The following is a 53634-nucleotide window of genomic DNA, read 5'->3' on the forward strand; positions in this document are numbered from 1 at the left end:
ACGCTCGCTCAGCAGGAACAAATCACCCATGCCAGCCTCCTCAAGGGAGACTGTGAATCACAACTCAAGGCAGATTAATAGGTCCTGAGCCTAGCGCCCCTGAGGGGCGTGCCGCGTTGTCGAGCAGCGCCTTGTTCCAGGCACCCGCGGCATTGTGCAGGTCCAGCGCCATCTGTGCCGCCTCCAGCGGCGGGGCGCCGTAATGGTCATCAAGCGGGTTGAACAGCGCCACGTGAAGGATCGGCGCGATCCCGCCAGCCCCCGCGCCGTCCTGCACGAAGCGCACCGAGCGCCCGCCGACGCTGTATTCATAGGCCTCCGCCCAGCCATCCGCGCCGGGCACCACGCGCATGCGGTCGGGGCGCAGCACGTGCAGTTCGCGCAGTTCTCCCCCGAGCGCCACCGCCTCGACATAGGCATTGCCGGCGATCATCAGATGCGCCGCCAGCGCCTCCAGCAGTCCGGCGCCGCCGAGGCGCGCATTGGGCCGGGCGAGAAGATCGATCAGCGGATGGGCGGCGATCTCGCGCCCGCCCTCCAGCAGGGTGAAGCTCACCTGCCCCACCGCCTCGGCGACCAGCCGCACGCAGCGATGCGCCACGGCATTGCGCTGGTAGCCTTCGCGCGCCAGCGCCGCATAGTCGCGCGGCGTCCATTGCGGCCGATGCCCGCCGATCAGCGCGATGAGCGACTGCGTGCGCGAGGCTTTGGCCTCCGGCGGCACTGCCGGGCGGCGGAAGGGAAAGAGCTTCATGAAGGGCTCCGTGTGAAGAGGATCGCCCCCATCCTGGGGACCGATTGATCGCCCTCATCCTGAGGTGCAAGCGCAGCGAGCCTCAAAGGATGGGTTTCAAGTGCGCCCGACGAGCACCCTTCGAGGCCGCCTGCGGCGGCACCTCAGGATGAGGGCGTATTCGGGGGTTCTTGCCGGGTGATGCCCTCACTCGGCAAAGCGGCCCTATGGCAGGTCTTGTGCCTTCGGCAGATTCTTGCGCTGGGTCCCGGATCGGCACCGCACTGCGTGCAGTTGGTCCGGGAAACGGAATTCTCTGTGTCCCGGACAAGTGACGCCGCAGGCGAAACGGCGATCCGGGACCCAGCGCAGGACTCTTCGGCCGAATCCCCGCCCGGCCATGACGGCCATCTGTTTCACGTCACACCCGCCGCACCCGCGGCGCCGCCTCACGCGGGCCGAGCGCCAGCGCGGTGATCGCCCAGACCAGCGCGTCGAGCCGGTCGGGCGAGCGGCCGTTCGACAGGCCGTCCGGGCCGAAATCGCATAATTCGTCCTCCAGCGCCGGGAAGGCGCCGGCATGGCGCACGCGGCCCTGCTCATAGAGCGCGGCCACGGGCTCGGCGCGGAGCCATTTTCCGCGCGTGGCGCGCACTTCCGTAACCGGCACGGCGGGGTCGATGCCGGCGAGGATGGTCCGCACCATGTCCCCGCCCTGGTTGACCTCGACCACCACCCGGTCCGCCTCCAGCCGGTGGAACAGGCCGAGCGCCCGACCGCCCCAGCCATTCGGGGTGAGGCCCTGCGCACTCTCGTCGGCCAGCACATGCACGAGGCCGTCGCGGTCGATCCCGGCCGCGACAATGCCGCAGGCATCGGCATGGCGCTGCGAGGAGGCCGGCGGATCGACAGCCACCACCAGCCGCACCAGCGGCGGTGCCACGGTGACCCGCGCCGCCTCGATCGCGGCGCGGTTCCACAAGGCATCGTCGCGGTCCTCAATCAGTTCGCCGTCGAGCTCCTGCCGTCCCAGCCGGGTGCCGGCATAGCGGCCGACTACGGTTTCGAGAAAGGTCGGCGCGAGATGGGCGGCATTCTGCGCCGTGCCCATCCGCGTCACCGCCGTGCGCGGATCCGCCAGCAGGGCGCGGATCAGGCTGGTCGGCCGCGGCGTGGTCGTCACCATCTGGCGCGGGCGACGGCCGAGGCGCAGCCCGAATTGCAGCATGTCGAAGCTCGCCTGCGCATAGCGCCATTTGGCCAGTTCGTCGCACCAGGCGGCATCGAACTGCGGTCCGCGCAGGCTCTCGGGATCATCGGCGGAAAAGCCCTGCGCCACCGCGCCGTTCGGCCATTCCAGACGCCGGCGCGTCGGCTCCCAATTGGGCCGTTCGCGGCGCGGATGCACGGCGAGGATGCCCGACACACCCTCCACCATCACTTCGCGCAGATCGGCGAGGCTCTCCGCCACCAGGGCGATGCGCCCGGCCGGCGGGCCCATGAGCGGGCCGCCCAGTCCCAGCGCGAGCGCCCGCACCCATTCGGAGCCGGCGCGGGTCTTGCCGGCGCCGCGCCCGCCCAGCACCAGCCAGGTGAGCCAGTCGCCGCCGCCCTGCGCCGCGAGAGGGGGATGCTGCGCCGGCCGGCCGATCAGCGGCCAGTGGTGCAGCAGCCATTCCGCCGTGTCGGCCTCCAGCGCGGCGAGCAGATCAGGCAGGCTTCCCTGCTGCCAGCACGCGCTCAAGTGTTTCGCCAAGCTCGCGTCGGAAGGCGTCGGCATCGCGCAGCTCGGCGTCATCCTCGTCTCCCTGAGGCTCGGCGCGTTCCAGCGCCGCGAGTTCGCGCAACGAGCGCACGAGAATGGCAAGGGTGCGCGCCGCCCGCTCGGTCTCGGCGACGCCGTCCGACGGGCGCTCGCGTCCCACCCGGGCGATCAGCCGCTCCACGGCGGCGATCTCCTTCTCGATCCGCTTGACCAGCCGGGCGATCAGCTGGCCGCGCGGCACGGCCCGGTGGCGCCGGGTGCGGGCCGTGCGGGCCGCCGGGGCGGCGGGCGTGCGCGAGGCAGGACGGGCGGGCGGAACGGCCGTCGCCCGCGCGGGCCGCCGGCGCTTCCAGCCGCGGCGGCTGGCCTGGCGATAGACGCCCGGCCCGGTGACGCCGAGCAGCTTGGCAATCTCCGCCACCGGCGCGTCGGTCTCTTCATAAAGACGCCGCGCCTCGCTGAGCGCGGCCGGCGAGATGGCCGGTTCATCCTGAGCCATGCCACCCCCGCCGCACGCTGCAAGCCAATAAAAAAGCCGGCCCAAAGGCCGGCTGTCGAAAGAAGATCGGGGCGCCCTGTTCCGGCCGCCCATCGCCCACGCAACCTGACGGGTCAGCAACCCGCCCCATCGACGCAACTGTGGAGCATGACCTGAAGCTACCCGGCCAGCGTTGCGCTGTCAAGGACTATTTTCCTAGATTAGGAATAATCATCAGGCGGCGCGGCATGGTGCGTTGGTTGGGCGCCGAGTGCGATCGCGCGAACCGTCGCCTTGCGATCCCCGTGAAAACATGGCCCAGCCTCCCTCCATGAGGCACCGCCCCTTCCCGCAGACCGCGACGACGCCCGGGGCCGCAACGCATTCCCGGCACCGTTCTCGCGGTCATCAAGGGCGCCCCCCTGTGCGCCTCGACGTCGTGGGCGGGCAGATGCTCACCTCCTGCATCGCCAACGAGACGGCGGAGCCCTGGCCGAAGGAGGGCAGCAAAGCCTCTGCCGTGGTGACGGCCTCCCGCATCATCATCGCGCTGGATGGAGGAGGCGCGCCATCGCGTGCCCACCGCGCTCGAACCGGACAGCGTCCCGCGGGTGCGCGGCCTCGATGGCCTCGACGGCACGCCGCTGATCGACCTCAAGCCCGACCACGGCCCGTTCACCCCCATCGCCCCCGCGCAGCCGGGCGGCTCCGCCGGAATGGCGATGGAACGGGGCTCACTCGCGCGCCAGCGTGCCCAGCCCGAACCCGTCGAGATCCTCGATCGTCACCGCGCTCGCCCGCCCATCCGGGCCGAGCGCGAAGCTCACCGACTCCGGCAGGTCGGGCAGTTCCGGCGCCGGCCGATAGGTGAAGATGTCGCGGTTGAGCGGGGTGAGCGGGAAACGTGCCCGCCCCTCCGGGCCCAGCCGCAGTTCCAGACGGTCGCCCTGCGCCACCACCTCGGCCGTACCGACATAGGCATTGCGATAGCGCCCCGCATAGGCCGCGAGCGGCGCCGGCGGCAGCACCCCGCCCGATGGCGTGACGGACGCGGCGAGCGGCGGCGCGAACATGCCGGCATAGGCGGCGTTCCACGGCGTGACCCAGTCCTTGCCCGGCCTGCCGTCGAAGGCGAGGTCGAAGAAATCATCGGCCAGCCCCTCGGGCACGCCGGTCGGAAAGGCATTGGTCAGCACCACGATGGCGATGCCGCTTTCGGGATAGATCGTCACCAGCGTGCGTGCGCCCACGCTGAAGGCGCCGGCATGACCCCAGCTCAGCCCATGGCGACCGAATTCGACATTCCAGCCCAGCCCATAGAAGGAGGCCGCGCCGCTCACCGGGTTGTTGCCGCGTGCCATAAGCGGCTGATGCGTAGCGGCCAGCGCCTCGGCGGCGATCAGCCGCTCGCCCTTGTACATGCCGCCGCCGAGTTCCAGCCGCAGCCATTGCGCGAGGTCCCGCGCCGTCGAGGACACGCCGCCGGCGGGTGCCTGCGCATCGGGGTCGCGCGTGATCTTCGCCGCCCAGCTGCCCGGCCCGCCCAGATGCAGCTCGGCGCGGTTCTCATGGCGGATGAAATCGGCGTGGCGCGAGGAGGTCGAGGCCATGCCGAGCGGCGCATAGAGTTCCTCCTGCGCCACCTGCTCCCACGGCTTGCCGGTCGGCTTCACCGCCGCCACCGCGCCCGCGGTGAGGCCGAAATTGGAATAGGAATAGCCGGCGCGGAAGCTGGAGGATGGCGGCACGAGACGCAGCCTCGCCAGGATCGTCGCGCGGTCATAGCCGAGCGATTCGAGCTCGTTGCCCGCATCCCCCGGCAGGCAGGAGCGGTGCGAGAACAGGTCGCGCACCGTCAATTGCTGCGTCGGATAGGCGTCGTGCAGCTGGAAGGACGGATCGAGCGAGGCGATCGTGCTGTCCCAGCCGAGCACGCCCTTGCCGACCAGCCGCGCCACCACCGTGGCCGACAGGGGCTTGGAGAACGACGCTAGCTGGAACACCGTGTCGGCATCGACCGCCCCGGGCTTGCCCGCCTCGCGCAGGCCATAGCCCTTGAGGAAGACCACCTCGTTATCCTGCACGACCGCGATGGCAAGGCCGGGCACCTGCCCGTCCGCCACCGCCTTCGCGGCCAGCCGGTCGAGCCCGGCCAGCGCCGGGTCGACGCGCGCGCGCGGGATCGGCTCGGCGATGGCCGCCGCACCGCCCGCCAGAAGCGCCGCACCGAGCAGGGTCAGCCGGTGGAAAAGAGGCAGATAGCGCGGCATGGTTGCCTCCCGGCATGACGGACGGGCCCATACTGGCCGATCCGCCATGCTTCTCAAGAGGCCGGCGCGGAAAGAGCCGGCCGCATGTCGGCCTCAGCCCGCCTTGTGCAGTGCGAGGAGGCGGATTTCCGTCAGCAGCGCGTCGACGCCGCCGAGCAGGAAGCCGGCGGTCTTCTCGTCGACGAACACCCCATCCTTGATCTTGTCGGCGACACCGGGAATGGCGAGGTGGGGATAATCCACCACGCGCCCGCCGGCGGCGGCGAGCGATTCACGCACCTGCGCCTGCGCGCGGATACCGCCGGTGGAACCGGGCGAGGAGGTGACGACCAGCACCGGCCGGCCGCGCAGAGCGCCCTTGCCAAAGGGGCGCGAGCCCCAGTCGATGGCGTTCTTCAGCGCGCCGGATGTGCCGTAATTATATTCCGGCGAGGTGAAGATGACGCCATCCGCCGCCGCGATGGCCGCGCGCAACGCCGCAGCGCCCGCCGGCGGGGTCTGCGTGTCCTCGTCCTGATTGTAGAGCGGCACGTCGTTGAGCGTGAAGACGTCAAGATCGGCCTTGGGCGCGAGCGCGGCCTTCAGGGCCAACAGCACGGCCGTGCTGTGGGCGCCGGCGCGCAGGCTGCCGGAAATGCCGAGAAGCTTGGGGCGGGTCGTCATGTCGCGAAACTCCAGATCATCAGGCGCGCGCCGGGGGGCGCCGCGCGTCACGCTAAATCTCCGCTGTTCAGGCCCGCCGCTCAAGCGCCGGGACGTGCATTCCTGCAATCTTCCCCATGCATGACTGAAACCAAACAGTCCATCATGCAATCCTGCACTACAGGCGGCCCCGCCCGCATCCGCCGTTTCGCATTGCGGCAAAGCGTGTTACCGATTGAAGGCGTTGCGTAGCAGGAGGGCCGTCGCCCTTGATCTTGACCGACCGCGACATTCTCGACGCGCTCAAGGACGGGGCGCTGAGCATCGATCCGGTTCCGCCGGCGGATTTCTACGCGCCGAACGGCGTGGATCTGCGGCTCGATAGCCGCCTCACGCTCTACCGCGCCGTGGCCGCGGGCGAGGACCCGGTGATCGACCCGGCGCGACCGGGCTACAGCTTCCGCGAGGCCATCACCCGGATGGCCGACGATATCGAGATCGGCGGGGAAGGCTTCGTGCTCGATCCCGGCCGGCTGGTGCTGGCCTGGACGCTGGAGCGGGTGGACCTGCATCCCGGCGCACGGCTCGCCGCGCGCGTCGAGGGCAAGAGTTCGCTGGCCCGAATCGGGCTCATCGTCCATCTGACCGCGCCCACCATCCATGCCGGATCCACCGGTCGCATCCAGCTTGAGATCATCAATCTGGGTCCCCGTCCCATCCGCCTGCGGACCGGGATGAAGGTGTGCCAGTTGATTCTCGAGCAGACGCTGGGCGTGCCGCAGCGTGGCTATGGCGGGCAATTCGCCGGCCAACGCGCGGCGGAGTGAGAGCGGGCGTGCGCTCTCAGCGCCCGCCGGCCCGCATCTTGCGCGCGGCGTAACGCTCGTCGCGCTTGGCCTTCTGCGCGGCGGCCTCGGCGGTGGCGCGCTCGGCCTCGGCAGCGGCGTGAGCAATGGCGGCCTCGCGGGCGGCGATCTCGGCAGCCGCGTCCGCGGCGGCCTTGGCGGCGGCGGCCTCGCGGGCGGCGATCTCGGCGGCGGCGGCGGCTTCCGCGCGCGCGATGCGGCGCGCCTCGCGGGCCTCTTCCACGGCCTTGCGCTCGGCCATGCGGGCGAGGACGGCCGGATCGTCCTTGCTCGGCCGGGCCTTCAGGCGGTCAAGCAGACGTGCCTTGGCAGCGGCGGAGTTCTGGCGGCGGTCTTCGAAGCTATCAATCGTTTTCATGGCCGTTCTTTAACCCGAGAGCGCGCCGACGGCAATAACCAGCCTGCAAAACCGTGCATTGACAGGCGCGGGCAGCGACGTCGTTTCGCGCCGCGATCCGGCCGTTCGGGGCTGCGCTTTCGCGTTCCCGCTGGTGTCGCGTCAAGAGCCGCGGAGACCTCAATCCCGGACACCTCAATCCCGGACACCTCAATCCCGGAGACCTCGCAAGCTATGTATTCCTGTCCGTCGCCTGGGGGGCCTCCTTTCTCGCGGCCAGCCGGGTGGTGCCCGCCTTCGGCTGGGCCGGCGCGGTCTCCTTCCGCGCGCTCATCGCCTCCGCCACGTTGTTCCTCGTGGCAAGGGCGATCGGGCGCCGGCTGGACTTCAGCTTCGGCATCGTGCCGCTCATCATGGCCGGCGTCACGGCCGTGGCGGGGCAACTTGCGCTTCTGTCCTACAGCCTGCCGCTGATCGGCACCGCCATGTCGGCCAGACTGGTCGCCATGATCCCGCTGTTTTCCATGCTCATCGCCCGCCTCCGGGGGTGGAGCGCCCCGGTCCGGCCGATCACGCCGGACGTCATCACCACGATCGGCCCGACACGGCGATCAGCGTCGAATTCGCGGTGACGGGCGTCGCGGTGCTCATCGGCACGCTGCTGCTGGGCGAGCATCTGACGCCCGTGCAGATGGCCGGCGGGGCGGCCATCGCCTTCGGCTGCGCGCGGGTGCTCGGGTTGGTGCTCGGGCTGGTGCCCGGCCGGCGCGGACGCGTACCGGCTCGGGCGTTTTCGGGCGAGGCGGATTCCGCGTCAGCGGAGGTGCGCTAGCTCCCGAGCAGGGTCGAGCGGTTGAGCCGGCGCAGCGCGAGGTCCGCCCGCTCGGCGTCGCGGCGCGTCTTCTCCACGCTGTCGCCGGTGAACTTGAGGTGGCGGTGCGCCGCCTCCTCGGCGGCCGCCGCCTCGGCGTTGATCACCGCGAGGCCCAGCGCCTTGTGCTGGGCCAGGAGGTCATCGCGGAAGGCGGGATGCGCGAACAGGCTGGTGCGGTTGAAGAAGATGTCCCGCCGCAGCATCTCCGAGAAGGCCCGCATCACATGCAGGATGACAAGGTTGTGCGAGGCGGCGTAGATCAGCCGGTGCAGCACGAGATCGGCCTCGGCCTCGCGGGTGGGGTCCTCGGCGCGGTGGGCTGTCTCCATCTCGGCGAGGCAGTCGCGGATGGCCTCGCGCTCCGGCTCGGTGGCGCGGATCGCGGCGAGCCCGCTGGCCGTCGTCTCCACCGCCGCGCGGTACTCGAAATAGTCCGCCGTCACCGCCTCATTGGATTGCAGCAGCCCGGCCAGCGGATCGGTGAGGCCGGCGAGAAACTGCGTGACCCGCGTGCCCTCGCGGCCGGTCGACAGCAGCCCGCGCGTCTCCAGTATCGCGAGCGCGTCGCGCAGCGAGGGGCGGGAGACATCGAGCCGCTCGGCGAGGTCGCGCTCGCTGGCGAGTTTCTCGCCCGGCCGCAGCACGCCCTCCAGAATGAGCCGCTCGAGGTGCCCGGCAATGGCCTCCGCCAGCTTCGGAGTCTTGAGCCGCTCAACCATGGTGTCCTCCCCTGCCCCTCCCTGCCCCTTGTTCCTACGCCATTTTTCCGCGCCGCGCACATCGCGCATTGTTGGCACCGTGCGACCAAAGCCCAAGGCACAGACCGATTGACTTGACTGGTAAAACGAATTTACCAGACTGGATGTTCACAACCGCAAGCTCCCACCCTCGCCGGGGCCACCTGCCGGGAGCGCGAACGGAGAGGCACGCTGCCCCACCCGTCCCGCAGGCGCCGCCCCTCGCCGGGAGCGGCGCCCCGTGATCGGCGAGGGGCACCCCGCGCAAGGGCCGTGGGGCATCCATCATTGACGTCCGATGGGGGAGGCGTATGAGCCTGCCCCAAAAGCCTGCGCAGGGGAAAGCGACCCATGGCCACCGTCACCAATATCCAGGACCTCCGGCAGATCGCGATGCGCAAGGTGCCGCGCGCCATCTTCCATTATGCCGACCGCGGCTCCTATGACGAGGTGACGCTGAAGGCCAACAAGGCCGACCTCGCCGCCATCCCGCTGCGCCAGCGGGTGATGATCGACGTGTCCGACCGTTCCACCGCCACCACGATGATCGGCGAGAGCGTGGCGTTGCCGCTTGCCATCGCGCCCACCGGGCTCACCGGCCTGTTCCACGGCGACGGCGAGATTCACGGCTGCCGTGCCGCCCATGCCGCCGGCATCCCCTTCACCCTCTCCACCATGTCGATCTGCTCGATCGAGGACGTGGCGGCGGCGGTGTCGAAGCCGTTCTGGTTCCAGCTCTATGTGATGCGGGACCGCAAGTTCTCCGAATCGCTGATCGAGCGCGCCAAGGCGGCGAAGTGCTCGGCGCTGGTGCTGACGCTCGACCTGCAGATCCAGGGCCAGCGGCACATGGACATAAAGAACGGGCTCGCCGTTCCGCCCAAGCTGACGCTGGCCAACGCCATCGACATCGCCACCAAGCCGGCCTGGGCGCTCAGCGTGCTGATGGGCAAGCGCCATTCCTTCGGCAATCTCGCGGTGCGCAAGGAGAGCGACAGCCTCACCACGCTGTCGCAGTGGATCGCCGGCCAGTTCGACCCCTCGCTGTCCTGGAAGGACGTGGAATGGGTGCGCTCGCTGTGGCCGGGCAAGCTCATTCTCAAGGGCGTGCTGGACGTCGAGGACGCGAAGATCGCGGCGCAGGCCGGCGCCGATGCCATCGTGGTGTCGAACCATGGCGGGCGCCAGCTCGACGGGGCGGTCTCGTCCATCTCGGCGCTGCCGAAGATCGTCGACGCCATCGGCGGCGGCAAGAGCGAGATCTGGTTCGACGGCGGCGTCACCTCGGGTCAGGACATCCTCAAGGCCCGCGCGCTGGGCGCGCAGGGCTGCATGATGGGCAAGGCCTTCCTGTGGTCGCTGGCGGCGGGCGGCGAGGCGGGCGTCGCCAAGGCGATCGAAATCATGCGCCGGGAACTCGACGTCTCCATGGCGCTCACCGGCACCCGGGACATCAACCAGGTCGACAAAAGCGTGCTCGCGCTCTGAGGCCGGTACGGACGGCCCCATGGCGAGACTGGCCCTGTATCCGCCCGGCCGTTGTCAGCGCTTGCGCGGTGATGCGGCCGACGGCGCCGCCTCTGCCTTGACGGGCGGGGCCTTCGGCGTCCGCCGTGTCGCCCCGCGCGGCAGGCGCAGCGGCCAGCGCACCATGTGATCGACGAAATCCTGCAGCGGCAGGTCGTCTTCCAGCACGGCGACCTTGCCACGCACCGAGACCCCGACCTGGTGCACCGTGTCGCGGTCACCCGAGACCAGATGGTGCCACCAGTAGAGATCGCGCCCCTCCTCCACCAGCCGGTAGGCACAGGAGGTCGGCAGCCAGTCGATGGCCCGCACGGTCTGCGGCGTCAGGCGCACGCAATCGGGCACGACCGCCTGCCGATTGGGGTAATCGCGGCAGCGGCAGCCATCCTCGTCGAGCAGCTTGCAGCCGATATCGGTATAGGCGATCGCCTCGGTGTCCTCGTCCTGCAGCTTCACAAGGCAGCAGCGCCCGCACCCGTCGCACAGGCTCTCCCATTCGGCGGAATCCAGTTCCTCCAGCGACTTGGTGCGCCAGAACGGCTCGGCAATATCGGACGTCATGCGACCTTCGCAGGAGAAGCGGACCAAAACGCCGGCGGCTTCATCAACCGGCAATCAAACCTTAGATAGCGTCGGGCTTCCATTGAAGCGAGCCCTCACGCGCCACTCGTCGCCGCGCGAGGGCTCGGCTATAAGGCAGTCATACCCGGATCGACGCCGACGGGCACCCGGGCATGGCCGGGCGCGTATCCGGCTTTCGAGTGCCGGGCCTTTGGGGCCGGCCAGTTGACGACCGGCCAGTTGACGACCGGCCCTGGAGTATCGGCCTTGGAGTATCGGGCTTGAGCGACACGCCGCAGGATGTTTCCCCCGACCCGCCGCCGGCCGGGCCGACACCGCCGCGCGCTCCGCGCCCGCGCGGCAACCGGCGGCTGCGGAACTTCCTGCTCGCGCTCGATTCCTGGATCGATTCGACCATCTATGCCAGCGGCATCGGCCTGCGCGCGTTCTGGGATGCGTTCGTCGCCTTCACCGAGCGCTTCAACGTGCAGGGCCCGGTGCGCCTCGCCATCTCCCTCGCCTCGACCGGCATGAGCTGGGGGGCGATCGGCGCCGTGCTCATGCTGGCGCTGGCCGTGCCCGCCTTCCACGAGACCTCGGACGACTGGCTGAAGCGGGCCGAGCTGTCCGTCACTTTCCAGGACCGCTACGGCAACATCATCGGCGAGCGCGGCATCCGCCACAATGACACGGTGCCGCTGGAGGAATTTCCCGATCACCTCATCAAGGCGGTGCTGGCCACCGAGGACCGGCGCTTCTACGACCATTTCGGCATCGACATTCCCGGCACCTTCCGCGCGGTGCTGTCCAATGCGCGCGCCGGCGGCGTGGTGCAGGGCGGCTCCTCGCTGACCCAGCAGCTCGCCAAGAACCTGTTCCTCTCCAACGAGCGCACGCTGGAGCGCAAGATCAAGGAAGCGTTCCTGGCGCTGTGGCTGGAATTCCATCTCACCAAGAACCAGATCCTGAAACTGTATCTCGACCGCGCCTATATGGGCGGCGGCACTTTCGGCGTGGACGCGGCGGCGCAGTATTATTTCGGCAAGTCCGCCCGCGACGTGAACCTCGCGGAGGCCGCCATGCTGGCCGGCCTGTTCAAGGCGCCGTCGAAATTCGCGCCCCATGTCAACCTGCCGGCCGCGCGCTGGCGCGCTTCCGTCGTGCTCGACAACCTCGTCGATGCCGGCTTCATGACCGAAGGCCAGGTGTTCGGCGCCCGCCGCAACCCGGCAACGCCGGTCGACCGCAAGCAGGACGACGTGCCGGAATATTATCTCGACTTCGCCTTCGACCAGGTGAAGCAGATCGTCGACAAGCTGCCGCGCAGCTATGCCGAGCGCTCCTTCCTGGTGCGCACCGCGCTCGACCCCAATATCCAGAAGGCCGCCGACCTCGCGATCCGCGACAGCCTCAAGCAGTTCGGCAAGGATTACGGCGCCAAGCAGTCCGCCATGGTGGTGATGGAGCCGAACGGCGCGGTGCGCGCCATGGTGGGCGGGCGCGACTATGGCGAGAGCCAGTTCAACCGCGCCACCGATGCGCTGCGCCAGCCCGGCTCGTCCTTCAAGCCCTATGTCTATACCGCCGCGCTGATGACCGGCAAATACACGCCCGACACCATCGTGGTCGACGGGCCCATCTGCATCGGCAACTGGTGCCCGCAGAATTACGGCCGCTCCTATGCCGGCCGCATTCCGCTCATCACCGCCCTCACCCGCTCGCTGAACACCGTGGCGGTGAAGCTGGCGGAGGCGATCGGGCGCGGGCGCATCGTCGATCTCGCCCATGCCATGGGCGTGAAGAGCGAATTGAAGATCACCCGCGCGCTGCCGCTGGGCGCCGCCGAAGTGACAGTGCTGGACCAGACGACCGGCTATGCCGTGTTCGCCAATAACGGCATGTCGGTCGACCCGCACACGATCATCGACATGCGCACCCCCGCCGGCGAGCCGGTGTGGAACTTCGACCGCGACGGCCCCAAGCCGCACCGGATCATCCCCGAAAACATCATCGGCATGATCAACCCGATGCTGAACAGCGTGGTGGAGAACGGCACCGGCCGGCGCGCCCGGCTGCCGGGGGTGAAGGTGGCCGGCAAGACCGGCACCACCAACGCCTATCGCGATGCCTGGTTCGTCGGCTTCACCGGCAATTATGTCGGCGCCATCTGGTTCGGCAATGACGATTACGCCCCGACCCGCAAGATGACCGGCGGCACCCTGCCCGCCATGACCTGGCAGAAGGTGATGGCCTTCGCCCATCAGGGCATCGAACTGAAGCCCCCGCCGAGCCTGGAGGGCCTGCCGGTGCCCAAGCTCGACGGCGCGGTGGCGAATGCCGAGGCGCTGCAGGTCGACGGCGTGCAGCGCCCCGTCACGCTGTCCCCGGCTGCCGCCCGGCAATTGATGACGCTCTCCAGCCGCATGCGCGAGGCGGCGGGACAGCCGATCCGCCGGCCCACCGCCGCCGCCGATCCCGGCCAGATTCCGGCCCCCGTGCCCAGTGCGGGGGCGAGCGGCAGCAATTGAGACGATGTCGCGAACACGGCCCCGCCGAGGAAGACGGCCGTGCCGATCCGGATGGCGGAGCGATCGCGAGACCTTGCCGATTGACCTTCCCGCTTCCAGTGCCCATGCATGAGCGTTCCCGCGTTCCATCGGATTGCCCGAAACCGTGCGTTCCCTCCTCTTCATCCTGACGCTCGCCATCGGCGCCGCCGTCGGCCTCGGCCTGACCTGGTTCACCACGGTCAAGGGCTATGGTCCGGCGTCGATCCGCTCCGGCGCCTGGGAGGCCTGGCCCAAGGCGGGGGCGGAGGATGCCGATCCCTATGCGCGGGCCGCGCTCGCCCGCGCCGGCGAACTGCCGCTGGAACTGGCCGACGGCCTCGCCTTCGTCGCCAGCACGGACGATGCCGGCATGCCGCTGGACGGGCGCTGCGACATCCGCCTTACCGGCAGCCTGCCGCAGGCGCGCTTCTGGACGCTCACCGTCACCGACCCGCGCGGCCGGCTGATCGACAACCCGGCCAAGCGCAGCGGCTTCACCAGCCCGGAAGTGGTGTGGAACCGGGATGGCACGCTCGACCTGCTGCTGGGCCCGCGCGCCCGGCCGGGCAACTGGCTGCCGACCGGCGCGCGCGAGCGCATCGTGCTGACGCTGCGGCTCTACGATACGCCGGTCGGCCTTGCCCGCCGCACCAGCGACGCACCGGCCATGCCGCGCCTGGTGACGGAGCGCTGCCCATGAGCGAATACGCAATGCGCCCCGTCCCCCGCCTTGCAACGGGGGGAAGGTCTTGATGAAAAGGCTGATCGTGCCGATCCTCGCCGGCCTCGTGCTGGGCGGCATCGTGCATCTGGTGGGGGTGCTGATCCTGCCCTATCTCGCGGAGAAGGACGCCTATTCCCGCCTCTCGGCCATCGGCGACGTGAACACCGTCACCCCCATCGACGACCCGTCCTCGGAGGGCGCCGTGCTGCCGGCGAGCGATCCCGCCTTCGTCTCGGCCGTGTGCCTTTACGATCTCGGCGACGGGCCCCTGAAGATCCGCGTGCCGACGACCGAGGACTACACTTCCATCTCCTTCTATACGCGCTACGGAATGCCGTTCTACGCCATCAACGACCGCTCGGCCGGCCGCAGCGTCATCGAACTCGACTTGATGAACGCCAAGCAGAAAGCCGCGCTGCCGGAGAATGACGAAGTCACGGTGGCCGACCGTCTGGTGGTCGAATCACCCAGCGACGAGGGCGTCGTGCTCATTCGCGGACTGGTTCGCGAGCGTAGCGCCCGCGAGGCGATCAAGGCGCTGGTGGATGCCGCCGGCTGCGACAGCCCGTCATAGGCTGCCGCTGGTCGGGGCCGGTCCGTGGCTACCGCCGGACGGCCGTTCGGGCACCTGCGCGCGCACGCGCTGGATCACCTGCAGGATCACGATTTCGCCGGTCGCTGCCTCACCGGTGACGGCGCCACCCGTCTCGCCCTCCCCCGCGCGCGGGGCGGCTTGCGGACGCGCGAGGCGTCGCCCGGCGTTCGAGGCATGGCAAACGGCACGATCACGCCCATCTCGCCCTCCGCGGGGTTGCACGGATTCACGCCAGCCGATCCCGCCGTCACGGGGGCGGATCGGCGGGGAAGGCACGTTTTTCCGCAGGGTTAACCCAATTGGTCCCGTAACGGACGTTCATGGTTAACGCCTTTCTAACGTTCCACGCCTAGCTTGGTTTCGCGGAACGGCGCGCGACGCCGGAATCATTTCATCAGACAATTTCATCCCTATGCCCCCTGCGACCGGTTCCGGCCTCAAACTCCTGATCGAGGAAGCACGTCGCCGGCACGAGGACACCCGGCCGGACATGCTGCGCGCGCTTGTCGGGCTGTATCTGCGCCAGCCGTCGCACAATGCCGACGAGCAGACCCGTTTCGCCACGCTCGCCCGTCACCTGATCGCCGCGGTGGATGCACCCGCCGCCGCCCGCGCGCTGCGCGAGATGGCACCTCGCCGCGATCTGCCGCGCGATTTCGTGCTCGACCTCATCGACGGGCCGATCGCGCTGGCCGGCCCGATGCTGCGCCTGTCACCGGTTCTGGACGAGGAAGACCTTGCCGCGCTGGTGGACCGGGCGAGCCCGGATCAACTGGCCGCCATCAGCGCCCGTCGCGAGGTCTCGCCGGCGCTCGCCAAGCGGCTGGCGGCGCGCATGCACCGGGCCGGGGCGCCGGCGCGAGAGCCGCACCCGGCTGTCGCGACGGCGCTCGATACGGCCGCCTTGACCGCCGAGATTGTCGCCGGCATCGCCTCGGAACTCGCCGCCGCGTTTCCCGAACGCCCCGCCGCGCCCGACCAGGGTGAACCGCGCGATACGGCCGCGCCCGACGGCGACCCGCGCATCGCCCCTCCCCCGGCAGTTTCGCGGCTCGACTATCTCGCCGCCTCGCCGGAAGAGCGCGCAGCGCTGGTCGCCCGCCTCGTCACCCTGCCGCCTCTCTCGCTGGCCGAGCGGGTGGCGGCGGCCGACGGCACTTTCACCGACGCGCTGCTCGATCTGGCGAAAGCCGCCGAACCCGCCGGCATCGCCGCCCTGATGGAGGCGGCGCTGGGCGTGACGCGGGAGAACGCGGCGCGCATCGTCGCCGACGAGACGGGGCAGGCCCTCGCGGTCGCCGCGCGCGCGCTGGGTCTCTCCTTCGCCGTGCTGTCGCGCGTGCTGTTCCGCCTGCACCCGGCCACCGGTCGCTCGGCGGCGGAAATGAGCCGGCTGGCCGACATGTTCGACGGGTTGCCGCTGGCCAGCGCGCAACATCTGGTCGCGAGCTGGCGCGGCGGCCGGCGGATGGCGCGCGAGCGGGGGGAGGACGCCCCGTCCATGCGCAGCTATGGCCACGCCCGCGCCACCCCCGTTACCGCCTCCGATTCGGGCGAGGCGCGCCAGCAGGGTTGATCGCGCGCTCACCGACGTCGGTGGATCAGTCGCGCGCGAGTTCGAGGAAATGCCGCCCCTCGCGATCCTCGATCTCGACGAACCACAGGTCGGGATCGAAGCGGATCTCCTTCGCCATGCGCTCCTCGGCCGCGCTCTCGGGCGAACCGGGCGGCACCAGCGGCGCGAAAAGCCGCTCGCCGGGCACCGCCACCTCGGCGAGCGAGGGCAGCGCGGGCCCGAACAATCCGGCCTTGCCGTCGAGCGTCGCGATCTTCACGAAGATGGCGCCGGCATCCTCGGCGCCACGCCGGCGCACGGCGGCGAAGGCGCCCACGCCATGAGCCCGGCGGATCAGCGCGGAAACCCAGATGCCGCTTTTCAGACGCATGGCGTCCCCCTCGCGGTCAACCGCCGCCTATTGAATCTGCAGGCCGGCAATGGCGTTCAGCTCGCGCACCACGCGGTCGGAAATCTCGCCGGTCACCGGCAGGCGGCGGTCGCGTTCGAAACGCTGGATCGCCTCGCGCGTCGCCTCGCCCGGGCGGCCATCGACGCGAATCGGGCCGTAGCCGAGCCGGGCGAGCGCCTTCTGCACCTCCATCACGCGCGGCGAGGCCCCGACCTCGGCCGGGGGCACGACCGCGGCGGCAGGCGCTGCGGCGGCGACATTGGCGGGCGGCAGCAGCGGCGCGGCGCCAGCCGGGGCTGGCGCAGGCGCAACCGCGGCAGCCGGCGCGCGCGGCGGCTGGGTGGGCCTGGCCGGCGGCAATGGCGCGGCAGCGGGTGCGGGCGTGAGGTTCATCGGCGCCGCGACGGCCGGCGCATCGGAATGGCTGGCGGGCGCCTGCGGCTGGGCGGGCGGCGGCGCGGCCGGCGCGGGGGTCGGCAGCGGGGTGGAATCGCCCGCCACGGCTGCCGCGGCGGCGGCCAGAAGATCGGTCGGGAGGGAGCCGGTGACGGAGGCGGGGGCCGCGCGCCGCGCGCCATGTATCACCAGCGCATTGCCGAGAATCGCCGCGCTGGCGAGAGCCGCAAGGAACAGCATGATCGTATCGGACGTGCGCCGCCCCGGCCGGCTGGGCTGGTGGGCCACGACGCGCTCGCCGTCGAGGTCGATCTCGTCGACCAGCAGATCGCTTGCGTAGGACCTCGGCATGGCATCCCGAACCGACGCGCCCCCCTGGCGCGGTGTCGTCCGACACTGCCACGAGAGGCTTAAGCGAACCCTAAGGCCGGAATTTTGCTTAACAAGCGCTTGCCTCAATCGCGCAATTTCACGCGTTGCCGACATCGGTTGGGCAACCTGATGCCGTTATCCTGTGGCCTTGAGGATCCTCCGCGAGGCCGCGGGAAGCGCCATGTTCTTTTTGTTACGCGTCGCATTCTGGTTGACCATCGTCCTGCTGCTCCTGCCCAGCATTCCGGGCGGGCCCCTGCATGACGCCGCCGCCCCGAAGGACCAGCCGGTGGGCGCCATGGAGGCGCTGTCGGCCGCCACCTCGGCCATGGCGGATGCGAGTGGGTTTTGTGCCCGCCAGCCGCAGGCCTGCGCCATCGGCGCCGGGGTGATCCAGATGATCAGCGAGCGGGCGGAAGCCGGAGCGCGCTTCGCTATCTCCTATATTGCCGAGCAGATCGGCGAGGAAAAGCGCCGCGCCGCCGCCCGCGCCACCGGGACGCCGAGCGGCGACACGCTGACCACGCGCGATCTCAGCCCGGAATGGCAGGGCCCGATCGCCCCGGGCGGGCTGCCGAACGAGACATCGGCATCCGTGCCGGCCGGCAGCCCAGGACCGGCCTCCTCCCCGCCCGCCGTGCCGCTGCCGCCCAAGCGACCGGCCTGACCACGCGTCCGGCCTGACCACGCCTCCGGCCAGACCGCGCGCCGGAGCGCGGCCCCGGCGCACCGGGCGAAGGCCCCACCATTGCACTCGCCCCCCCGCCGCCCCTATATGCGTCCGGCGAGGCGCACATGACGACATCGAGCATTGACCGCATCATCGAGGATTTCGAGCTTCTCGATAATTGGGACGACCGCTACCGCTATCTCATCGAGCTGGGGCGCACGCTGGCGCCCTTTCCCGAGGCGGAGCGCAGCGATGCCAGCAAGGTGCAGGGCTGCGCCAGCCAGGTGTGGCTGGTGAGCCGCGCGACCCCTGACGACGCGGGAACCCGCCTCGCTTTTCTCGGCGATTCCGATGCGCATATCGTGCGCGGTCTCATCGCCATTCTGATGGCGCTCTATTCGGACCGCACGGCGCCGGAAATCCTCGCCGCCGATCCCGCCACCGTCTTCTCCCGCATCGGCCTCAAGGACCATCTGACGCCGCAGCGCTCCAATGGCCTGCGCTCGATGGTCGAGCGCATCCGGGCCGACGCGCGCCGCGCGCTCGCCACCCCGGCGCACTGAACTTTCCGCTCGGCTACAGCGACGGGCGGCCCTCCGCGCTCCAGGCCCGAATGGGCCCGGCACGCTCGGGGCCCCGCGCGGCGACGGCGAGGCCATAATGGCGTGCCAGCCGGTCGAGGCCGAGACCGAGCACCACCTTGGCGGTGCGCGCCGGCCAGCCGCGATCCTGCTCCACCTGCTCCAGCCCTTTCAGGAAGCAGCACACATCGGTGAGCAGGCCGGCAAATTCCGGGCCGGCGGCCTCCAGTGCCGCGCTCACCCGCTGACGCGCCGCCAGCGCCGCCTCTGACGGCGTGAGACCGGCGGACGGCCCGCGCCTTCCGCTGCGCCCCACCGCCTCCCAATCCGCCGTCAGGCGCGGCATCATCTGCGCGCGGGTGAAATCGGCCCGCAGCCGCTCCCCCGCCACCAGCTGGGCCGCGCCGACCAGCGCGCTGCCATTGCGTCCGCGCCGGCGGGCGAGCCAGCCGAGCGGGCTTTCCTCCAGATCGACCAGTACCTGCGTGGCGACACCGTCGACCGCCACCTCCACTCGCTCCAGCCGACGCTCAGCCATGGCGGAGATCCTCCCGGCGGGCGGCCTCGCGGGTGATGATGTCTTCCAGGCGGGCGATCCGCTGGTCCCAGACCGCCTGCTCGCGCCGCTCCTCCACCCGCCGGCAGGCATGGGCGACGGTCGAGGGGTGGCGCGCAAACCCCGCGGCCACCCGGCGGAGCGACAGCCCGAGCGCGACATGGGCGAGATACATGGCGAGGGCGCGCACGGCGGCGATGGAGCGCCCGCCGGCCCGGCCGAGGACGGCATCCGCCGGGTGGTCGGCGTCGGCGGCGGCAAGGTCAGCCGCCAGCCGGCAAAGCGCGCGGCACCGCGCGCGTGCGGCTTCTCCGGTTGCCGGAGGCGGCGGCAACGTTGCCCGCATGGTGGGAGCGGAGGAAGGGATCGCGATGTTGCCCATGAAGTCGAACTCCGTACCTAGGAATTTCAACCTACAACCTAGAGAGGTATTATTCAAGTGCAAGCGTCTAAAGTTGCATCGTTACCGCGACATCCGGATCCGCCGACCCCCGGCGACACAACCCACGGTATAGGAAAATTATCCGACACCTGTCGCCACGCACCCATACTGGCGGGCGTAGGCGGCGAGGTGGAACCATGACATTGACGCGCGGCAGGCGAGCGATCCGATCCATGCGGAGCGAGGAGCCGGAGGTTGCCATCGCGGCGCGGGCGGCGGCGCTGCGTCCGTTTATCGGAATCACGGTGGAGGAGCGGCGCACCGCCCTGCTCCGGCTGCTGCGGCAGGAGCGCCGGGCCTCGCGCAGCGGACATGGCTACGATGCCTCGCGCCACGCGGCGCTGCGCCGGCTCATGGCGGAAATGCAGGCTGCACCGGACCGGCTTCGCGGCCCGGGCGCGACAGCGCATAACGAAAAGGCCGCCCGGGCGGCCGGGCGGCCTCGTCAACTTCGTTAGGGCGCAGGCGAGCGCGGCGGATTCGCGATCCCGCAGGGATACCGTATCGGCATCGGCATCTGGCTCATTTCCGACGAACGCAGGTTCACGCGGATGAGCCAGGCCAGCATGCGGTGGCGATCCCTTCGACGAGGCGGACGCCTTGGCTCAGGTCCGAACGGTGCGGCGACGCTGCTGCCCGAGGCCCATTTCCTTGGCCAGGGCGGAGCGGGCGGCGGCGTAGTTCGGAGCCACCATCGGATAGTCGGCCGGAAGGCCCCACTTCTCGCGATACTGCTCGGGCGTGAGGTTGTACTGCGTGCGCAGGTGCCGCTTGAGCGACTTGAACTTCTTGCCGTCCTCCAGGCAAATGATGAAGTCCGGTGCAACCGACTTCTTCACGGGAACGGCGGGCTTGAGCGGCTCAGGCGTCAGCTCGACCTCGCCGGTCGTCACGCGCTGCAGTGCAATGTGCACTTCCGTCAAGAGAGCAGGCAGGTCACTGGCCAGGACCACATTATTGCTTACGTAAGCGGAGACGATATCGGCGGCCAGCTCGATATAGGTTGCGGCGTCCGTGGTGTCGCTCATGGCTCATTCTTCAAAGGATGTTGGTATACCGGAACGCCGATTGACGGCATCCACATGTACGCGTCTATTTCCACGACAATACGCTCAGTGCCAGCGCATACAATTTGTCGTTTGGATACGTATGGATAGATAGACTTCCGCGTGAGAACCCGCAAGGTATTTCACGCGCCGTTCGCATATTTTGTTCGTGACATCACCTGTTGCTGAACGCACAGTCGGCACGGTACCAAGCTCAACTGGATCCCGGCTATGCTTTTCACTCGGGGCAGCACGGCTTCGTGAGGCCGTCCCCGACTTGCCGCGCGGGGCAAGGCTTATTATCTCAATGGAAAACCGCCGGGGAATCCCATGAACGAGACCTTTCGCCGACCCAAAGTCGTGAAGACGGATGCCGAGTGGCGCGCCCTTCTGACGCCGGAGCAATACCGCGTCACCCGCGGCCACGGCACGGAATGCGCCTTCAGCGGCCCCTATCTGTCGCAGAAGGAAACGGGCACCTATAGTTGCGTGTGCTGCGGCGAGCCGCTGTTCCGCTCCGACACCAAGTTCGAATCAGGCACCGGCTGGCCCAGTTTCTTCCGCCCGATCGACGCCGGCGCCGTTACGGAAGTGCATGACCATTCCTATGGCATGCACCGCATCGAGGTGCGCTGCGCCACATGCGACGCTCATCTCGGCCACGTCTTCCCGGATGGTCCTCGCCCCACCGGAATGCGCTACTGCATGAACGGCGTCGCCCTCTCCTTCAAGGCGGACGCCGTGCAGGACGCCGCCTCGTGAGCAACGGCCAGCCGATGCCGGCCCCGCTGGTCCGCCATTTCCACGGCGAGACGCTTGTCGACCCCCATGCCTGGCTGCGCGCCGAGAACTGGCGCGAGGTGATGCGTGACCCAGCCGTGCTGGACGGCGGGATTCGCGCCTGGCTGGAGGCGGAAAATGAAGCCGCCGAGCGGTGGTTCGCCCCCCATGCCGGGCTGCGCCGCGCGCTGGTCGCGGAAATGCGCGCCCGCATCAAGGAAGATGATTCCTCGGTGCCGGCGGCGGACGGGCCGTTCGCCTATTTCACCCGCTTTCGCGAGGGCGGGCAGCATCCGTTGATCTGCCGCCGCCCGGCCGGCGCCATCGCCGGCGAGACCATCCTGCTGGATGGCGACGCCCTCGCCGAAGGCAAGGCCTATTTCCAGTTCGGCGACGCCCGCCAGTCGCCGGACCACGCGCTCTATGCCTGGACCGCCGACGAGGCCGGCTCGGAATATTACACGCTGCGCGTGCGCGACGTGACGGCGGGAACCGACCTTGCCGATGTGGTGGACGAGACCACCGGCGACGTGCTGTGGAGCGCCGACGGCGCCTATCTCTATTATATCCGCCGCGACGCCGAGCACCGGCCGAGCTTCGTCTATCGCCACCGGCTCGGGGCCGATCCGGCCGAGGACACGCTGATCTACGAGGAGCCGGACAAGGGCTTCTTCGTCTCGCTCGGACGTACGCAATCGGGTCGCTTCGGCCTTATTTCCTGCGGCGATCACGACACCAGCGAGATCTGGCTGCTCGACCTCGCGGCCCCGCTCGACGCGCCGCGGCGGGTGGAGCCGCGCGAGCCGGGCCTTCGCTATGGGGTGGAGCACCATCCCTCCCTCGGCGGCGTCGACAGCCTGATCATCGAGACCAATGCCGACGGGGCCGAGGACTTCAAGATCGTCGCCGCCCCGCTCGCCAGCCCCTCGCGCGCCCACTGGCGCGACCTCGTGCCGCATGTGCCGGGGCGGCTGCTGCTCTCCGTCAGCGTGCTGCGCGGCCATCTCGTGCGGCTGGAGCGCGAGGACGGGCTGCCGCGCATCGTCGTGCGCGCGCTGGGCGATGGCGCGGACCCTGCCGGCGCGGAACATGCGATCGCCTTTGCCGAGGAAGCCTATTCGCTCGGTTTCGATCCCGGCTACGGCTTCGACAAGACCGAGATCCGCTTCACCTACTCGTCCATGACCACGCCGTCCGAAGTGTGGGACTATGACGTGGCGAGCCGCGCGCGCGTGCTGCGCAAGCGGCAGGAAGTGCCCTCCGGCCACGATCCGGACCGCTACGTCACCCGCCGCCTGATGGCGCCGGCCAAAGACGGCGAACTCATTCCGGTGTCGCTGCTCTTCGCCAAGGACACCCCGCTCGACGGCTCGGCCCCGTGCCTGCTCTATGGCTACGGCGCCTATGGCATCTCGATTCCCGCGAGTTTCTCGACCTCGCGCCTCTCGCTGGTCGATCGCGGCTTCGTCTATGCCATCGCCCATATTCGCGGCGGCACGGAAAAGGGCTGGCGCTGGTACCGTGAAGGCAAGCTGTCGAAGAAGCCCAACACGTTCAGCGATTTCATCGCGGCCGCCGATCACCTCGTCGCGCAGGCCATCATCGCGCCGGACCGCATCATCGCCCATGGCGGATCGGCCGGCGGCATGCTGATGGGCGCGGTGGCCAATATGCGGCCGGAGCTTTTTGCCGGGCTCATTGCGGAAGTGCCATTCGTCGATGTGCTCAACACCATGCTCGACGACACGCTGCCGCTCACCCCGCCGGAATGGCCCGAATGGGGCAACCCGATCGCCGACCGCGCGGCCTTCGACACGATCCGCGCCTATTCGCCCTATGACAATGTCACGCCGCGGAACTACCCCGCCATCTTCGCGCTGGCAGGGCTTACCGACCCGCGCGTGACCTATTGGGAGCCGGCCAAGTGGGTGGCGAAGCTGCGCGCGACCCGCACGAACCGCGCGCCGCTGCTGCTGCGCACCAATATGGAAGCCGGCCATGGCGGCGCCGCCGGGCGCTTCGACCGGCTGGAGGAGACGGCGCAGGTCTATGCCTTCGCGCTGGAAATCGCCGAACAGCCTGAACCGGCAGGCCTGCACCCGCTGGCCTGAGGCAGAAGACCCGCGTTCGCGGCATAAAAAAGGGGCGCCGCACGGCGCCCCTTTTCGCATCCAGCATCCGAGGCTTCAGGCGTCGCTGCGGGCGGCGGCGCCGGAGACGTGATCGCGCAGTTGCTGCAGCGAGGCGAAGCGCACGGTTCCATCCGGCAGATCGGCCTCGATCGAGCCGTCGGAATAGAGCTTGTAGTTCATGCCGGCGATGGTGCCGGCCTTGAGCACCTTCACGTCCGGCGCCAGCGGCTCGTCGTCGGCCAGCAGATCGACGTCGCTGAGGAAGGACGGCGCGGCCGCCGGCGGGGCGGCGAATTCCGGCCGGGGGCCGGGCTCGCGTGCCGGCGCCAGCGGGGCGGGCTCCGGAACCGGCGGCTCGGGCTGGCGCGGTTCATCGAAGAACAGCGGGGCCAGTACCGGCGCGGGGGCCGGCGATTCCGGGATGCGCGGCGGCTCAGACGGGCGGTGCTCCATCGGCCGGGCCTCGGCCGCCGGGATATCGATCGGGCGGGCCTCGACCGATCGGGTCTCGGTGAGCCAGGAATCCGGCAGGCGCGGCTCCGGCGCCTTTGCCTCCGGCATGCGGTGCTCCGGGATGCGGGGCTCACCCATGCGAGGCTCGGCCATGCGGGGCTCCGGGATGCGGGGCTCGGTCATGCGGGGCTCGGCCCGTCCGTCGTCGAAGCCCATCGGCGCGGGGGGCGCGCGCTCCGCGGCCACGCCGTGCAGGGTGCGCAGGAAGCCCGGCAATTCGCGCGGCGCCTCCGCGGCGGGACGGGGCGCCGGCTCGGCGACGGGCCGCGGCACGGGCTCTGGCACGAATTCCGGCTCCGGCGCGAATTCCGGCTCGGCGATGAAATCGGGCTCCCGCGCGGGCTCCTCGACCCGTTCCGGCTCCGGTACGATATCGGTTTCCGCCTCGCGCTTGCGACGGAACCAGGAGGGCAGGATGCTGCGCGGCTGGGCCGTCTTGCGCTCCGCCGGCTCGGTCGTCCGCTCCGCAGGCTCCTCGTATTCAGGCTCCTCGTAGCGCGGCTCGGGCTCCGCCGGCATGTCGAAGGCCCGCGACGGGACGGGCTTCGCCACGGGCGCCGGCGGGGGAGCCGGCATCGGGGCCGGCGGCCGCGCGGCCACAGGCTCGTGACCGGCGGCGCGGGTCTCATGCGCCGCCACATGCGCCGCAAGCCGCGTCTCCGGCGGCAGAGGGCGCGCGTCCGGCGCGCTCGAGCGCGCCTCGGGCGCCGGGGCGCGGGCGCTGGAACGCGGCGGCACCATTTCCGGCGCGGGCGCAGACGGCGCGAAGACCGGATCGAGGTCCGTCGCCATCAAGTCCAGTTCCTCGTCCACGACGGGGTGCATCTCGTCCTCGGGCTCGAAATGAACGACGCCATCGAGCCTGTGGGCGATCTCCACCAGGGCCCGATGCACGTAGCCGAGGGCGACGAGCAGCAGGCCGCCGACAAAGCCGAAGCTTCCCGCCGTCAGAATTGCCGCGCCCGACGCCGTCTTCGATGCGTCGAACCCGAGCGCCCCGAGCAGAAAACCGATCACGGCAATTGCTGCGCCGATGCCGATGAAAATTGCACTCATCACTCACTCCGCCCCTCGACCGATTCGTCTTCGGCCCCCGTGCTGACGAACTTTATGTACGAACAGCGTTTACCAAAGATTTCCAGGCGATTGCACCCTTTGGAGTCGACTTGCGACGATAACGACGCCTCATCGGCATCGGCGCGTGCCGATGCCAAGATTTTCGGCGTGCGCGATGCTTTCGGTTGTCGACCGTCACGGACGGCCCTATCTAGACATGGCCGATCCTCCTCGGTGCCAGCGCACCCGTGGAAGGCGCCGTCGCGGCGCGGCCGGTTTCATTTTGCGGAGACAGATTCCATGTCCTTCACGCTTCCCGAGCTTCCCTATTCCTACGACGCACTCGCGCCCTACATGTCGCGCGAGACACTCGAATACCACCACGACAAGCACCATCTTGCCTATGTCACCAATGGCAACAATCTGCTGAAGGGCACGGAATTCGAGGGCAAGTCGCTCGAGGAGATCGTCAAGGGCTCCTACGGCAAGATCCCCGGCCTCTTCAACAATGCCGGCCAGCACTATAATCACCTGCACTTCTGGAACTGGCTGAAGCCCAATGGCGGCGGCGCCATTCCCGGCGAGCTTGAAAAGAAGATCGTAGAGGATCTTGGCTCGGTCGAGAAGTTCAAGGAAGACTTCATTCAGGCCGGCGTCACGCAATTCGGTTCGGGCTGGGCCTGGCTGGCGCTGAAGGACGGCAAGCTCGTCATCGACAAGACCCCGAACGGCGAAAGCCCGCTGATCAAGGGCGCGACCCCGCTGCTCGGCGTCGACGTGTGGGAACACTCCTACTATATCGACTACCGCAACCGTCGCCCGGACTACCTCAAGGCGTTCGTCGAGAATCTGGTGAACTGGGACTACGTGGCCGAGCTTTATTCCAAGGCGGTCTGACAGCCCTGCCGGGGATCGCGGGCCGTCGGCACGATCAGCGTGCCGACGGCCCCTTTCTATGTCGCCCGGGCGGGCGGAAGCGTCAGCCGAGAATGTCGTATTTTCGCGGAACATAGCCCTTCACGCAGAAATCCATCCGGTAGTTCAGCGAATATTCCGAGCGCCACTGGTAGAGCCAGTTCTCGCACGCGTCCCGGGTCTTGAAGCAGCCCACGGCTGTGCGCCATTCATAGCGGTACATTCCGCCAAAGGCGTCGCGCTGGCCGGTGAAATGGCCGTACCACAGATCGGCGGCGGGAATGCTGGCCGCCATCGCCTTGCAGTCGCCGCCCTGAAACGTGCCGGTGAATTCATAGGCCCCGGCCGGCGCGGCCCCGAGCGCGGCCCCCGCCGCCAGCCCGGTGACGGCGACGATGATGCGCAATGAGCGTCTCATTGGCAGGCTCCTTTCTGCTGCGGCGCCGCACGGGATCGCCCGCTCAGAGCCAGCGAATCATCCGCAACAATGCAACCAGCCCCGCGCCGAGCAAACCGGCGATCAGCGTCACCGCCCAGAAGCCGTTCGGGTCCTGCGCGCCGGGAATGCCCTCCACATTCATGCCCATGAGGCCGGTGATGAGCGTCATCGGCGCGAACACCACCGTCACCGCGGCGAGGATCAGCATGGAATGGTTCATTTGCTCGGCGCGCCGCTCCACCATCTGGTCATAGATGACGGCGGCGCGGTCGCGCACCGAATCCAGTTCCTCGGCAAAGCGCGTCACCCGGTCCGCCGCCTCGCGCAGCCGGTTGCGGTCGCGCGGGGAGAGCCATTCGGCATCCTCCAGCGAGAAATGGTTCAGCGCCTCGCGCTGCGGTGCGATGTAGCGGCGCAGGATGATGGCGACGCGCCGCACCTCCGAGACCTTCACGCTGAGATTGGACAGCGTGGCGCTGAGCACCAGTTCTTCCAGTTCGTCCGCCTGTTCGGCCAGCGCGGTGATGACCGTGTCCATGCGGTCGACAAGGCGCATGGACAGGTCGGCGACGAACTCGCCCGGCGAGCGCGGCGCCCGGCCCCGCTGGATCGCATCCTCGAAATCGCCCACCGCCGACAGGGTGCGCTTGCGCACCGAGACGATGCGGTTGGGTTCCACCCAGAAGCGGATGGAATGCATCTCGTCCGGCAGCGAATAGGGCATCAGGTTGATGCCGCGCAGGTTCAGGAAGGCGCCGTTGTCGAACAGCGCGCAACGCGGGCGCGTCTCGGCCGCGGTCAGCGATTCAATGATGGACGGATCGATCAGGCTCTCGTCGTTCAGCCAGTTCTTCCCATAGCGGTGATCGAGCTGCTGCAGGTTGATCCAGTCGAAGCCGCGTCCGGAGGGAGCGCCGCGCCGTATCTCGTCCCAGCCGATGCGGCGGCCCGTGCCGGCGCCGTCGAAGGACCATGCCGAGATCAGGCCCTCACTATCGTAGTCGACCACGCGCTGCCCTCCGTGCCCGCGACATGAATGCGCGGTGAATGAGATAGATGGAATGCGTTCAGTTTGATGAACCTTTCGCAACAAACGGTTCAGTTCACCGTAAGCCGCCGGGGACTAGCTTTCCCAGCATGAACGGCCGATCCCGGCCGCGGGCGATTAGCAGAGTTCATCGAGGCCATCATGTTCAGCTTTGCCAGGTTCCGCTTTGCCACCACCACCAAGCTGGCCGCGCTCGCGCTGGCCGGCCTCACCCTCGCCTCCACCGTTCCCGCCGCCGCGGGCGGCTGGGATGGCGGCCCCGGCCCCCGCCATGGCTGGGGCGGGCCGGGCCCGCGCCACGGCTGGGGCGGCGGCGGCCCCGGCTGGGGACGTGGCCCCGGCTATTATTACGGCCCGCGCAACAATGGCGGCGCCGTGGCGGCCGGCATCATCGGCGGACTGGTGGTCGGCGGCATCGCCGCCGCGGCCGCCAACAACTACTATAACCAGCCGCGCTGCTGGACCGAGACCCAGACGGTCTATGATAATTGGGGCCGGCCTTTCTACCGCGACGTGCGGATGTGCCGCTGAGGCTTCTCTCCTTCCACGTAGCGTGACCCTGCCTGGGGGCGGAGCGATCCGCCCCTTTCGCGCAGGCACCCGTGTCGCCTTTACCCGCTTGGCCTTTCCCAGCTTGGCCTTTACCCGCTTGGCGGCGGATCGACCTTGACGATGCCGGCGCGGTCGAGCCCCGCCAGCGCCGCGCGGATCGGCATGCCGAGCACGATGAGATCGGGCGCCAGTTCGGCGAGCGGAATGAGCGCGAAGGCCCGCTGCATCATGCGCGGATGGGGAATCTCCAGGTCCGGCTCGTCGATCACCTCCTCGCCATAGAGCAGGATGTCGATATCGATGGTGCGCGGCCCGAAGCGCACCTCGCGCGTGCGGTCCCGCCCGAAAGCGTGCTCCACCCCGAGCAGCAGGTTGAGCAGCTCGCGGGCGGAAAGCTCGGTCTCCACCGCCACCACCATGTTGAGATAGGGGCCCTGCGGCACCGGGCCCCAGGGCGGCGTCTCGTAAAGCGAGGAGCGGGCGATGATCGTCAGCCCGGCGCGGGCGATGAGGCCCACCGCCTTGGCCATGGTGCCGGCGCGCTCGCCCAGATTGGAGCCGAGGCAGAGATAGGCGACGCGCTTCTCGACCTTGCGCGGCCGCCGGATGAAGAAGTCCGGCGCGGTGCTACGCGGCATGGAGGATCGCCTCCGTCACCCGCGCCGCCTGCACATGGGCGCCCACGTCATGCACGCGGATCATCGCGCAGCCGGCCATGATGCCGATGACGTTGGAGGCGATGGTGCCCGGCAGCCGCTCGGCCGGCGTGGTCTCGATCACCTTGCCGATCAGCGATTTGCGCGAGGTGCCGAGCAGCACGGGAAAGCCGAGCGCCACGAACCGGCCAAGCGCGGCGAGCGCGGCGAGATTCTGCTCGAAGGTCTTGCCGAAGCCGATGCCGGGATCGAGGCTGATGCGCGCGGGGGCAATGCCGGCGCGCGCCGCCCGCTCCAGCGACTGCTCGAAGAAGGCAAGTATGTCCGGGACGATGTCGATGCTCGCATCGACCGTGCTGCGGTTGTGCATGGCGACGACCCCCGCGTCATGGGCGGCGGCCACGCGCGCCATGTCGGGATCGCCCATCAGGCCCCAGATGTCGTTCACGATCGCGGCACCCTTCTTGAGGGCCGCTTCGGCGACCACCGCCTTCTGGGTGTCGATGGAGAGCGGCACCGGCAGCCCGGCCAGCGCCTCCACCACGGGAAGCACGCGGCGAAGCTCCTCCTCCACCGGCACCGGCATATGGCCGGGCCGGGTCGATTCCCCGCCAATGTCGAGAATATCGGCGCCTTCCGCCACCAGCCGGCGGGCATTGGCGAGCGCGTCGTCGAGCGCGGCGCTGCGACCGCCATCGGAGAAGGAGTCCGGCGTGACGTTGAGAATGCCCATCACCAGCGTCCGCCCGGCATAGTCGAGCCGGCGGCCGCGCGCGTCGAAACGGCGTTGGGTGGGCGGGGCGAGAGCGGCCATGGTCTTCCCGGTCATGCGTTTGTCATCCTCCCCATCGCGCGCCACGGGGCGGAAGGCAAGCGCCTCGCACGTCGAACGTCATCCCGGACGCGCCACGGGCGCGCGCCGGGATCGCGCGCCGTTCCTTCACCTTCCGGCGATCCCGGCTCGACGGCGGCGCCTTCGGCCGGGATGACGGACAGGCCCGGCTTGCCGAACCGCCCCCGCCTGCGCTCTAAAGGTGGACCTTGAGTGCGCTCGCGGGAGGCGATCATGTCGACAGGCATTGACGGCAAGATATTCGTCGACGGCAAGATATTCGTCGGCAAAAGCGAGAAGCCGGAATACCTGACCTTGAAGCTCGCCAACCGCCACGGGCTCGCCACCGGCGCCACCGGCACCGGCAAGACGGTGACGCTGCAGACGCTGGCGGAAGGCTTTTCCCGGGCCGGCGTGCCGGTCTTCGCCGCCGATATCAAGGGCGACCTGTCCGGCGTCGCCATGCCCGGCGAGGGCCAGGACTGGATCCTCAAGCGCTGCGCCGAGATCGGCCTCGATTATGTGCCCGATGAATTCCCGGTGATCTTCTGGGACCTGTTCGGCGAGCAGGGCCATCCCGTGCGGGCCACCATTTCCGAGATGGGCCCGCTGCTGCTGGCGCGGCTGATGAACCTCAACGAGGTGCAGGAAGGCGTGCTCAACGTCGTCTTCCGCATCGCCGACGAGCAGGGGCTGCTGCTGCTCGACCTCAAGGACCTCCGGGCGATGCTGGCCTTCGTGGCCGAGAATGCCGCCCGGCTCACCACAACCTACGGCAACGTCTCCGCGGCCACCGTGGGCGCCATCCAGCGCGCGCTGCTGGTGCTGGAGAACCAGGGCGCCGATCGGTTCTTCGGCGAGCCGGCGCTCGCGATCGCCGATCTGATGCGGATCGACCCGCGCTCGGGCTATGGCACGATCAGCATCCTCGCCGCCGACAAGCTGATGGGCTCGCCCCAGCTCTACGCCTCCTTCCTGCTATGGCTCTTGTCCGAGCTGTTCGAGGAACTGCCCGAGCTGGGCGACCCCGACAAGCCGAAGATCGTGTTCTTCTTCGACGAGGCGCATCTGCTGTTCGACGATGCCCCCAAGGCGCTGCTGCAGAAGATCGAGCAGGTCGTCCGCCTCATCCGCTCCAAGGGCGTGGGCGTGTATTTCGTCACGCAGAACCCGCTCGACGTGCCCGAGAGCGTGCTCGCCCAGCTGGGCAACCGCGTGCAGCACGCGCTGCGCGCCTTCACCCCGCGCGACCAGAAGGCGGTGAAGGCGGCAGCCGACACATTCCGCCCCAACCCGAAGCTCGATACCGCCCAGGTCATCACCGAACTCGGCAAAGGCGAGGCGCTGGTCTCCATGCTGGAAGGCAACGGCACGCCCTCCATCGTCGAGCGCACGCTCATCGCCCCGCCCGCCGGCCGCGTCGGCCCGATCACGCCGGAACTGCGCAAGGTGGCGATCGCCAGCAGCCCGGTACGCGGGCGCTATGATGAGACGCTCGACCGCGAGTCGGCCTATGAAATGCTGGCCAAGCGCGCGGCGGGCGATGCACCGGAAGAAGCCCCGCCCGCGCCGGGCCGTGGCGACGCCGCCGCTCCCGCGCCGACGCAAGCCGATGCCGCGGGCGGCGGCTGGATCTCCGACGTGCTGGGCGGCCTGTTCGGTGGCGGACGGACGCGCGGGCGCATGACCATTGGCGAGCAGGTCGCCCGCCAGGTGACGCGCGAAGTGGTCAACCAGGCGACCAAGGCGATCCTGCGCAACGTGCTGGGCGGGCGCGCGCGCGCCACCGGCGCGGTCTCCGCCCCGCGCGCCACCCGGGCCTCCAGCTCGTCCAGCGCGGCGCCATCCGACGATTTCGCGCAGATCTTCAACGACTTCACGGGCAACACGCCCACCAACCGCCGCAAGTGAGCCATACCATGTCCGATCTCGACCGCGTCCTCGCCGCGGTGGATGCCGACCTCGACGCTGCCATCGCGCGCCTGTTCGACTTCCTGCGCATCCCCTCCATCTCGACCGACCGCGCCTATGCGGCCGACTGCCGGCGCGCCGGGCAGTGGCTGGTGGACGATCTCGCCGGCCTCGGGCTCACGGCGACGCTGAACGACACGCCGGGCCACCCCGTCGTCACCGCCCGCTCGGATGGCGGCGCGGGCAAGCGCGTGCTGTTCTACGGCCATTATGACGTGCAGCCGGTGGACCCGCTGAACCTGTGGGACAACCCGCCCTTCGAGCCGACCCTCATCGAGGGGCCGAACGGCGAACGGCGCATCGTCGCGCGCGGCTCGTCGGACGACAAGGGTCAGGTCATGACCTTCGTGGAGGCCTGCCGCGCCTATCTCAAGGTCACGGGCGCGCTGCCGGTGGATGTCACCTTCCTCGTGGAAGGCGAGGAAGAGAGCGGCTCGGGCAACCTGCCGCCCTTCCTCGCCGCCAACCGCGAGCCGCTCAAGGCCGATATCGCCCTGGTCTGCGACACCAGCATGTGGGACCGGCACACACCGGCCATCACCATCTCGCTGCGTGGGCTGATGCATGACGAGATCGTCATCACCTGCGCCAATCGCGACCTGCATTCGGGCTATTATGGTGGCGCCGCGGCCAACCCGCTGCACGTCCTCTCGAAGATCATCGCCAGCGTGCATGGCGCGGATGGCCACATCACCATTCCCGGCTTTTATGATGGCGTGAGCGAGCCGCCGGACGCGGTAAAGGCGCAGTGGGCCAGCCTCGGCCTCACGCCGGAGAGCTTCCTCGGGCCGATCGGCCTCACCACCCCGATCGGCGAGGCCGGACGCTCGCTGATCGAGATGACCACCTCGCGCCCAACCTTCGAGGTCAACGGCATGTGGGGCGGCTATATCGGCGAGGGGGGCAAGACGGTGATCCCCTCCATCGCCACCGCCAAGATCACCTGCCGCCTCGTCGCCGGGCAGGACCCTCGCCATGTGCGGGACGCGGTGCGCGCCTTTATCCGCGCGCAGCTGCCGCCCGACGCGACCGTCGACTTCCTCAGCGGCGACGGCTCGCCAGCGGTGGCGGTGTCGCACGACAACCCCAACCTTGCCCGGGCGGCGGCGGCGCTGGAGGACGAGTGGGGCCGGCCTGCGGTCACCATCGGCGGCGGCGGTTCGATTCCCATCGTCGGACACTTCAAGAAGACGCTGGATCAGGACACGCTGCTGATCGGCTTCGCGCTCGACGACGACCGCATCCATTCGCCGAACGAGAAATACGACCTCGCCTCGTTCCACAAGGGCATTCGCAGCTGGGTCCGCGTGCTCGCGGCGCTGGCGGATTGAGGGGAACGGCATGTCGCATCATTGGACGCAGACCTGGACATTCTTCGAAGGGCAATGGCACGAGGGCAACCTGCCGATCATGGGTGTGCGCACCCATGCGGCCTGGCTTGGCAGCTCGGTGTTCGACGGCGCTCGCGCCTTTGAAGGCGTGACGCCGGATCTCGAGCTGCATTGCGCGCGGGTCAACTGCTCGGCGGTGGCGATGGGCCTCAAGCCGGTCGTATCCATCGGGAAATGGGTGGAGCTGACCCATCAGGGCCTCAAGCGCTTCGCACCCGACGCCGCGCTCTACATCCGCCCGATGTACTGGGCCGAGTTCCCCGGCCCGCGCACCGTGGACGCCGACCCGGAATCCACCCGGTGGTGCCTGACCATCTTCGAGGCCGGCATGCCTGATACGGCGCGCGGCCTGGCGGTGACGCTCTCGCCGTTCCGCCGCCCGAGCATCGAATGCGCGGTGACGGACGCCAAGGCCGGCGCACTCTACCCCAACGGTAGCCGCGCGCTGGCGGAGGCGTATAAGCGCGGCTTCGACAATGCAGTGCTGTGCGACATGCTCGGCAACGTCGCCGAACTGGCCACCGCCAACATCTTCCTGGCCAAGGACGGCGTCGCGTTCACCCCGGCGCCCAACGGCACCTTCCTGTCCGGCATCACCCGCACCCGCGCGATCGGGCTGCTGCGCGAGGCCGGGGTGGAGGTTGTGGAAACCGCACTGCGCTGGGACGATTTCAAGAGTGCCGACGAGGTATTCACGACCGGAAATTACTCCAAGGTCGCGCCCATCACCCGCGTCGAGGAGCGCGAATTGCAGCCCGGCCCGGTGTTCCGCAAGGCGCGCAAACTCTACTGGGACTTCGCGCATGGCTGAAGCCGCCCGTGCCGCGAGCCGCTGAGCCGGCCATCGGCCGGCCGAAAAACGCCCCCGCCGGCCGGCGGGGGCGGCAACACGCCATGCTGTGCAGGGCCGGCGGCGCGGCTACATCTTGAAGCGGCGGCTCCAGTCGTCGATCTGGCGATTGGCTTCGTCCTTCGCCAGGCCATAGCGCTCCTGCAACACGCCTTCGAGTTGCTCGCGCTTGCCGTGCAGGCGGTCGATATCATCGTCGGTCAGCTTGCCCCATTGCTGGCGCACCTGACCCTTGAGCTGTTTCCAGTTGCCTTCGATACGATCCCAATTCATCGGGGCTCTCCCATGTTGCAAAGGGTGCCTCGCCTCGTCAGGCAAGGGGCGCGCCGGCCCGCAGCTGTCGAGCGACCTATCCGCGTCGCCGCCGCATGGGGTTGCCGGCACGGGCTCGGCTGCTAGCATCGTGTGAACAACGCACAGGTCGCCGTTTTGATCCACGCCGCTCCCCTTCCCTCGCTTGAGGCCCTGGTCGACGGTGTGCGCGCCGGGCGCCGGGCGATGCTCGCCCGTGCCATCACGCTGGTGGAATCGCGCAAGGCCGCGCACCGCACGCTGGCCGAGGCACTGCTGCAGGCGCTGCTGCCGCAGACCGGGCGAGCGGTGCGGGTGGGCATTACCGGCGTGCCGGGCGTAGGCAAGTCGACCACCATAGACGCGCTCGGCACGCATCTTCTGGCCCAGGGCCACCGCGTCGCCGTGCTGGCGGTCGATCCCTCCTCGACCCGCACCGGCGGCTCGATCCTCGGCGACAAGACCCGCATGGCGCGCCTGTCGATGGACGAGCGCGCCTTCGTGCGCCCCTCGCCTTCCGCCGGCACGCTGGGCGGGGTGGCGGCGCGCACCCGCGAGACCATGCTGCTGTGCGAGGCGGCCGGCTATGACGTGGTGCTGGTCGAGACGGTCGGCGTCGGCCAGTCGGAGACGGCGGTGGCGGACATGACCGACACCTTCCTCGTGCTCATGCTGCCCGGAGCGGGCGACGAGTTGCAGGGCATCAAGAAAGGCATCCTCGAACTGGCCGACATCGTCGCGGTGAACAAGGCGGATGGCGAGAACCTCCCGCGCGCCCGTGCGGCGGCCGGCGAATACCGCGCCGCGCTTCACGTTCTCGGCGGCCGCGAGGCGCATTGGGCGCCGCCGGTGCTCACCTATTCCGGCCTCACCGGCGCGGGCATCGAGGATGTGTGGAGCCAGGTGCTGCTGCATCGCGAGCGTTCCCGTCTCGCCGGCGCGTTCGCGGCCAAGCGCAGCGCGCAGCAGGTCAAGTGGATGTGGACGCTGTTCGACGACCGGCTGCGCGGGCGCATGCGCGCGGACCCCGTGCTGCGGGCCGAGGTGCCGGCCATCGAGCGCGCGGTGGCCGATGGCCGCCTCGCCCCCACGCTTGGCGCCTCACGCGTCGCCGCGCTGCTGGGTGTGTGAGGCCCGCTCGCGGCCATCAAAGCAGTGGACAGGCGCGCGCGCAGGACCGACACTCCCGCCGCGTGAGCAGGCGTGCAATCGAAACAAGGCGTCGTCATCAACGGCGCGCAGGGAGGCACGACATGACCAAGCAGGATCTCGCGGGACGCCGGGTGTTCCTGGTCGAGGACGAATCACTGGTCGCCATGATGATCGAGGAGATGATCGAGGAGCTTGGCGGCACGGTCGTCGGCACGGAATCGGGCATTAACGGCGCGCTCGACTTCATCGCCTCGCGACATTCGGAGATCGATGTCGCGCTGCTCGACGTCAACCTCAATGGCAATCGCAGCTACCCGATCGCGCAGGCCGTGTCCGGCCACGGCATCCCTCTGGTGTTCGCGACCGGCTATGCCGATAATGACCTGCTCGCCGAATGGCGTGACCGGCCGACCCTTGCCAAGCCATTCCAACTGGCCGAACTCGAAGGCGCTCTGGCGCTGGCGCTCAAGCCGGGTCCCGGCTGACGCCGCGCCCGCGCATCGAGGCGGCGTGCCCATCCCGCCCCATCCCGGCAGCGCTCCATCGTTGACACACCCCCTCGCGTCTCCACGATTGCTGATCACCGGTTTCGGCCGCTTCCCCGGCGCGCCGGCCAATCCCTCCGGCACGCTGGCGCGCGCCCTCGCCCGCTCGCGCCGTCTCGGCAGGCTCGCTGTCGAATTTCGGGTACTGCCGACGGCGTGGGAGGAGGCACAGGCCTTTCCCGCGCTGCTGCAGCGGCTTTCCCCCGACATCGTGCTGATGCTCGGCCTCGCCGGGCGACGGCGCGCTATCTGCGTGGAGCGGATCGCCCGGCGGGCGAGCGGCGGGTTTCCCGATGTCCGCCGCCGCCGCCCCGCCGCGCGCCCAGTGGAAAGCCCGGTGGGGGGCCAAGTGGGGGGCCAGGTGGAAAGCCCGATAAAAACGAGCGCCGCCCTGCGGCGCTGCGCGGCGGATGCGGTCGATCTCGTGCACGCCCTGCGGGCCGCGCATGCGCCTGCCCGGGTGTCGCGCGATGCGGGGCGCTATATCTGCAATGCTCTCGCCTATGGCGCCTATGGCTGGGCCCGCGCGGCGGAACCGGCGCGACGGGCGGTGTTCGTGCACATTCCCTATCCCCGCGCCGGCCTGACGGGCCAGGCCCTGCTGCGGGCGCTGGAAGCGCTGGTACTACGCCTCGTCGCGCAGCACCGGCAAGCTCACCTCAACCGGCCGCACCTCATGGCGATGGTGGCATCTCCACCGTGATCCGGATCGACGCGTACCAGGCGGCGAGGTTGGCGATGTCGGCATCGGACAGTCCCTTGGCGACCACGGTCATCATCTCGTTTTCGCGGCGACCGGCGCGGAAATCCTCCAGCGCCTTCGCGAGATAGATGTCGACCTGTCCGGCGAGGTTGGGCGCCGTGGGCAATTGCGACATGCCGTTGCTGCCGTGGCAGACCGCGCATTGCGCGGATGCCTTGGCGCGCCCGGCCTTGGCATCCTGCGCCATGGCCGGCGCGCATAGCAGCATCGATGCCGCGAGGAGCGGCACGCAGAAGACGACTTTCATCTGGTAATCCCGGACCTGGAGATAAGACCCCCGCGACCGTGACGGCCGCGGGGATGCGCATGCGAGGGCTCAATTGTCGCCGTACGAAATGCGGTAGATCGCGCCGGCCGTGTCGTCCGAGACCAGCAGCGAACCGTCATTGAGCTGCGCCACCGACGCAGGCCGGCCCAGATATTCCCCGTTCGGCGTCAGCCAGCCCGAGGCGAACACCTCGGTCTTATCGGCGGTGCCGTCCTCCTTCAGCGTGGTGAACATCACCCGCGCCCCGACCGGCGTGGTGCGGTTCCACGAGCCGTGCTGCACCGAGAAGATGCCGCCGCGATAGGCTTGCGGGAACTGCTGGCCGGAATAGAAGGTCATGCCGAGATCGGCCGCGTGCGCCGCCATCTCCACTTCCGGCTTCACCGCATCGGCGGGCGGCGTCTGGTCCTTGTATTCGACCGTGCGCACCGAGCCGCCGCCGAAATAGGGGAAGCCGAAATTCTCGCCTTCCTTGGTGGCGCGGTTCAGTTCGCCGGGCGGGATGTCGTCACCCATGCCGTCGACCTGATTGTCGGTGAACCACAGGGTCTTGTCCCTAGGGTTGAAGTCCATGCCCACCGAGTTGCGCACCCCGGTCGCATAGACCTCGCGGTTCTTGCCGTCGCGATCCATGCGCACGATGCCGCTCATGCCGACCTTCTTGTAGAGGTCCATCTTCTCCTTGGGGAAGACGTTGAAGGGCTGGCCGAGCGTTATGTAGAGCTTGTCATCGGGCCCGATACGGCAGACGCGGGCGGTGTGGTTGAAGGATTCCTCCGTCACCGGGATCAGGTCACCCTGCTTGACCACCTGAAAGGCGGCGACATCGGGCCCCTCGTAGAAGAACTCCGCCGCCGGGAACAGCAGCACGCGGTTCTGCTCGCTGACGAAGAGGAAGCCGTCCTTGGAAAAGCATACGCCGTTGGGCAGCTTGAACTGGATGGAGGGCGCGAAGACTTTCACCTCGTCGGCGACGCGGTCCTTGTCGCGGTCCGTCACCGCCCAGACCTTGGACTTGCGGGTGCCGACAAAGACCACGCCGGCGGAGGGGCCGACCGCCATCTCGCGGGCGTCCGGCACGATGGCGTAGAGCGAAATCTTGAAGCCTTCCGGCAGCTTGATCCCCGCCAGCGTCTTGTTGAACGCGGCGACGCGCGGCCCGGTCTGCGGCACCGTCTCCATCTCCATGGAGGCGCCGGTGGACTGGAAGTTGGACAGTTTATCGAGATTGTCGGTCGACTGGGCGAGAGCGCCGGAAACGCCGGCCGACAGCACCATGGCACCGGCCAGTATCGTCGACGCCATCAGAGCGCCGGCCCGCTGGCCGCGCGGGTTCTTGGTCATGGGGTTCCTCCTAGGAATGCCGAACCTCGAGCGGGTCCGTTGCGCGGGCACGCTAGCATGGCAAATGCAGGCGATAAGTCAGCACTGATGCCGCTTATGGCAAAAAACTGGACAATTTTGCTTACCAGAGATCGGCTTCATCAAAATGTGGCATGCCAATACTACATCGACACTGCGGCACGCATAAAATATATTCATTATAATTCATGCCGTGAGCACCTGCCGTGAGCACCTGCCGCGGGAGACCCATGGCCAAGGCGGGCGACCCGCGACGATCGCAGGCATTTTCCGGCGCGCGAATTCTGCTAAGGCGGAGAGTGGAATTCTCCCCGGTGGCGAGGCGCGTCCTGTGACCATCTACCTGCCGATCGCGGAACTGCCGGTGAATGTCTTCACCCTTCTCGCCATGGGCGTGGCGGTGGGGTTCATATCGGGCATGTTCGGTGTCGGCGGCGGCTTCCTGATGACGCCGCTGCTCATCTTCCTGGGCGTGTCGCCCGCGGTGGCGGTGGCGAGCGTGAGCACCCACATGGCCGCCTCGTCCTTCTCCGGCGCGCTCACCTACTGGCGCCGCGGGCAGGTCGACCTGCAACTGGGGGCCGTGCTGCTGGCGGGAGGGCTCGCCGGCACGCTGGCGGGTGTCATCACCTTCAAGATCCTGCGCAGCTTCGGCCAGCTCGATCTGGTCATCGCCGTCGCCTATATCGTGCTGCTCGGCACGATCGGCTCGCTGATGGTGGTGGAGGGGCTCGGGGCGGTCATCCGCCGGCGGCGCGGCGTGAAGGCGCCGGTGGCGCGGCCCGGCGCGCATCCCTTGTTCCTGCGCCTGCCATTCAAGATGCGCTTCCGGCAATCGCACATTTATGTCTCGGTCATCCCGGTGGTCACGATCAGCTTCGCGATCGGCTTCCTCGGCGCGCTGATGGGCATTGGCGGCGGCTTCATCCTCGTGCCGGCGCTGATCTACCTGCTGCGCGTGCCCACCGTGACCTCGGTGGGCACGTCGCTGCTGCTGACGCTCTTCACCATGTTCGCGGCCATCATCATGCATGCCGTGCTGAACCAGACGGTGGATGCCGTGCTGGGCCTCGTTCTGATGATCGGCGGCACGGTCGGCGCGCAGTTTGGCGCGCGGGCGGGCCAGACGCTGAAGGCGGAGAACCTGCGGCTGCTGCTGGGGCTGCTGGTGCTGGCGGTCGGCCTGCGTGTCGCGTGGGACCAGATCGCGCGGCCCGCCGACCTCTATTCCGTCATCATCGACGAGCGGACGCCATGAGCGCCGCCCGTCGCGCCCGCGCCCGGTGGGACGCCCTGCGGCTCCTGCTGCTCGCCGCCGCGCTCGCGGCGTTTCCCGGCGTTGCCCGCGCGGACGGGCTGGTGCTGTCGCTGTCGAAAGCGCGCGTCACCATCACCTCCAGCTTCGCCGGCGAGAATATCGTGCTGTTCGGCGTCATCGAACCCGGCGCAGGCGCGGCGGCGACCGGCGCCTCCCCCGGCGCCTCCCCGGCCCCTGACGTCGTCGTCACGGTGCGCGGGCCCAACCAGAGCTTTCTCGCCCGTCGCAAGGAGCGCCGGCTCGGCCTGTGGATCAATGTCGACAGCCGCAGCTTCCTCGCCGCTCCCTCCTACCTCGCCGTACTGAGCAACCGCGACCCCGCGCTGATGAGCGATGCCGACACGCTCCGGCAGGAACAGGCCGGCTTCGCCAATAACCGGCTGCTGCAGCGCATCGGGTCGGACTATGCCGACGTGGTGGCGCAGGACCCGTTCCGGCAGGCCTTCCTGCGGGTGAAGCAGGCGCAGGGGCTCTATGTCGAGGACCACACGGGAGTGGAGTTCATCGCCCCGCACATCTTCCGCGCGGTGTTCCCCATCCCCGGGCGGGCGCCGATCGGCACCTATGACGTCGTGGTCAAGGTCTTCGCCGACCGCACCCTGACGCAGCAGGCCGCGCTGCGGCTCGATGTCGCCAAGGTCGATTTCGAGCAGGCCGTGGCCGGCGCGGCGCAGGACCACCCGTGGCTTTACGGCTTCATCTGCGCCTTCGGGGCGATCGCCGTCGGCTTCTGCGCCAATATCGTGTTCCGCCGCGACTGATCGCCCGCTCTGCCGCTCACATCTTGGGCTCCGGCGCCACCGCGATGCCCGCGCGCTCCAGCACCCGCGCCGCGCGCAGCGCCGCCTCCTCCCTCCACGGCGCGGCGATCAGCTGCACCGCGATGGGCAGCGGGTTGTCGGTGGCGATCGGCGCCGCCACCACCGGCAGGCCGACGAAGGAAATGGGCTGCGTGTAGATGCCGATATTGGGCCGCACCAGCATCTCGCGCCCGTCGAGCACGAAGGTCGCCTGCCCGCTGCGCGGCGCGGGCACCGGCGTGGCGGGCGCGATCAGCACGTCCCAGTCGGCGAACAGTTCCACCGCCCGGTCGCGGAACCAGCGGCGGAAATTCTGCGCGCGGGCGATCCAGGCCGCCGGCAGCACGGCGCCGGCCAGCAGGCGCTCGCGCACGGCCGGGTCGAACTCGCCCGGCCGCTCGCGCAGCCGGTCAAGGTGCAGCGCCGCGCCTTCCGCCATGGTGATGAGATAGGCACTGGCCCGCGCCCGCTCGACCTCCGGCAGTTCCACGATCGTCGTGGCATCGAGCGCCCGCGCCGCGCGGGCCACGGCGTCATAGGCCTGCGGCGTGCCCGCGCGCGCGAACCAGCCGCCCAGCACCGCGACACGCAGATGGCCCGGCTCATCAAGGCCGGGCAGCGTCGGCGCGGTCGGCCTGTCCGCCAGCGCGGCATCGTCCGGATCCGGACCGAGCAGGGCGTCATAGGTGGCGGCGAGATCGGCGACGTGGCGCGCGAACGGGCCGAGATGATCGAGGCTGGCGACGAAGGGAAAGCTGCGGGCGCGCGACAGCCGCCCATAGGTCGGCTTCAGCCCGAAAATGCCGCAGAACGAGGAGGGCACGCGGATCGAGCCATTGGTGTCGGAGCCGAGCGAGAGCGGCACCAGCTTGCCCCCCACCGCCGAGCCCGAGCCGCCGGAGGAGCCGCCCGACATGTGGCCGGTGTCGTGGGGATTGCGCGAATTGCCGTCATGCAGGTTCTCGCCGGTGAAGTCATAGGCATATTCGCCCATGTTCAGGCCGCCCAGGCACACGGCCCCCGCCGCGGTCAACCGCTCCACCAGCGTGGCGTCGCGCGGGGCCGGCGGCCGGTCGCGGTTGATCCGCGAGCCCGCCCGGGTCGGCAGATCCCGAAGGTCGAACAGGTTCTTCACCGCGAAGGGCACGCCCGCCAGCGGGCCGAGCACCGCGCCGGCCGCCCGCCGGGCATCGATCGCTGCGGCCTCCGCCCGTGCCCGCGCGCTCGTGACATCGGTGAAGGCATTCAGCACCGGGTCGACCTGCGCGATGCGCGCCAGCGCCGCCTCGGTGACGGCGCGCGCGCTCACCTGCCCGGCGCTCACCGCGTTCGCCAGCGCGAGGGCGGGACCGGCCAGCAGGCGGGCGGCTTGCGTGTTCTCATTCATGACGGGCTCGCTCACGGCACGTAGACCGGGGCGGGCTCGGCGTCGTCGGGCAGCGCAAAGGAGGTGACGAGCCGGGCCATGGCGATCGCCGTCGCCAGATGCATCACCACGCGCGGTCGCAGTTCCGGCTCCAGCGGCAGCCCCTCGATCGCCAGTCCGGCATCCAGCAGCGCGCCCGCCCCGCTGCCCGCCCCGCCGCCGCCCGCGCCCGTGTCACCCTGCCCGCTCATGCCTTGCCCGCTCATGCCCTGCCCGCTCATGCCCTGCCCCGTCATGCCTTGCCCGTGCCGATCGCGGAACATCGCCCGCCTCACCCGAGGCATACAGAAACCATGCCACGAAAGGCGCCATCACGCGTGCCGAGAGTGGATCGGCAGGGGATGGAGGGGCTGTTGTCCCCGATTGCAGCAGAAGGAGGCATATGCGGCCTTGCCAAGCGGCTGCCGCTTAATTAGGTTCCGCGCCGTTCTGGCACGCAGCTGTAGCTCAGTTGGTTAGAGCGCCGGTCTGTGGAACCGGAGGTCGGTGGTTCGAGCCCACCCAGCTGTACCAGAGAATCACCCCCGACTCTCAATGCGTTGATGGCGGGTGGCGCCCTCGTCGCGGGTGAAGATGGCCTCACCGCCCTTCCAATCCCGGCCTCGTTGAACCATATGACGTCGTCGGCACCGATTCCGGCGCCGCACAACCCGCAGCCGAGCTGCAGACGATTGGATAGGCATTGCACGTACTGGTCAGGGATAACAACGTCGATCAGGCCCTTCGGGTCCTCAAGAAGAAGATGCAGCGCGAAGGCGTCTTCCGCGAGATGAAGGCCCGGCGCTCCTATGAGAAGCCCTCCGAGCGCCGCAACCGCGAGGCCGCCGAGGCGGTTCGTCGCGCGCGCAAGGCGGCTCGCAAGCAGGCCGTTCGCGAAGGGCTGATTGCCGCGCCGAAGAAGAAGGAAATGGTCCGCCGCCCGTCCGCCCCGGGCATGGCCGGCCCCTCCGAAAGCAAGGCGACATAACGCTTGCCGCCGAACTTTCGTTCGGGCATCCTTGATGCATCGATCTTGCATGTTGAACGTTGCCGGCGGCTTTTTGCCGTTTCGAACTTCCGCTCAAATCGATGTCATCACGACCAGCGCAATGAGGCGCGCGGTCAACTATCTATGCTGTCTCTAGGGATTTCGTCATGGCGACGGGTACTGTGAAGTGGTTCAACACCCAGAAGGGTTATGGGTTCATTCAGCCGGATCAGGGCGGGCCGGATGTGTTCGTGCACATCTCCGCGGTCGAGCGGGCGGGCCTCTCCGGCCTGAACGACGGCCAGAAGGTCTCGTATGAGCTCCAGTCGGACCGCCGCACCGGCAAGCAGTCGGCAGCCAACCTGCAGGCTGCGTGAGACGAGCCTCGCGGCCATCCGGTCGCGGATGAACCCGCTGAGATCGTCCGATTCGTTGGAAAGGCCGGGGCAACCCGGCCTTTTTGCTGTCGGGACGCTTCCCACGACGCCCCCTCGCCCGGGACGCCCCCTCGTCCGCACGAAAAAGGCCCGGCACCTGGCCGGGCCTTTTGGCCGAGCCCTATGGCCGGGCCTTGGTCGCATCCGTTCCCGATGTGCCCGGTCAGTGCGCCAGGAACAGCGGCACCGTCATGCGCTCCAGCATGTCGCGCGTCACGCCGCCGAGCACGAATTCGCGCAGGCGCGAATGGCCGTAGCCGCCCATCACGACGATATCGATGTCGCGCGCCGCCACTTCCCGCAGCAGCACGTCGACAATGCCTTCGCCGCTGGCCGGCACCAGGCGGCGGAGTTCCACCGTCTTCTCATGGCGGGCAAGATGGCGGGCAAGGTCGGCGCCCGGCAGCGCATCGGCCTTCTTCGATCGGCCGGTATCCACCACCACGGCTTCGACCAGGTCGGCATGGGCGAGCAGCGGACGGGCCTCGGCCACCGCGCGGGCCGAGGCGCGCCCGCCATCCCACGCCACCAGGATGCGCTTGGCGGAGAACGGCTTCTGCTGGTTCACCGGAATCAGCAGCACCGGGCGGCCGGAATCGAACAGCACCGCCTCGGCAATCACCTCCTCGGCGCCGGGACGGTCCGGATCGGCCTGTCCGACGATGGTGAGGTCATAGAGGCGCGACAGGATGCCGACCTGCTCGGCGGCACCGCCCGGCGTGCCGTCAATCGAGCGGATCTCCGCGTTGACGCCGAGCGAGCGGGTCGCCTCGCCGAAATAGGACACGGCACGCTCCGCCAGTTTCTGGCCCTCGGCGCGCTGTGTCTCAAGGAAATCGGTCGAGAACGCTTCCGTGTAGATGGGCGGAATGTCGATCTCGTAGCTGATCGCCACGCCCGTCAGATGCGCCTTGAGCGCGGCGGCCGCCGAAACGGCGTAGTCGACCGCCGTGTCCGCGCCCTCGCCGATGCGAAGACTTACAAGGATGTCCTTAATCATGGGCGTCTCCACTCCTTTTTCTGTCCAAGGCGCGCCGGATGCCGGGTTGCGCGGGCCGAGATCGGGCTTGGGGTATACACGGCCCGGCTACCGTCGCGCAGACGGTAGCCCCCGACTATAAGTGTTGCACCTGATATAGGATTTTGCCGCATGGCCGTCATCGGGCGAACGCTCGCGATCACGCTGATTCTGCTCGGCCTGTGGGAGGCCACCGTCCGGCTAATGGCGATTCCCGCCTATATCCTGCCCGGCCCGCTGCGAATCGCCGTGACCGCGTGGAACAACGCCGCCATCCTCGCCCACAACGCCGCGATCACGCTGGGCGAGATGCTGCTCGGCCTCGTCTGCGGCTCGGCGCTCGGCATCATATGCGCGCTCGCCATGGCGTCCTCGCCGCTGGCGCGGCGGGCGATGCGGCCGGTGCTGCTGGTGGCGCAGGCGCTGCCGGTCTTCGCCATCGCCCCGCTGCTGGTGATCTGGTTCGGCTTCGGCCTTGCCTCCAAGATCGTGATGGCCAGCCTGATCATCTTCTTTCCCGTCGCCTCCGCCTTCCATGACGGGCTGGCGCGCACCGAGCAGGGGCTCGTCGATCTCGCGCGGCTAGGCGGCGTCGGCACGTTCAAGACGCTGCGCTACATCCGCATCCCCGCCGCGCTGCCCGCCCTGGCCTCGGGGCTGCGCGTGGCCACCGCCGTCGCGCCGATCGGCGCCGTGGTCGGCGAATGGGTCGGTGCCTCGGCCGGGCTGGGCTATCTCATGATCTATTCCAATGCCCGCATGCAGACCGACATGGTGTTCGCCGCGCTCGCCATCCTGCTGGCGGTCGCGCTGACCCTGTTCACCCTGGTGGATCGCGGTCTCACCCGGCTGCTGCCCTGGGCGCCCGAGACGGCCGAAAGCTGAATGGCGGAAAGCTCAAGCGCAACGGCGCCAATGGGCCGCATCCAGGCTTGGAACGAATCAAGAACCTGTTCACAATGCGCGGATGACGCTGACCCTCTCCAATACCGATGCGCGCCGCATCTTCCTCGCCACGCAGGGCCTGAGCCGGCCGCGCGGCGCGCTCACCAAGGCCGGGCTGCTCGACCTCGTCCACGACATCGGCTTCGTGCAGGTGGACAGCATCGCCACCGTCGAGCGCGCCCATCACCACATCCTGTTCGCGCGCAACCCGAGCTATCGGCGCGAGCACCTGACCGCGCTGCTGGAGAGCGACGGCGACCTGTTCGAGCACTGGACGCATGACGCGGCCATCATCCCCAGCGCCTTCTACCCCTACTGGAAGCACCGCTTCGCGCGCTCCCGCGCCCGGCTGGTGGAGCGCTGGCGCAGCTGGCACGAGAACGGTTTCGAGGGCTATATCGAGCACGTCCTGGAGCGGGTGACGCGCGAGGGCCGGCTGATGGCGCGCGACTTCGAAGCCGAGAAACGCCCGCCCGGCGGCTGGTGGAACTGGCACCCGGAAAAGACCGCGCTGGAATATCACTGGCGCACCGGCACTTTCGCCATTGCCGGCCGCGAGGGTTTTCAAAAGGTCTACGACCTCGCCACACGGGTCATACCCGCCCATCGTTTCGCCGGTGAGGTAAGCGAGCAGACCTTCATCGACTGGGCCTGCACAAGCGCGCTGGAACGGCTCGGCTTCGCCACGTCGGGCGAGATTGCCGCCTTCTGGGACCTTGTGACGCCGGAGGAGGCGAAGCGCTGGGTGGAAGCCAATCGCGATCGTCTGGAACCCGTCGCCATCACCCCGGCCGATGACGGCAAGCCGCGCGCCTCGCACGCGCTCGCCGGCAGCGCCGAGCGGTTCGACGCGCTGCCTTCGCCGCCGGCGCGGCTGCGCGTGCTGAGCCCGTTCGACCCGCTGCTGCGCGACCGCAACCGGGCGGAACGGCTGTTCGGCTTCACCTACCGCATCGAGGTGTTCGTGCCGGCGGAAAAGCGGGTCTGGGGCTATTACGTCTTCCCCATTCTGGAGGGCGACCGGCTGATCGGGCGCATCGACATGAAGGCCGACCGCAAGGCCGGCACGCTCGACGTGCGCCGCCTGTGGCTGGAGCCGGGCGTGCGGCCCTCCGCCGGGCGGCTGACCGCGCTCGACGCCGAACTGGCGCGCCTCGGCCGCTTCGCCGGGGTGGAGCGCACGGTCTATCTGGAGGGCTGGCGCGGGGAGTGAAGGACCGGACGTGGAGGACCGGACGTGGAGGACCGGACGTGGAGGACCGGACGTGGAGGACCGGACGTGGAGGACCGGACGTGGAGGACCGGACGTGGAGGACAGCGCCAGGTCCGCCCCTGACGACGAGGCGTTCGCCCGCCTAACCTCTCCCGCCGGGGAGAGGTCGACCGCGCCGGTCGTGTTCGGAGCCGGAGGGCGTAGGAATTGGAGCCCGCCCTACCCCTCACCCCACCCTCTCCGCGTCGGGGAGAGGGAGTCAGCCGTGGCGGTTGCTCTTCGTCGCTCTTCGTTCCAACCCCTCCCGCCCACCCATTTGCCCCGGCATACCGGCTCTGCTAACGTCCGCGTGTCCGAGGGGTGTCCCGCGATCACAGGATCAAGGGGCTGAGATGGCATCCGCCAGACCCTTTGAACCTGATCCGGGTCATGCCGGCGAAGGGACGGAACGACGGCGGGGTCGCACGCGGGCGCCCGCGCCGGTTTCCCCCGAATGCTCATGCGCCGGATCTCCAACTGGGAGGAGATCCAATGTTGACGTCCATCACCCGCGCGCTCGCCGCCTCGGCCGTCGCGCTTACCCTGTCGCTCGCCCCCGCCAGCGCCGCCGACAAGCTGACCGTCCTGTTGGACTGGTATGTCAATCCCGACCACGCCCCGCTGATCGTGGCGCAGGAGAAGGGCTTCTTCAAAGCCCACGATCTCGACGTCGAACTGGTGGCGCCGGCCGATCCATCCGCGCCGCCGCGCCTGGTCGCCGCCGGACAGGCGGATGTCGCGGTCAGCTACCAGCCCAACCTCTATCTCTCGGTGAAGGAAGGCCTGCCGCTGGTGCGCTTCGGCACGCTGGTCTCGACCCCGCTCACCGCGCTGGTCGTGCTGAAGGATGGCCCGATCAAGTCGATCGCCGATCTCAAGGGCAAGACGGTGGGTTATTCCGTGGCCGGGCTGGAGGACGCGCTGCTCGGCACCATGCTCGCGAGCGCCGGGCTGAAGCCGACCGACGTCACCATGATCAACGTCAATTTCGCCCTCTCCCCCGCGCTGGTCGCCGGCAAGGTCGACGCCGTCATCGGCGCCTACCGCAATTTCGAGCTCACCCAGATCAAGCTGGAGGGCAAGGAGGGCCTGGCCTTCTATCCCGAGGAGCATGGCGTGCCGGTCTTCGACGAGCTGATCTATGTCGCGCACAAGGACAAGATCGGCGATCCCCGCCTGAAGCGCTTCCTCGCGGCGGTGGAGGATGCCACGATCTATATTCTCAACCACCCGGACGAGGCGTGGAAGCTGTTCGTCGCCGCCAATCCCAAGCTCGACGACGAACTCAACCGCACCGCCTGGGCCGACACGCTGCGCCGCTTCGCCCATGCGCCGGCCGCGCTGGACAGCGGCCGTTATGAGCGGTTCGGCGAATTCATGAAGACGCACGGGCTGATCGACACGGTGGAGCCGGTGGCGACCTACGCGCCGATGCTGCCGTAAGGCCGATGCTGCCGTAAGGTCTGCCGCGATCGCCCCTTGCCCAGGCGCCCGCCGGGGGCCGATCCGGGATCGCCCGGCTCCCATTCGCACGCCCAAGACGCGGCGGGCGGGGAGCGTTCGCGCGCACATCCCTTTCCGCTCCCGCGCGGCAATGCTAACCGAGACATCGGTTTCGGCGGGCGGCGTGGGAGGAGCGAAACATGGACAAGCGCAGCGGCAACGGGGTCTATCATGTCGTGGCGGCGCTGGTCGGCGCCACGGTCGGCGTTGTCGGCTCCGCGTTCCATGTCGGCGTGGAGCATCTCACCGCCGCCTGGCCCGCCTTTCTGCGCGACGGGCTGCAGCTGACCGGCCTCCCGCTCTATGTGGCGGCGGCGCTGGTCGGCGCGGCAATGACCCTGGTGTCGCTTTGGCTGGTGCGCCGCTTCGCGCCCGAGGCGAGCGGATCGGGCGTGCCGGAGATCGAGGGCGCCATGGAAGGACTGCGGCAGGTGCGCTGGCGCCGCGTGCTGCCGGTCAAGTTCGTCGCCGGACTGCTCTCGCTCTCGTCGGGCATGGTGCTCGGACGCGAGGGACCGACCATCCACATGGGCGCCTCCATCGCCAAGGCGGCCTCCGACCTGATGCGCTGGCCGACCGAGGACATGCGCGGGCTGCTCGCGGCGGGCGGCGCGGCCGGCCTCGCCGCGGCGTTCAACGCCCCGCTCGCCGCCGTGCTGTTCGTGATCGAGGAGACGCGGCGGCAGTTTCCCTACAGCCAGCGCAGCTATATCGGCGTGGTGCTGGCCTCGCTGGCCAGCGCCATCGTCACACAGTTTCTCACCGGCAACGTTCCCTACATGCTCATGAACGTGCCGGACATGCCCTATGGCATGCTGCCGGCCTTCGCGGTGCTGGGCGTCGTGCTGGGCGCGGTGGGCGTCGGGTTCAACGGCACGCTGGTCTGGGCGCTCGATCATGTCCGCAATCTCGGGCTGAGCACCTCGTTCTACATTTTCCCGGCCGTGGTCGGCCTCGTCGTCGGCGTCCTCATGTTCGTCCTGCCCGAGGCGACGCAGGGCGGCGAATTGCTGGCCGTGCACCTCGCCGGGGAGCAGCTTCCGCTCGCCATGCTGGCGGTGATCGTGCTGCTGCGCTTCGTGATGACGATGGCGAGCTATTCCACCGGCGTGGCGGGCGGCATCTTCGCGCCGATCCTCGCGCTCGCCACCACGATCGGCCTCTGCTACGGCACCGCGCTGGGCACGATGCTGCCACTGCCCGACCACGCCCTCCCCGCTCTCGCCATCGCGGCCATGGGCGGCCTGTTCGCGGCCACGATCGGCGCGCCGCTGGTGGGCATGGTGCTGGTGATGGAACTGACCGGCGCCTATTCCATGCTGGTGCCGGTCATGGTCACCACGATCCTCTCCAACATGACCGCTCAGGCGCTCGGCGGACGGCCGATCTACGAGATCCTGCTGGAGCGCACGCTCGCCATCGAGGCGCAGGGCCAGCCGGCGCCCCGGCGGGGACGGTGGCGCCGGCCCGCGCACAAGGACATGAGCGGCATGCCGGCCGCCGAGGACCGGTAGCCCCACCCCGCCGGCTCACGCGGCGGGGGCGATCAACGTGCCGCGGCCGTCCAGCCGTGCCGGCGCGTCGGCCTCCCGGGTGATCTCGATATGCCGGCTGTGCAGCGGCTTCAGCGTCGAGCGATGGCCGATGGAGAGAATGGCGGTAGCCGGCAGACGGGCGCGCAGCGTGGTGTAGAGCGCCGCCTCGCCCGGCTCGTCCACGGCCGATGTCACCTCGTCGAGCAGCAGCACGTCCGGCTTCACCAGCAGCGCGCGAGCGATGGACAGCCGCTGCTGCTCGCCGCCCGACATGATGGCCGGCCAGAGGGCTCGCTCGTCGAGGCGGTCGGTAAAGTCGTGGAGCCCCACCGCCTCCAGAACCTCGCGCAGCGCGGCGTCGTCATGCTCGGCCAGCGGATCGGGATAGGCCAGCGCGCCGCGCAGGCTGCCCACCGGCACATAAGGCCGCTGCGGCAGCACCAGCATGCGTGCTTCCGGCGCCAGCGCCACCGCGCCCGAGCCATAAGGCCAGATGCCGGCAACCGCCCGCAGCAGCGTCGACTTGCCCGAGCCGGACGGGCCGGTGAGCAGCACCGCCTCGCCCCGGCTCACCGAGACGCCGTCCACCATCAGCACGCTGCGCCCGCCCGGCAGGCGGACATCCATCTGGTCGATGGCCAGCATGGCGCCGTCGGTGGCCGGCACGCGGCGATAGGCGCTGACGGCAGCGGCGGCTCGGGCGGCGGCGATATTGTCCTCGAAGCCGATGAGACGGTCGACCACCGATTTCCAGTCCGCCAGCGTCGCGTAGGCATTGATGAAGAAGGAGAACGAGCCCTGCACCTGGCCGAAGGCGGAGGCGGTCTGCATCAATTGGCCCAGCGCGATGGAGCCGCCGAAATAGGCCGGCGCCACCACGATGAGCGGGAACACGTTCGACACCTGGCCATAGCCGGAGGTGAACCAGGTGAGCCGCTTCTGGGCGATCATGATGCCCCAGTAATTATGCACGATGTGCGAGAAACGATCGAGCAGCCGCCCCTGCTCCACGCTCTCGCCGCCGAGCAGCGCGATCTGCTCGCCATTCTCGCGCACGCGCACCAGATCGACGCGGTAATCCGCCTCGAAGCGCTGCTGGTCGTAATTGAGCTTCACCAGCACCCGGCCGATGAGATGGGCGATATAGGTGCCCACCGTGGCATAGGCGAAGGCCGCCCACACGAGATAGCCCGGAATGTTCCACTGGCTGCCGAACAGGGTGAAGTGGAAATCGCCCGACAGGCCCCACAGGATCACCGCGAAGGAGGCCAGCGTCATCACCGCATTTAGCAGGCCGATGAAGATGCTGACGGTCTGGGCGATATAGGAGCGGATATCCTCGGCGATACGCTGGTCGGGATTGTCCGCCATGTCGCCCTTCAGCCGCAGCCGGTAATGGGTCTGGTTGTCCAGCCAGGCGGCAAGATATTTTTCCGTCATCCAGTTTCGCCAGCGGATCTCCAGCCATTGCCGGAGATAGATCTGGTAGACCGCGACGATGATCGCCCCCGCCGCATAGGCGGCGAACAGCCAGAGCTGGTGCGTGAAGGCGGCGTAGTCCTTTTCCTGGATGGCGTTGTAGAAGGCGTTGTTCCACTCGTTGAGCAGCACGGTCGCGTAGACCCAGCCGACTTCCAGCGCGACCACGGCGGCGAGCAGGATGCCGCCCCGCCATTTGTCCTCGCCACGGAAATAGGGAACGGACAGCCGCCAGACATCGGCGAGCAGCGAGAGGATGGCGCGCAGCAAGGGGCTTCTCCGGATCGGGAAGGCAATCGATCCGCGACACTTGCTGATCAATGCCAGCCAGAAGATGGCCGGCTCATTAAACTTTGGAAAGCGAGCTCGCAATGGCTGTGCAGGCCCGTGCCGGGCGATGCGTCCTGCCGGCGCCCGGCGCACGAAAAAGGCGCCGGGGGGAAGCCGGCGCCTTGTCGAATGGGCGGTCCGATCGATCCGCGCGGGATCGCCGGACCCGTCGCCGTCACTGCGCCGGTTTGGCCGCCGAGGGCGCCGTTGCGGCGGTGGTCGGCGCCTTGGTGACGCTGGCGGGCGCGGTTGCCGCGGCGGGCTGGGCGCCCACCGGGGCTTTAGCCGGGCGCCAGGGCTGCTTGCCTTCCTTCACGGTCTGCCAGAAGGCAGCGCGCTCGTCCTTGCTGCGACCGGAGGCGGACGCCGCCGAGACACCGAAAACCGCGATCAGCGTCGCGGCAATAACCATGCGGATCATCGTAAACTCTCCTCAAGCGGTGCGGCGCTGGGGGACGCCGCTCCCTGTTTGTGGGAGTTAGCTGGGAAGGCGGGAGGCCGCTCGCCAGCGACGCCGACGAAAGGCAGCCCTTGCAATAATGCAGGGCTCGCGGGCGGCTCCTGGCATGGCCTTCGCAGAAATGTCGCACACGAGAGACCGGGCCGGCAGCGGCGCGCCCGGCCCTTTCCATGCGTCAGATGAAGCGCTTGCGGATGTTTTGGCTGATCACGTCGAGCACGGAGACGGTCACGATCACCAGGATGAGGATGGCCGCGGCCTGCGAATAGAGGAAGCCGCGCATGGTCTCGTTGAACACCATGCCGATGCCGCCGCCGCCGACAATGCCGAGCACGGTGGCCGAGCGGACATTGGATTCGAAACGGTAGAGCGCATAGGAAATCCACAGCGGCAGCACCTGCGGCAGCACGCCATAGATCACTTCCTGCAGCCAGCTGCCGCCGGTGCCGCGAATGCCCTCGACGGGCGCGGGATCGATCGCCTCGACCGCCTCGGAGAACAGCTTGGCGACCACGCCCGTGGTGTGGACGAACAGCGCCAGCACGCCGGCAAACGGGCCGAGGCCCACCGCGGCGATGAAGATCAGCGCGAAGACGAGTTCGTTGATGGCGCGGCAGCAGTCCATCATCCGGCGCACCGGGAAGGCCACCCATTTCGGCACGACATTGTCGGCGCAGAGGATGCCGAAGGGAATGCCGACGATCACCGCGAGCAGCGTGCCCCAGATGGCGATGGCCAGCGTCTCCAGCATGGCGCTGGAATAGACGTCCCAATCCGTGAAGTCGGGGCGCAGGAAATCGGCGCCCAGCGTCGCCATGTTGCCGGCATCGCGCATCAGCTGCGCCGGGTTCATCTCCGCCTCGTGCCACGCGAAGACCAGCACCACGGCGCCAAGGGCGGCAAGGGCGAGACGAGCGAGGCGGGTCGCGAAGGGGGTCACGGGCGGCGGCGGCATGGTGCTCGTCGCGGCGCGGTGGATGGCGTCGGTTGAGAACATGGTCGCTCCGCTGGTCTTCCGGGCCGCCCGCACGGGGTGCGCAGCGCGGCGGATATCTGTCGAGGATCTGTAGAGACGGATCCGGAGCGGCCTCGCAGCCGCCCCGGGAATAATCCGAGCCTGAAGGAAGCCCGCGCGGCGCGCAGCCGCACCGGCCTCCCGTGGCCTCACATGGCGGGCAGCTTCTTCTGCTGGTCTTCGAGGGCGGCGAGCTTGGCGTCGATCTCCTTGATCTTCGCGGCCTTCTCGTCAGCCGAGAGCTTGTCGTCGTTCTGCGCCTTGACCTTCGCCTTGAACAGTTCGAGCTGACGGATCGGGATCAGCTGGGCGTCGGAAGAGGCGAGGAAGGGGCCCCAGCCGTCCGAGGTCTTGGCCAGCACCGCGCGGGCATGCTCGATCTCTTCCGGGGTGCCGTTACGGCCATAGGTCATGAAGAACGTGTAGATCTTCGCCTTGAGGTCGGCCGGCAGATCCTTGCGCCACACGATCGGGTCGCCGGCGATCATCGGCGAACGCCACACTTCCTTGATCTTGGCCGCTTCCGCCGGGCGGGTCTGCTGCAGACGGGTCATGTTCTCGGTGTTGTTGGTGGCGAAATCCACCTGCTTATTGGCGACCGCGAGCAGGTTGCCTTCATGATTGCCGGATACCACGCGCTTGTAGCACTTCTGCGGGTCGACATTGTTCAGCGCGAACACGTAATAGCTGGGGACCAGGAAGCCCGAGGTCGAGTTCGGATCGCCGTTGCCGAAATTATAGCCCTTCGAGCAGTCGAGGATATCCTTGAGGCCATTGATGTCGCTGCGATCGACATTGGTGACGATCAGCGAATAATAGCCCGAGGAACCGTCCGGCTTGGCGGTCTTCACGAAGACTTCGCCGCCGGCGCGGTCCACCGCTTCCATGGCCGACTTGTTGCCGAACCACGCCACGTCGACCTTCTTGAAGCGCATGCCTTCGATC

At 68.9% G+C, this 53634-nt stretch carries 56 protein-coding genes, 1 tRNA gene, 2 pseudogenes and 1 riboswitch (1 of these 60 only partly in view); of the genes and pseudogenes, 31 read left to right on the forward strand and 28 right to left on the reverse strand.

What is annotated here, in order from left to right; translation table 11 throughout:
- Window positions 1-91 precede the first annotated feature (91 nt).
- The 3 genes and pseudogenes from QOZ99_RS18095 to QOZ99_RS18105 form a co-directional block, all read right to left on the reverse strand.
- Window positions 92-754, reverse strand: a pseudogene (locus tag QOZ99_RS18095) (phage portal protein); the annotation flags it as partial.
- A gap of 400 nt (window positions 755-1154) precedes the next feature.
- Window positions 1155-2477 carry a DNA-packaging protein gene (locus QOZ99_RS18100; RefSeq protein ID WP_306891403.1) on the reverse strand — a complete coding sequence of 441 codons (1323 nt, stop codon included), beginning with the start codon at window positions 2475-2477 and terminating at the stop codon, window positions 1155-1157.
- Complete coding sequence (locus QOZ99_RS18105; RefSeq protein WP_306891405.1) at window positions 2443-2997, reverse strand: fatty acid desaturase family protein; 555 nt, start codon at window positions 2995-2997, stop codon at window positions 2443-2445. Before QOZ99_RS18105 ends, QOZ99_RS18100 begins: the two co-directional genes overlap by 35 nt.
- A gap of 590 nt (window positions 2998-3587) precedes the next feature.
- On the opposite strand from QOZ99_RS18105, the pseudogene QOZ99_RS18110 reads away from it, so the two are divergent.
- A pseudogene (locus QOZ99_RS18110) lies at window positions 3588-3680 on the forward strand (tRNA (N6-threonylcarbamoyladenosine(37)-N6)-methyltransferase TrmO); the annotation flags it as partial.
- Window positions 3681-3710: 30 nt separating this feature from the next.
- Here the strand turns inward: QOZ99_RS18110 and QOZ99_RS18115 are convergent.
- Together QOZ99_RS18115 and QOZ99_RS18120 are read right to left on the reverse strand one after the other, a co-directional pair.
- Window positions 3711-5246: a serine hydrolase gene (locus tag QOZ99_RS18115; RefSeq protein WP_306891406.1), complete on the reverse strand. Its 1536-nt coding sequence runs from the start codon at window positions 5244-5246 to the stop codon at window positions 3711-3713.
- 93 nt (window positions 5247-5339) lie between these two features.
- Window positions 5340-5909 carry an NADPH-dependent FMN reductase gene (locus tag QOZ99_RS18120; RefSeq protein ID WP_306891407.1) on the reverse strand — a complete coding sequence of 190 codons (570 nt, stop codon included), beginning with the start codon at window positions 5907-5909 and terminating at the stop codon, window positions 5340-5342.
- Between the two features lie 248 nt (window positions 5910-6157).
- Here QOZ99_RS18120 and dcd point away from each other — a divergent pair, with 248 nt between their 5' ends.
- The gene (gene dcd, locus QOZ99_RS18125) at window positions 6158-6715 is read left to right on the forward strand and encodes a dCTP deaminase (protein WP_306891408.1); all 558 of its coding nucleotides are present in this window, start codon (window positions 6158-6160) and stop codon (window positions 6713-6715) included.
- A gap of 16 nt (window positions 6716-6731) precedes the next feature.
- On the opposite strand, the gene QOZ99_RS18130 is transcribed toward dcd, so the two are convergent.
- Entirely contained in the window at window positions 6732-7112 is a 381-nt protein-coding gene (locus QOZ99_RS18130; protein WP_183187979.1) for a DUF6481 family protein, read from the reverse strand.
- A gap of 263 nt (window positions 7113-7375) precedes the next feature.
- On the opposite strand from QOZ99_RS18130, the gene QOZ99_RS18135 reads away from it, so the two are divergent.
- Entirely contained in the window at window positions 7376-7723 is a 348-nt protein-coding gene (locus QOZ99_RS18135) for a hypothetical protein (protein ID WP_306891409.1), read from the forward strand.
- Window positions 7720-7923 carry a hypothetical protein gene (locus QOZ99_RS18140; RefSeq protein ID WP_306891410.1) on the forward strand — a complete coding sequence of 68 codons (204 nt, stop codon included), beginning with the start codon at window positions 7720-7722 and terminating at the stop codon, window positions 7921-7923. Before QOZ99_RS18135 ends, QOZ99_RS18140 begins: the two co-directional genes overlap by 4 nt.
- Here the strand turns inward: QOZ99_RS18140 and QOZ99_RS18145 are convergent.
- A complete protein-coding gene (locus QOZ99_RS18145; protein ID WP_306891411.1) occupies window positions 7920-8684 on the reverse strand; it encodes an FCD domain-containing protein in 765 nt (254 codons plus the stop codon). The genes QOZ99_RS18140 and QOZ99_RS18145 overlap by 4 nt on opposite strands.
- Window positions 8685-9053: 369 nt before the next feature.
- Here QOZ99_RS18145 and QOZ99_RS18150 point away from each other — a divergent pair, with 369 nt between their 5' ends.
- A complete protein-coding gene (locus QOZ99_RS18150; RefSeq protein ID WP_306891412.1) occupies window positions 9054-10190 on the forward strand; it encodes an alpha-hydroxy acid oxidase in 1137 nt (378 codons plus the stop codon).
- A 54-nt stretch (window positions 10191-10244) separates the two neighbouring features.
- On the opposite strand, the gene QOZ99_RS18155 is transcribed toward QOZ99_RS18150, so the two are convergent.
- Window positions 10245-10790, reverse strand: coding sequence for a YcgN family cysteine cluster protein (locus QOZ99_RS18155; protein ID WP_306891413.1), 546 nt, complete (start codon window positions 10788-10790; stop codon window positions 10245-10247).
- A gap of 281 nt (window positions 10791-11071) precedes the next feature.
- On the opposite strand from QOZ99_RS18155, the gene QOZ99_RS18160 reads away from it, so the two are divergent.
- The 4 genes from QOZ99_RS18160 to QOZ99_RS18175 all read left to right on the forward strand — a co-directional run bounded on the left by QOZ99_RS18160 (window position 11072) and on the right by QOZ99_RS18175 (window position 16234).
- Complete coding sequence (locus tag QOZ99_RS18160; RefSeq protein WP_370876887.1) at window positions 11072-13318, forward strand: transglycosylase domain-containing protein; 2247 nt, start codon at window positions 11072-11074, stop codon at window positions 13316-13318.
- 145 nt (window positions 13319-13463) lie between these two features.
- The gene (locus tag QOZ99_RS18165) at window positions 13464-14039 is read left to right on the forward strand and encodes a DUF1214 domain-containing protein (protein WP_306891414.1); all 576 of its coding nucleotides are present in this window, start codon (window positions 13464-13466) and stop codon (window positions 14037-14039) included.
- Window positions 14040-14091: 52 nt separating this feature from the next.
- Window positions 14092-14637, forward strand: coding sequence for a DUF1254 domain-containing protein (locus QOZ99_RS18170; RefSeq protein ID WP_306891415.1), 546 nt, complete (start codon window positions 14092-14094; stop codon window positions 14635-14637).
- Window positions 14638-15070: 433 nt separating this feature from the next.
- Window positions 15071-16234 carry a DUF2336 domain-containing protein gene (locus tag QOZ99_RS18175; protein WP_306891416.1) on the forward strand — a complete coding sequence of 388 codons (1164 nt, stop codon included), beginning with the start codon at window positions 15071-15073 and terminating at the stop codon, window positions 16232-16234.
- Window positions 16235-16259: 25 nt separating this feature from the next.
- On the opposite strand, the gene QOZ99_RS18180 is transcribed toward QOZ99_RS18175, so the two are convergent.
- On the reverse strand, window positions 16260-16604 hold the full coding sequence (locus QOZ99_RS18180) for a DUF1491 family protein (RefSeq protein WP_183187968.1): 345 nt from the start codon (window positions 16602-16604) through the stop codon (window positions 16260-16262).
- 27 nt (window positions 16605-16631) lie between these two features.
- The gene (locus tag QOZ99_RS18185; RefSeq protein ID WP_306891417.1) at window positions 16632-17372 is read right to left on the reverse strand and encodes a peptidoglycan-binding domain-containing protein; all 741 of its coding nucleotides are present in this window, start codon (window positions 17370-17372) and stop codon (window positions 16632-16634) included.
- A gap of 202 nt (window positions 17373-17574) precedes the next feature.
- Here QOZ99_RS18185 and QOZ99_RS18190 point away from each other — a divergent pair, with 202 nt between their 5' ends.
- Together QOZ99_RS18190 and QOZ99_RS18195 are read left to right on the forward strand one after the other, a co-directional pair.
- Window positions 17575-18060, forward strand: coding sequence for a DUF5330 domain-containing protein (locus QOZ99_RS18190; RefSeq protein ID WP_306891418.1), 486 nt, complete (start codon window positions 17575-17577; stop codon window positions 18058-18060).
- A gap of 128 nt (window positions 18061-18188) precedes the next feature.
- Window positions 18189-18626, forward strand: a complete 438-nt coding sequence (locus QOZ99_RS18195; RefSeq protein ID WP_306891419.1) for a SufE family protein — start codon at window positions 18189-18191, stop codon at window positions 18624-18626.
- 13 nt (window positions 18627-18639) lie between these two features.
- Here QOZ99_RS18195 and QOZ99_RS18200 read toward each other — a convergent pair whose 3' ends face one another.
- Both QOZ99_RS18200 and QOZ99_RS18205 read right to left on the reverse strand, forming a co-directional pair.
- Window positions 18640-19182 carry a DUF6456 domain-containing protein gene (locus QOZ99_RS18200; protein ID WP_306891420.1) on the reverse strand — a complete coding sequence of 181 codons (543 nt, stop codon included), beginning with the start codon at window positions 19180-19182 and terminating at the stop codon, window positions 18640-18642.
- Window positions 19175-19582, reverse strand: a complete 408-nt coding sequence (locus QOZ99_RS18205; RefSeq protein ID WP_306891421.1) for a helix-turn-helix domain-containing protein — start codon at window positions 19580-19582, stop codon at window positions 19175-19177. The genes QOZ99_RS18200 and QOZ99_RS18205 overlap by 8 nt, the downstream gene beginning before the upstream one ends.
- Window positions 19583-19815: 233 nt before the next feature.
- Here QOZ99_RS18205 and QOZ99_RS18210 point away from each other — a divergent pair, with 233 nt between their 5' ends.
- Entirely contained in the window at window positions 19816-20100 is a 285-nt protein-coding gene (locus tag QOZ99_RS18210; RefSeq protein ID WP_306891422.1) for a hypothetical protein, read from the forward strand.
- A gap of 147 nt (window positions 20101-20247) precedes the next feature.
- Here QOZ99_RS18210 and QOZ99_RS18215 read toward each other — a convergent pair whose 3' ends face one another.
- Complete coding sequence (locus QOZ99_RS18215; protein WP_306891423.1) at window positions 20248-20670, reverse strand: Ros/MucR family transcriptional regulator; 423 nt, start codon at window positions 20668-20670, stop codon at window positions 20248-20250.
- Window positions 20671-21018: 348 nt separating this feature from the next.
- On the opposite strand from QOZ99_RS18215, the gene msrB reads away from it, so the two are divergent.
- Together msrB and QOZ99_RS18225 are read left to right on the forward strand one after the other, a co-directional pair.
- Window positions 21019-21450: a peptide-methionine (R)-S-oxide reductase MsrB gene (gene msrB / locus QOZ99_RS18220; protein ID WP_306891424.1), complete on the forward strand. Its 432-nt coding sequence runs from the start codon at window positions 21019-21021 to the stop codon at window positions 21448-21450.
- A 14-nt stretch (window positions 21451-21464) separates the two neighbouring features.
- On the forward strand, window positions 21465-23579 hold the full coding sequence (locus tag QOZ99_RS18225) for a S9 family peptidase (protein WP_306891474.1): 2115 nt from the start codon (window positions 21465-21467) through the stop codon (window positions 23577-23579).
- A 75-nt stretch (window positions 23580-23654) separates the two neighbouring features.
- On the opposite strand, the gene QOZ99_RS18230 is transcribed toward QOZ99_RS18225, so the two are convergent.
- Entirely contained in the window at window positions 23655-25169 is a 1515-nt protein-coding gene (locus QOZ99_RS18230; protein WP_306891425.1) for a hypothetical protein, read from the reverse strand.
- 300 nt (window positions 25170-25469) lie between these two features.
- On the opposite strand from QOZ99_RS18230, the gene QOZ99_RS18235 reads away from it, so the two are divergent.
- Window positions 25470-26066 (forward strand): superoxide dismutase, encoded by a 597-nt coding sequence (locus QOZ99_RS18235; RefSeq protein WP_306891426.1) that lies wholly within the window; start codon window positions 25470-25472, stop codon window positions 26064-26066.
- Window positions 26067-26148: 82 nt separating this feature from the next.
- Here the strand turns inward: QOZ99_RS18235 and QOZ99_RS18240 are convergent, their stop codons facing one another.
- On the reverse strand, window positions 26149-26502 hold the full coding sequence (locus QOZ99_RS18240) for a hypothetical protein (protein ID WP_306891427.1): 354 nt from the start codon (window positions 26500-26502) through the stop codon (window positions 26149-26151).
- A gap of 43 nt (window positions 26503-26545) precedes the next feature.
- Window positions 26546-27532 (reverse strand): zinc transporter ZntB, encoded by a 987-nt coding sequence (locus QOZ99_RS18245; protein ID WP_306891428.1) that lies wholly within the window; start codon window positions 27530-27532, stop codon window positions 26546-26548.
- A 180-nt stretch (window positions 27533-27712) separates the two neighbouring features.
- Here QOZ99_RS18245 and QOZ99_RS18250 point away from each other — a divergent pair, with 180 nt between their 5' ends.
- Window positions 27713-28102 carry a hypothetical protein gene (locus QOZ99_RS18250; RefSeq protein ID WP_306891429.1) on the forward strand — a complete coding sequence of 130 codons (390 nt, stop codon included), beginning with the start codon at window positions 27713-27715 and terminating at the stop codon, window positions 28100-28102.
- A 110-nt stretch (window positions 28103-28212) separates the two neighbouring features.
- Here the strand turns inward: QOZ99_RS18250 and folK are convergent, their stop codons facing one another.
- Together folK and folP are read right to left on the reverse strand one after the other, a co-directional pair.
- Entirely contained in the window at window positions 28213-28761 is a 549-nt protein-coding gene (folK, locus tag QOZ99_RS18255) for a 2-amino-4-hydroxy-6-hydroxymethyldihydropteridine diphosphokinase (RefSeq protein ID WP_306891430.1), read from the reverse strand.
- Window positions 28751-29593 carry a dihydropteroate synthase gene (folP, locus tag QOZ99_RS18260; RefSeq protein ID WP_306891475.1) on the reverse strand — a complete coding sequence of 281 codons (843 nt, stop codon included), beginning with the start codon at window positions 29591-29593 and terminating at the stop codon, window positions 28751-28753. Before folP ends, folK begins: the two co-directional genes overlap by 11 nt.
- Before the next feature lie 252 nt (window positions 29594-29845).
- Between folP and QOZ99_RS18265 the strand changes: the two genes are divergently transcribed.
- The 3 genes from QOZ99_RS18265 to QOZ99_RS18275 are packed head-to-tail and all read left to right on the forward strand — an operon-like array spanning window position 29846 to window position 33784.
- Window positions 29846-31522, forward strand: a complete 1677-nt coding sequence (locus tag QOZ99_RS18265) for a helicase HerA-like domain-containing protein (RefSeq protein WP_306891431.1) — start codon at window positions 29846-29848, stop codon at window positions 31520-31522.
- An 8-nt stretch (window positions 31523-31530) separates the two neighbouring features.
- On the forward strand, window positions 31531-32913 hold the full coding sequence (locus tag QOZ99_RS18270) for a dipeptidase (RefSeq protein ID WP_306891432.1): 1383 nt from the start codon (window positions 31531-31533) through the stop codon (window positions 32911-32913).
- 10 nt (window positions 32914-32923) lie between these two features.
- On the forward strand, window positions 32924-33784 hold the full coding sequence (locus QOZ99_RS18275; protein WP_306891433.1) for a branched-chain amino acid aminotransferase: 861 nt from the start codon (window positions 32924-32926) through the stop codon (window positions 33782-33784).
- A gap of 108 nt (window positions 33785-33892) precedes the next feature.
- On the opposite strand, the gene QOZ99_RS18280 is transcribed toward QOZ99_RS18275, so the two are convergent.
- A complete protein-coding gene (locus tag QOZ99_RS18280) occupies window positions 33893-34096 on the reverse strand; it encodes a CsbD family protein (RefSeq protein WP_183187950.1) in 204 nt (67 codons plus the stop codon).
- A gap of 156 nt (window positions 34097-34252) precedes the next feature.
- On the opposite strand from QOZ99_RS18280, the gene meaB reads away from it, so the two are divergent.
- From meaB to QOZ99_RS18295, 3 genes are all read left to right on the forward strand, one after another.
- Window positions 34253-35245, forward strand: coding sequence for a methylmalonyl Co-A mutase-associated GTPase MeaB (gene meaB, locus QOZ99_RS18285; RefSeq protein WP_306891476.1), 993 nt, complete (start codon window positions 34253-34255; stop codon window positions 35243-35245).
- Window positions 35246-35367: 122 nt separating this feature from the next.
- Window positions 35368-35751, forward strand: coding sequence for a response regulator (locus QOZ99_RS18290; protein ID WP_306891435.1), 384 nt, complete (start codon window positions 35368-35370; stop codon window positions 35749-35751).
- A gap of 88 nt (window positions 35752-35839) precedes the next feature.
- Entirely contained in the window at window positions 35840-36514 is a 675-nt protein-coding gene (locus QOZ99_RS18295; protein ID WP_306891436.1) for a pyroglutamyl-peptidase I, read from the forward strand.
- Here QOZ99_RS18295 and QOZ99_RS18300 read toward each other — a convergent pair.
- Together QOZ99_RS18300 and QOZ99_RS18305 are read right to left on the reverse strand one after the other, a co-directional pair.
- Window positions 36486-36821, reverse strand: coding sequence for a c-type cytochrome (locus tag QOZ99_RS18300; RefSeq protein WP_306891437.1), 336 nt, complete (start codon window positions 36819-36821; stop codon window positions 36486-36488). The two genes, QOZ99_RS18295 and QOZ99_RS18300, sit on opposite strands and share 29 nt — an antisense overlap.
- 69 nt (window positions 36822-36890) lie before the next feature.
- Window positions 36891-38120 (reverse strand): PQQ-dependent sugar dehydrogenase, encoded by a 1230-nt coding sequence (locus QOZ99_RS18305; protein ID WP_370876888.1) that lies wholly within the window; start codon window positions 38118-38120, stop codon window positions 36891-36893.
- Between the two features lie 415 nt (window positions 38121-38535).
- On the opposite strand from QOZ99_RS18305, the gene QOZ99_RS18310 reads away from it, so the two are divergent.
- Complete coding sequence (locus tag QOZ99_RS18310) at window positions 38536-39462, forward strand: sulfite exporter TauE/SafE family protein (protein ID WP_306891440.1); 927 nt, start codon at window positions 38536-38538, stop codon at window positions 39460-39462.
- Window positions 39459-40283: a TIGR02186 family protein gene (locus QOZ99_RS18315; protein WP_306891441.1), complete on the forward strand. Its 825-nt coding sequence runs from the start codon at window positions 39459-39461 to the stop codon at window positions 40281-40283. Before QOZ99_RS18310 ends, QOZ99_RS18315 begins: the two co-directional genes overlap by 4 nt.
- Before the next feature lie 16 nt (window positions 40284-40299).
- Here the strand turns inward: QOZ99_RS18315 and QOZ99_RS18320 are convergent, their stop codons facing one another.
- Both QOZ99_RS18320 and QOZ99_RS18325 read right to left on the reverse strand, forming a co-directional pair.
- Window positions 40300-41709 carry an AtzE family amidohydrolase gene (locus QOZ99_RS18320; protein ID WP_306891442.1) on the reverse strand — a complete coding sequence of 470 codons (1410 nt, stop codon included), beginning with the start codon at window positions 41707-41709 and terminating at the stop codon, window positions 40300-40302.
- 11 nt (window positions 41710-41720) lie between these two features.
- Complete coding sequence (locus QOZ99_RS18325; RefSeq protein WP_306891443.1) at window positions 41721-42011, reverse strand: DUF4089 domain-containing protein; 291 nt, start codon at window positions 42009-42011, stop codon at window positions 41721-41723.
- Between the two features lie 173 nt (window positions 42012-42184).
- On the opposite strand from QOZ99_RS18325, the gene QOZ99_RS18330 reads away from it, so the two are divergent.
- The 3 genes from QOZ99_RS18330 to QOZ99_RS18340 all read left to right on the forward strand — a co-directional run bounded on the left by QOZ99_RS18330 (window position 42185) and on the right by QOZ99_RS18340 (window position 43092).
- Window positions 42185-42261, forward strand: a tRNA-His gene (locus QOZ99_RS18330).
- Window positions 42262-42430: 169 nt separating this feature from the next.
- Window positions 42431-42715, forward strand: a complete 285-nt coding sequence (gene rpsU / locus QOZ99_RS18335) for a 30S ribosomal protein S21 (protein WP_183187939.1) — start codon at window positions 42431-42433, stop codon at window positions 42713-42715.
- 167 nt (window positions 42716-42882) lie between these two features.
- On the forward strand, window positions 42883-43092 hold the full coding sequence (locus tag QOZ99_RS18340; protein WP_183187938.1) for a cold-shock protein: 210 nt from the start codon (window positions 42883-42885) through the stop codon (window positions 43090-43092).
- A gap of 223 nt (window positions 43093-43315) precedes the next feature.
- Here the strand turns inward: QOZ99_RS18340 and QOZ99_RS18345 are convergent, their stop codons facing one another.
- Window positions 43316-44152, reverse strand: coding sequence for a universal stress protein (locus tag QOZ99_RS18345; protein WP_306891444.1), 837 nt, complete (start codon window positions 44150-44152; stop codon window positions 43316-43318).
- A gap of 150 nt (window positions 44153-44302) precedes the next feature.
- On the opposite strand from QOZ99_RS18345, the gene QOZ99_RS18350 reads away from it, so the two are divergent.
- From QOZ99_RS18350 to clcA, 4 genes are all read left to right on the forward strand, one after another.
- Window positions 44303-45055 (forward strand): ABC transporter permease, encoded by a 753-nt coding sequence (locus QOZ99_RS18350; protein ID WP_306891445.1) that lies wholly within the window; start codon window positions 44303-44305, stop codon window positions 45053-45055.
- A gap of 82 nt (window positions 45056-45137) precedes the next feature.
- Complete coding sequence (locus tag QOZ99_RS18355) at window positions 45138-46328, forward strand: winged helix-turn-helix domain-containing protein (protein ID WP_306891446.1); 1191 nt, start codon at window positions 45138-45140, stop codon at window positions 46326-46328.
- 346 nt (window positions 46329-46674) lie between these two features.
- Window positions 46675-46789: riboswitch (TPP riboswitch) on the forward strand.
- A gap of 70 nt (window positions 46790-46859) precedes the next feature.
- Window positions 46860-47810 carry an ABC transporter substrate-binding protein gene (locus QOZ99_RS18360; RefSeq protein ID WP_306891447.1) on the forward strand — a complete coding sequence of 317 codons (951 nt, stop codon included), beginning with the start codon at window positions 46860-46862 and terminating at the stop codon, window positions 47808-47810.
- Window positions 47811-48010: 200 nt separating this feature from the next.
- Window positions 48011-49384 (forward strand): H(+)/Cl(-) exchange transporter ClcA, encoded by a 1374-nt coding sequence (gene clcA / locus QOZ99_RS18365; protein ID WP_306891448.1) that lies wholly within the window; start codon window positions 48011-48013, stop codon window positions 49382-49384.
- 15 nt (window positions 49385-49399) lie between these two features.
- Here clcA and QOZ99_RS18370 read toward each other — a convergent pair whose 3' ends face one another.
- The 4 genes from QOZ99_RS18370 to phnD all read right to left on the reverse strand — a co-directional run.
- A complete protein-coding gene (locus QOZ99_RS18370; RefSeq protein WP_370876889.1) occupies window positions 49400-51151 on the reverse strand; it encodes an ABC transporter ATP-binding protein/permease in 1752 nt (583 codons plus the stop codon).
- 238 nt (window positions 51152-51389) lie between these two features.
- Window positions 51390-51635, reverse strand: a complete 246-nt coding sequence (locus QOZ99_RS18375; protein WP_306891450.1) for a hypothetical protein — start codon at window positions 51633-51635, stop codon at window positions 51390-51392.
- Between the two features lie 214 nt (window positions 51636-51849).
- Window positions 51850-52671, reverse strand: a complete 822-nt coding sequence (gene phnE, locus QOZ99_RS18380; RefSeq protein WP_306891451.1) for a phosphonate ABC transporter, permease protein PhnE — start codon at window positions 52669-52671, stop codon at window positions 51850-51852.
- Between the two features lie 167 nt (window positions 52672-52838).
- Window positions 52839-53634: the 3' portion of a phosphonate ABC transporter substrate-binding protein gene (gene phnD / locus QOZ99_RS18385; protein WP_306891453.1), read on the reverse strand. 209 nt of this gene lie beyond the right edge of the window; only the last 796 of its 1005 coding nucleotides appear in the window; its start codon lies beyond the right edge, outside the window — the gene reads right to left on this strand; the stop codon is at window positions 52839-52841.

The organism is Ancylobacter amanitiformis (assembly GCF_030814815.1).
Taxonomy (GTDB): Bacteria; Pseudomonadota; Alphaproteobacteria; order Rhizobiales; family Xanthobacteraceae; genus Ancylobacter; species Ancylobacter amanitiformis.

Excerpts from the sequence above, each read along its gene's own strand:
- QOZ99_RS18105 (WP_306891405.1), bottom strand. The coding sequence starts at position 2,997 with ATGGCTCAGGATGAACCGGCCATCTCGCCGGCCGCGCTCAGCGAGGCG.
- QOZ99_RS18115 (WP_306891406.1), bottom strand. The coding sequence starts at position 5,246 with ATGCCGCGCTATCTGCCTCTTTTCCACCGGCTGACCCTGCTCGGTGCG.
- QOZ99_RS18120 (WP_306891407.1), bottom strand. The coding sequence starts at position 5,909 with ATGACGACCCGCCCCAAGCTTCTCGGCATTTCCGGCAGCCTGCGCGCC.
- QOZ99_RS18130 (WP_183187979.1), bottom strand. The coding sequence starts at position 7,112 with ATGAAAACGATTGATAGCTTCGAAGACCGCCGCCAGAACTCCGCCGCT.
- QOZ99_RS18145 (WP_306891411.1), bottom strand. The coding sequence starts at position 8,684 with ATGGTTGAGCGGCTCAAGACTCCGAAGCTGGCGGAGGCCATTGCCGGG.
- QOZ99_RS18150 (WP_306891412.1), top strand. The coding sequence starts at position 9,054 with ATGGCCACCGTCACCAATATCCAGGACCTCCGGCAGATCGCGATGCGC.
- QOZ99_RS18155 (WP_306891413.1), bottom strand. The coding sequence starts at position 10,790 with ATGACGTCCGATATTGCCGAGCCGTTCTGGCGCACCAAGTCGCTGGAG.
- QOZ99_RS18170 (WP_306891415.1), top strand. The coding sequence starts at position 14,092 with ATGAAAAGGCTGATCGTGCCGATCCTCGCCGGCCTCGTGCTGGGCGGC.
- QOZ99_RS18175 (WP_306891416.1), top strand. The coding sequence starts at position 15,071 with ATGCCCCCTGCGACCGGTTCCGGCCTCAAACTCCTGATCGAGGAAGCA.
- QOZ99_RS18180 (WP_183187968.1), bottom strand. The coding sequence starts at position 16,604 with ATGCGTCTGAAAAGCGGCATCTGGGTTTCCGCGCTGATCCGCCGGGCT.
- QOZ99_RS18185 (WP_306891417.1), bottom strand. The coding sequence starts at position 17,372 with ATGCCGAGGTCCTACGCAAGCGATCTGCTGGTCGACGAGATCGACCTC.
- QOZ99_RS18190 (WP_306891418.1), top strand. The coding sequence starts at position 17,575 with ATGTTCTTTTTGTTACGCGTCGCATTCTGGTTGACCATCGTCCTGCTG.
- QOZ99_RS18195 (WP_306891419.1), top strand. The coding sequence starts at position 18,189 with ATGACGACATCGAGCATTGACCGCATCATCGAGGATTTCGAGCTTCTC.
- QOZ99_RS18200 (WP_306891420.1), bottom strand. The coding sequence starts at position 19,182 with ATGGCTGAGCGTCGGCTGGAGCGAGTGGAGGTGGCGGTCGACGGTGTC.
- QOZ99_RS18205 (WP_306891421.1), bottom strand. The coding sequence starts at position 19,582 with ATGGGCAACATCGCGATCCCTTCCTCCGCTCCCACCATGCGGGCAACG.
- QOZ99_RS18210 (WP_306891422.1), top strand. The coding sequence starts at position 19,816 with ATGCGGAGCGAGGAGCCGGAGGTTGCCATCGCGGCGCGGGCGGCGGCG.
- QOZ99_RS18215 (WP_306891423.1), bottom strand. The coding sequence starts at position 20,670 with ATGAGCGACACCACGGACGCCGCAACCTATATCGAGCTGGCCGCCGAT.
- msrB (WP_306891424.1), top strand. The coding sequence starts at position 21,019 with ATGAACGAGACCTTTCGCCGACCCAAAGTCGTGAAGACGGATGCCGAG.
- QOZ99_RS18225 (WP_306891474.1), top strand. The coding sequence starts at position 21,465 with ATGCCGGCCCCGCTGGTCCGCCATTTCCACGGCGAGACGCTTGTCGAC.
- QOZ99_RS18230 (WP_306891425.1), bottom strand. The coding sequence starts at position 25,169 with ATGAGTGCAATTTTCATCGGCATCGGCGCAGCAATTGCCGTGATCGGT.
- QOZ99_RS18235 (WP_306891426.1), top strand. The coding sequence starts at position 25,470 with ATGTCCTTCACGCTTCCCGAGCTTCCCTATTCCTACGACGCACTCGCG.
- QOZ99_RS18240 (WP_306891427.1), bottom strand. The coding sequence starts at position 26,502 with ATGAGACGCTCATTGCGCATCATCGTCGCCGTCACCGGGCTGGCGGCG.
- QOZ99_RS18250 (WP_306891429.1), top strand. The coding sequence starts at position 27,713 with ATGTTCAGCTTTGCCAGGTTCCGCTTTGCCACCACCACCAAGCTGGCC.
- folK (WP_306891430.1), bottom strand. The coding sequence starts at position 28,761 with ATGCCGCGTAGCACCGCGCCGGACTTCTTCATCCGGCGGCCGCGCAAG.
- folP (WP_306891475.1), bottom strand. The coding sequence starts at position 29,593 with ATGGCCGCTCTCGCCCCGCCCACCCAACGCCGTTTCGACGCGCGCGGC.
- QOZ99_RS18265 (WP_306891431.1), top strand. The coding sequence starts at position 29,846 with ATGTCGACAGGCATTGACGGCAAGATATTCGTCGACGGCAAGATATTC.
- QOZ99_RS18270 (WP_306891432.1), top strand. The coding sequence starts at position 31,531 with ATGTCCGATCTCGACCGCGTCCTCGCCGCGGTGGATGCCGACCTCGAC.
- QOZ99_RS18275 (WP_306891433.1), top strand. The coding sequence starts at position 32,924 with ATGTCGCATCATTGGACGCAGACCTGGACATTCTTCGAAGGGCAATGG.
- QOZ99_RS18280 (WP_183187950.1), bottom strand. The coding sequence starts at position 34,096 with ATGAATTGGGATCGTATCGAAGGCAACTGGAAACAGCTCAAGGGTCAG.
- QOZ99_RS18290 (WP_306891435.1), top strand. The coding sequence starts at position 35,368 with ATGACCAAGCAGGATCTCGCGGGACGCCGGGTGTTCCTGGTCGAGGAC.
- QOZ99_RS18300 (WP_306891437.1), bottom strand. The coding sequence starts at position 36,821 with ATGAAAGTCGTCTTCTGCGTGCCGCTCCTCGCGGCATCGATGCTGCTA.
- QOZ99_RS18305 (WP_370876888.1), bottom strand. The coding sequence starts at position 38,120 with ATGGTGCTGTCGGCCGGCGTTTCCGGCGCTCTCGCCCAGTCGACCGAC.
- QOZ99_RS18315 (WP_306891441.1), top strand. The coding sequence starts at position 39,459 with ATGAGCGCCGCCCGTCGCGCCCGCGCCCGGTGGGACGCCCTGCGGCTC.
- QOZ99_RS18320 (WP_306891442.1), bottom strand. The coding sequence starts at position 41,709 with ATGAATGAGAACACGCAAGCCGCCCGCCTGCTGGCCGGTCCCGCCCTC.
- QOZ99_RS18325 (WP_306891443.1), bottom strand. The coding sequence starts at position 42,011 with ATGTTCCGCGATCGGCACGGGCAAGGCATGACGGGGCAGGGCATGAGC.
- QOZ99_RS18340 (WP_183187938.1), top strand. The coding sequence starts at position 42,883 with ATGGCGACGGGTACTGTGAAGTGGTTCAACACCCAGAAGGGTTATGGG.
- QOZ99_RS18345 (WP_306891444.1), bottom strand. The coding sequence starts at position 44,152 with ATGATTAAGGACATCCTTGTAAGTCTTCGCATCGGCGAGGGCGCGGAC.
- QOZ99_RS18350 (WP_306891445.1), top strand. The coding sequence starts at position 44,303 with ATGGCCGTCATCGGGCGAACGCTCGCGATCACGCTGATTCTGCTCGGC.
- QOZ99_RS18355 (WP_306891446.1), top strand. The coding sequence starts at position 45,138 with ATGACGCTGACCCTCTCCAATACCGATGCGCGCCGCATCTTCCTCGCC.
- QOZ99_RS18360 (WP_306891447.1), top strand. The coding sequence starts at position 46,860 with ATGTTGACGTCCATCACCCGCGCGCTCGCCGCCTCGGCCGTCGCGCTT.
- clcA (WP_306891448.1), top strand. The coding sequence starts at position 48,011 with ATGGACAAGCGCAGCGGCAACGGGGTCTATCATGTCGTGGCGGCGCTG.
- QOZ99_RS18375 (WP_306891450.1), bottom strand. The coding sequence starts at position 51,635 with ATGATCCGCATGGTTATTGCCGCGACGCTGATCGCGGTTTTCGGTGTC.
- phnE (WP_306891451.1), bottom strand. The coding sequence starts at position 52,671 with ATGTTCTCAACCGACGCCATCCACCGCGCCGCGACGAGCACCATGCCG.